Raw genomic sequence first — 56996 nt, 5'->3', positions numbered from 1 at the left:
ATCGCGCATTGGCAAGGCGCCGACATCTCGGCCAACATGCTCAAGGTCGCGCGCGAACGCCTGGCGAAATTCGCCAACGTCGGTCTTACCGAACTCACCCGCAGCGACCTGAAGGCGCTGCCCGATGCGAGCTTCGACAAAGCCTACAGCATCGCCGTGTTCATCCACATGGACAAGGAAGACTTCTATCTCTATCTCGAAGACTTGGCGCGCGTGCTCAAACCGGGCGGTCTGCTGTTCTTCGATACCTGGAACACCTCGCATCCGGTCGGCTGGCGCCGCTTCGCGGTCGAACTCAACCCGTTCCGCGGCGTCGCGCCGACCGAGCGCAAGGACGTGGCGCGCAACCAGTTCAGCAACCCCGAGGAAGTGAAGAGCTTCCTCGACCACGCCGGCTTCGACACGGTAGAACTGTTTACCGACTCGCCGTGGGTGCAGGTGGTGGCGGTACGCCGCGGCGGCGGCGATCTCGAAGCCGAGCGCCGGCGTGTGCGCGCGGACGCGAGCCGCGTCGCCTACTCGCCGCTGTGGACCGAGTTGTTCGATTACTCGATCCGCTCGCAGATCGAAGGCACGATGACGTTGACGCAGGCGCTCGAGGCGATGCAGGACGACTCGCGCGGCGAGGAAATCTCGTTGTTCCGTGCTGCATTCCTCGACGTCTGGCGCTACAACGAACAGGCTTGGGGGCCAATACCGGCACATCTGGCCAAGCCGTGACAGCGATGCCGCCAAAGAGGCCGGTTTCTCAGGCGTTGTGACCCTTGTACAACGTATTGTGCGCCGCCCGCTTTTCCTGCCCCGGTCGCTCGCTTGTGTAATAGTATAAAGCTATACTCTGGCGATTGATGCCGTTCGGTGCCGCCCAGGGTTTCGGGTGGCCGTGAAACGTGTCCGAGCGTGTAGTGAACAGCACGGCGCGGTTGAAGATCGGCTCGACGCGGCGTACGAGTTCGGTGCCTTCGGTGTTCCACAGTTCGAGTTCGCCGCCGTACTCCGGGCGCCAGTCCGGAGTGAGGTAGACGAGCAGGTTCAGGCGTCGGTGCGCATGGATCTGCACGTGCCAGTTGAAATCCGAATGGATGCCGAGCAGGCCGCCCTGGCGGGTCAGGTGCATGCCGCCGCCGAGCAGGTGATGGTCGACGAGCAGATGCGGGATGCCGGTCATCTTCTCCAGCCACAGCACGAAAGCCGCCGAGTTCATGTCGCGCACCGCCGTGCGGATCGCCGGAGGGAACTTCGTTTCGTCGCCGCAGCCGAGCTTCACTTCCAGGCCGGGCGCCGCGTAATGGTCCCAGGCGACGTTGTCTTCGGGACCGGGGAACACGCTGGCCAGCCGGTGCGCCACGTCCTTGGGCAGAAACTCGTCGATGACGATGTGTGGATACGGCTGCGCGTTGCGGAATTCCTCCGCGCGCGTCTCGGCGATGCGCATCAGCCGCTCGGTGTCGAAGACGTACATGGATGGTCGTTGATCGGAATCCCGGCGCATAATACCAGCCCGTCTACCGTCTTCTCTTGACCCATGACAAAACGCGCAGCCATCCTCGGCGGAGTCCGCATCCCGTTCTGCCGCAACAACACCGCCTACGCCGACGTGGGCAATTTCGGCATGGCGGTGAAGACGCTCGGATCGCTCGTCGAGCGCTTCGACCTGCACGGCGTCGAACTCGGCGAAGTCGCGTTCGGCGCGGTGATCCGGCTGGCTTCGGACTGGAACCTCGCGCGCGAGGCGGTGCTGTCCTCGGGCTTGTCGCCGTACACGCCGGCGATCACGATCGCGCGCGCCTGCGGCACCTCGCTCGACAACACGGTGCTGATCGCGAGCAAGATCGCGACCGGCCAGATCGAGGCCGGCATCGCCGGCGGCTCCGACACGACCAGTGACGTGCCGATCGTATACAGCCGCGCGATGCAGCAGCGCCTGCTCGCGGTCAACCGCGCTCGCGACACCGGCGACAAGATCAAGGCCGCGGTCAGCGGTTTTTCGCTCGGCGAACTCAAGCCGAGCTTCCCCGGCGTCGCCGAGCCGCGCACCGGCATGTCGATGGGCGACCATTGCGAGTTGATGGCGCGCGAATGGAAAATCACGCGCGAAGCGCAGGACGAACTCGCACTGGCCAGTCACCTCAAGGCCGCTGCCGCCTACGAGCGCGGCTTCTTCAAGGATCTCGTCGTGCCGTTCCGCGGCCTCGAGCGCGACGGTTTCCTGCGCCCCGATTCGACGATCGAGAAGCTCGCCGTGCTCAAGCCCGCGTTCGACAAGACCTCGGGCCTGGGCACGCTGACCGCGGGCAATTCGACGGGCCTTTCCGATGGCGCCTCCGCGGTGCTGATCGCGAGCGAGGAATGGGCGGCCAAGCGCGGCCTCAAGCCGCAAGCGTTCATCACCTACTCACAGGTCGCCGCGGTCGATTTCGTCCACGGCGAAGGTCTGCTGATGGCGCCGACCGTGGCCGTGCCGCGCATGCTCGACATGGCCGGCTTGACCTTGCAGGACTTCGATTTCTACGAGATCCACGAAGCTTTCGCTGCGCAGGTGCTGTGCACGCTGCGCGCGTGGGAGGACGCCGACTATTGCAAGAACCGTCTCGGCCGCGACAAACCGCTCGGCAAGATCGACCCCGCCAAGCTCAACGTCAACGGTTCGAGCCTCGCCCTCGGCCATCCGTTCGCCGCGACCGGCACGCGCATCGTCGCCACGCTGGCCAAGCTGCTCGAGGAAAAAGGCTCGGGCCGCGGCCTGATTTCGATCTGCACGGCGGGCGGCATGGGCGTCACCGCGATACTCGAAAGGCCGTAGTCGCGCCGCTACAATGCGGCCAGCAGCGCCGCGCGCGGCAATTTGCCGGTCGTGTTGCGCGGCAGCGCATCGACGCGGCGCAACGGCCGCGGCAGGAACGCCGGATCGACCGTCGCGCGCAATGCCTCGAGAATATGCGCCTCGCTCAGCTGCGGCGCGACGACGAGCGCGGCGAGCCGGCGCACGGCGTGTTCATCGGCGCAATCCGGTTCCGCATCGAGCTGGAACACCACGCCGTCGACCACGCCCTCGATCGCGAGCAAGCGCTTGGTCAAATCGGCCAGCGAGGCGCGCTTGCCGGCGATTTCGAGAAGGTCGCCGTTGCGTCCGCGCAGCTTGAAGCGCCGCTCGGGCAGCAGTTCGACGATATCCTGCAGCAGCGTCGATTCGAGGAAATGCGGCGCGCTCGCGAGCGTGCCGTCCGGCTGCGGATGCAGTTCGACGCCCGCGTACAGCGACCACGCCTCGTCGAATGCGGTGCGGCGCTGCGCGATCACGCAGGTCTCGGTCGAGCCGAACAGTTCGATCACGCGCGTCGCGAACCGCGTTTCCACCGCCGCCGCGAGTTCGGCCGACAAGGGCGCGGTCGCGGTGACGACGGCCGCGAGCGGCGGCAGCGCGACGCCCGATTCGTGCAGCGCGCGCAGATGGAACGGCGTGGTCACGAGCATGCGCGGCGCGGGCAGGCTTTCGAGGGCTAGCGCGATGTCCGCCGGCAGCAGCGGCTGCGAGACGTGGATCGCCGCGCGCGAACGCAGCGGCAGCAGCACGGACAATTCCATGCCGAACATATGCTGCGGCGGTACGGTCGCCAGCACGTTGAACGCGTCGCCCGCCGAGGGCGTCAGGGCGGCGAGATTGAGCGCGCTCGATGCGCAGAATCCCCCCCAGGTCTTGCGGTTCGCCTTCGGTGCGCCGGTCGAGCCCGAAGTGAAGCCGATCGCGACGATCTGGTCGGCCGGCAGCGCCGCGTCGGCGGCGAACGCGCCGGCTGCCTTCGCCGCAGGCGCATCGCGGACGTCGACCGTGCGCGTTTCCGCCGGCGCGCCATCCTCGTCGGTCAGGGCGTAGTGGTTCGGATACGCGCGGAGGATTTCCGCGAGCACCTGCGGCGCGCGCGACGGCGGCAGCAGGTTGGTCTGCCCTTTGACGGCGGCTGCGCAGAACGCGACGAGGAAGCGGTAGCGTTGCGTGCACAGGTTCAGCGCATGGCGCCCTTCGGGCAGGCGTTCGGCGAGCGCACGCACGTCGGCGAGAAATTCCGCTGCGCGGATCTTGCGCCCGTCGTGCCACGCGAACACGCGGTCGAAGTCCGCGTCCGCGAGCAGCGGGATTTTTTTCTGCGCTTCCTGCGATCGCGCGTTTTCGAATACGGCCGACATGCGGCTCCCCCTTGACTGTCTTCCCTAAACCCGGATTTCTTCGCCGGTCACGGCATCGCGGATCGGCGTCGGTCGCGCCAGCCCACCTGTTTCCCCCGCGAGAATATAGGCCACATCCAAGCCGAATGCAGCTTGAACGGCCTCCGCGCTGCGCGCCGGCGGCTCGCCGTGGCGGTTCGCGCTGGTCGAGACGAGGGCGCCGCCGAAGGCCCGGCACAGCGCCGCGGCGAGCGGGTGCGCGGTCACGCGCAGGGCGATGCCCGCATGCCCGCGCGCGAGCCATTCCGGGGTCGCCTCGGAGCGCGGAAACACCCACGTATGCGGGCCGGGCCAGCTCGCGCGAGCGCGTGCGAGCGCATCGGCGGACAGGCGCGCGAGGTCGATGTACTTCTCCACCTGCGCGAAATCGGCCGCGATCAACAACACGCCCTGCGCCGGCGGCCGCCGCTTGAGTTCGACTGCGCGCGCCACGGCCGCTTCGTCGTGCGGATCGCAGCCGAGGCCGAACACGGCTTCGGTCGGATAGGCGATCACGCCGCCCGCGCGCAGCGCTTCAACGGCGGCATCCAGATCGGATATGGGTTGCGCAAACGTCAAACCGAAGCATCCCGGAAAGCGCGCAGAACGGAGTTGATGCGGGTTTGATATCCCGGTCCCTGCGCCTTGAACCACTCGAGAACGTCCTGATCGACGCGCAAGGATACGGCGGCTTTTGACGGCAACGGTTGCAGGCCGCGGCGAACCACGCCGCGCACGATGTGCCGGATATCGGCTTCGGGGTGTTCGGCAGACGGCGAGGCGGAACCTCGGGATTCCAGGCGCGCCCAGTCAGTTCCGGATTTGCTCGAAGTAGATTTGTTCTTCACGGTGCGTGGCTTTGCGGAACGAGATGATGCGGATTTCATGTTCGTTTTCCGTGTGGACGATGGATACGGGAATGCCGGCGAGAAGCCCGAGCGTGACGAAACGCTGCTCGCCGTAGGCGAACCGGTCGTCTTCGAACGTGAACGTCAACCCTTCGAAAACGCGAGACGCATCGACGAAATCGAGCCCGTGGGCTTTCAAATTGGCGGTTCGCTTTGCCTTCGACCAGCCGAAATCCATGGCCAAGTGTATATACAGATCGTCATGACGTCAAATGCGATGCTTTTCGGTCGCACGGAATGCGCTGTGCTTATTGCGCCCTACTTGCTATTCCGGCAGATTCGAGCGAATTAGGTCCACCGTTTCGGTAAGTTGCTTGGCGGACGCTTGAACTCGCTCTCGACGCTTTGCATCCCCGCCTGGATCGTGTGGCGTACCTCTTTTGCGTCCGGCGCCATCGAATGTTGCGAGTTGAGGCGGGCCTATGCCCCAATCACTGCCTTTCTGCCTAGGCACAACGTGGAAATGGAAGTGCGGTGTTTCCTGTCCGCTGAAGACCCCGTTGTTCTGGAACGTAAGTATTCCGAGGGGGCGATAAGTCTTGACGAGTGCTTCTGCGACTCTCTTGGCCGAGACCATTATGGCCCCGCACTCGTGGTCAGAAAGGTCGAGCAGTGTTGCCACATGCCGGCGTGTGATAACGCAGCACTGGCCAACTTCGAATTGCCACGGGTTGATCACGGTTAATGTATGTTCGCTTTCCTCTACGATCTTCCATCTTTCTTCGCGACCTGCGACACAAAGGTCGCACGGATCTTTTATCGGAAGTTCGATCATTTACCCTCTCCGAAGCAAGTAGAGCGCAATAAGCGCGGCGCATTGCGCCGTCTGCATTACCCACGCATGCGCCGCGCCCTCAAGCCTTCTTGGCAACCTTCTTCGCGGCGGCTTTCTTGCTCGCGGTTTTCTTGGCCGCAACTTTTTTCGCTGGTGCTTTCTTCGCCGGCTTGGGTTCCGCAGTCTTCTTCGCCGGTGCGGCCTTGGCCGCCTTGCCGAAGCGCCCACGTTTTTCGGGGGCAGCGGCGAGCAGTTCAGCGCACTCGGTTTCCGTCAGGCTGGCCGGCTCGCGGTCTTTCGGAATCTTCGCGTTCTTCTTGCCGTCGGTGATGTAGGGGCCGTACTGGCCGCGCAGGACCTGGATCGCGCCGTCGCGGAAGCTCGCGATCACGCGGTTGCGGATCGCCTCTTCCTTTTCGTGCAGGATTTCTTTCGCGCGCGCAAGTTCGAGCGTGTACGGATCGTCGGGCGGCTTGATCGAGGCGTAGACTTTGCCGTGCTTGACGAACGGGCCGAAGCGGCCGATGCCGACGCTGATCTTCTCGCCGTCGGCGGCGAGGCCGAGATCGCGCGGCAGTTTGAACAGATGCAGCGCATCTTCAAGCGAGATCGTGTGGATGCTCTGGCCGGGGCGCAGGCTGGCGAAACGCTTGTCCTCGTCGTCGCGGCCGCCGAGTTGGGCCATCGGCCCGTAGCGGCCGAGGCGCACGGACACGGGTTTGCCCGTGACCGGATCGTCGCCAAGCACGCGCTCGCCACCGGCTTCGCTGCGGTCGACGTTTTCGGTCTTGTCTTCGACCAGCGCCTTGAACGGTGTCCAGAATTTCTGCAGCAGCGGTTTCCATTCCTCCTCGCCGCGGCTGACGGCGTCGAGTTCGTCCTCGAGCTTGGCGGTGAAATCGTAATCGACGTACTGGGTGAAATGGCCCGAGAGGAACTTGGCCACGGCGCGGCCGACGTCGGTCGGCCGGAAACGGCGGCTGTCGAGGGTGACGTATTCGCGGTTGAGCAGCACCTGGATGATGCTCGCATAGGTCGACGGACGGCCGATGCCGTATTCCTCGAGCGTCTTGACCAGCGAGGCTTCCGAATAGCGCGGCGGCGGCTCGGTGAAATGCTGGTCGGCGGCGATGCCGGCGAGCGGCACGGCCTCGCCGATCTGCATCCTGGGCAGCTTGCGGTTCTCGTCGTCGTCCTCGGCGTTCTTGGCGTCGCGGCCTTCCTCGTAGACGGCGAGGAAGCCCGGATCGACCACGGTCGTGCCGCTGGCGCGGAACATCGAGTCGTTGCCTGCGTCGAGATCGACGCTGACGGTATTGAGCGTGGCGTACTGCATCTGGCTCGCGACCGCGCGCTTCCAGATCAGCTCGTAGAGTTTGCGTTGATCGTCGTTGAGGTACTGCGCCATCTCGCGCGGCGTGTGCAGCGCCGAGGTCGGGCGAATCGCCTCGTGCGCTTCCTGTGCGTTCTTCTGCTTGCTGCGGTAGAAATTCGGCGCCTCGGGCAGCGCCTTCGCGCCGTAGTCGCGCGCGATGACCTTGCGGATCTCGGTGATGGCGTCCGCGGCGAGATTGAGCGAGTCGGTACGCATGTAGGTGATCAGGCCGACCGTGCCTTCGCCGCCGATCGCGACGCCTTCGTACAAGCCCTGCGCGATGCGCATCGTGCGCGTGGTCGAGAAGCCGAGCTTGCGCGCGGCTTCCTGCTGCAGCGTGGACGTGGTGAACGGCGGCGACGGGCGGCGCTTGCGTTCCTTGGACTGGACTTCCGCGACGACGAGGCGGCCCTGCGCGGACTTCAGCAGCGCATCGCGCGCCGCGTGCGCGTCGTGCTCGTTGGTCAGGTCGAACTGTTCGAACTTCTTGCCGCGCAGCTTGAGCAGGCGCGCGCCGAAGCGCTGGTCGGGATGTGCGCAGTCGGCTTCGATCGTCCAGTATTCCTGCGCCTTGAACGCTTCGATTTCCTCCTCGCGCTCGACGATCATGCGCAGCGCCGGCGACTGCACGCGGCCCGCGGACAGACCGCGCTGCACTTTGCGCCAGAGCACCGGCGAGAGGTTGAAGCCGACGAGGTAGTCGAGCGCGCGGCGCGCCTGCTGTGCGTCGACCAGTTCGTGCGAAAGCTTGCGCGGATTGGCGACGGCTTCCCTGATCGCGTGCGGGGTGATTTCCGAGAACACCACGCGGTGCACGCCCTTGCCGTCGAGCAGCTTGCGCTGCTTGAGGATCTCGGCGATGTGCCAGGAGATCGCTTCGCCTTCGCGGTCCAAGTCGGTCGCGAGATAGATCGAGTCGGCGGCCTTGGCGGCTTTCGCGATCGCATCGACGTGCTTCTCGTTCTTCTCGATCAACTCGTAGTGCATCGCGAAGCCGTGGTCGGGGTCGACCGCGCCTTCCTTCGGCTTCAGGTCGCGCACGTGACCGTACGAGGCGAGGACCTGGAAGTCCTTGCCGAGGTATTTGTTGATCGTCTTCGCCTTGGCCGGCGATTCGACGATGAGCAGGTTCTTGGCCATCTTGGCGGCGAAAAATACGCCCGCGTGGTGCGGGCTGCTTTTTCCAGTGTCCCCACAGATTCCGGTCGCGTGTCAAGTCAACCCCGTCGCGAGTAGCGACCGTTCGCGGCGCTGACGAGGCCATCGAGTTCGAGCACGAGCAGCATCGAGGACAGCGCCGCCGTGGGCAGGCCGGTGCGCGCGGCGAGTTCGTCGAGCGCCGCCGGAACGTGATCCAGCGCCTTCATGAGCGTGGCATAGTCGGGATCGCCGGCGTGCGCGTCGCGCGCGGTCGCATCAAGGTTTCCGGCGTCGGCGTCCATCGTGGCCAGCCGTTCGCGCAGGCCCTCGGCGAGCACGGCGCCGACACCGCGCAGTTCCTCGAGCACTTCCTGCGCGGTTTCGACGAGTTTCGCGCCTTCGCGGATCAATTTATGGCAGCCGCGCACGAGCGGGCTGTGGATCGAACCGGGCAGCGCGAACACCTCGCGGCCCTGCTCGGCAGCGTAGCGCGCGGTCGTGAGCGAACCGGATTTCAGGCTCGCCTCGACCACGAGCGTACCGAGGCTCAGCCCCGAAATGATACGGTTGCGCCGCGGGAAGTGCGTCGGATGACCCGGCACGCCGGGCGGGAATTCGCTGACCAGCGCGCCGTCTGCGGCGATGCGCGCGGCCAATTCGGCGTGCCGGCGCGGATAGACCAGGTCGATGCCGGTGCCGAGCACGGCGACAGTCTTGCCGCCCGCATCGAGCGCGGCCGCGTGCGCCGCGCCGTCGATGCCTTCGGCCAGCCCGCTCGTCACCGTGTTGCCGGTCAGCGCGAACGCTTTCGCGAACGCGCGCGCGTTGGCGAGGCCGGCCGCGCTGGCGCTGCGCGCGCCGACGATGGCGATCTGCGGCGTCCACAGCAGCGCGGGGTCGCCGACGACGAACAGCGCGGCGGGAGCGCTGCCGATCTCGCGCAGCAGGATCGGAAAGTCTTCGCCATCGCAGGTCAGAAGATGATGGCCGGGTCGTGCGAGCCATGCCTCGTCGGCGTCGAGGCGCGCGGTGTCGGGCGCGGCGAGCCATGCGCGCGTCTCGCCGGTCGCGTCACGCCGAGCCTTTTCCAGCGCGGCGGCGATATCGTCGTGTTTTGCCAACAGCGCGCGGATCGCCGCGGCGCCGAGGCCGGGCGCGCGCAACAGCATCAGCCAGGCGCGCAATTGCGACGAAGACAATTCGTTGGACATGACTTGCCTCGTTCCTTGGCGGTACGACCTCCGTTGCCGTCGTTCCCGCGCGAGCGGGAACGATGGGCGGCAAGCTACAGATGATCGGGATCGTACAGCGGGTCGCGCAGGTGCACCGGCTTCACGCCGTCCACGAGGAGGCCGTAGCTGACGTGCGCGAAGGTGCGGAAAATCATCACGTGGCCGACGTATTCCTCGGGCAACTGCACCTTGGCGTCCTTCGGGTGGAAGAACTTCTTCGCGCTTTCCGGCGAATAGTCGAAGCGGTCGTCGACCGTCTCGCCCGGATGGAAGATCGAATAGACCTGGCCGTTCTCGATGCCATCGTCGGCGCCGTGCGAGAGCGCGAGCACCTGGTCGGTGCCGGCCACCATGCCGCCGGAGGGATCCACCGTGTCGGTGAACGCGATCACGCGCATGCCGGCCGGCACCTGCTTGGGCGGGTGCGGCACGTACTGGGCGTCGTAGGGTTTGTCGTCGAGCGGCAGGACCAGATCGCCCGGCGCCACTTCGATGTCGGACGACAGCAGCAGCACGGAGGCCGGGTTGCCGGCGCGGGTGACGCGCACCGTGCCGATCTGCAAGCCCTCGTAGCCGAGGAAGCGGACGTTGCCGGACAGCGTGAACATGTCCGGGCCGTGATGCCAGGTCAGATCGCCGCGATTCTCGTGCTCGCGGCTCGCCTCGTCGGTCGAGTCGCGGTAGAAGCGCTGCGGCGCGCCGTCCTTCGGCACGATTTCGGAATAGCGGCCGAGCGTGCGCACGATGGCGAGCTGCTGGCCGGGCTGGGCGTCGAGCCCGCGCACGTAGACGAGCTGGCCCGGCGTCGCGCGCAGGTGCGCTTCTTCGGCGCCGACCACGTGCGGCGCGGCCTTGAACTCGTCCTCGCCGATGATGCGCGTGCGCTTGAGGAATTTGTCGATGCGTTCCAGCGCGATCGGCTTGATCGCATCCTCGAGCTGCTCGACGCGCGCATGCGGGCCGCCACTGTTGTTCAGGCGCGGGCCGCCGTCGAGGTAGGCGAGGTTGATCACGTCGCCCGGAAAAATCAGGTGCGGGTTCTTGATCTGGCCGTTGGCCTGCCATATCTCGGGCCATTGCCAGGGTTTCTTGAGGAACTTGCCGGCGATGCCCCAGAGCGTGTCGCCGCGGCGCACGACGTAGGTGTCCGGATGGCCGGGCTTCAACTCGACCGTGGCCGCATACGCAACCAGCGTCAGCACGAGTCCGGCGAAAATCGCAGGCAGCTTCTTCAGCATGATGGATACCCAGAAATCCCCGAGGTGCGCAGAGTGTAGAGGAAAATTCCCCCCGGGAAACGCGACGCGGCGCGCAAGATCGCTGCGGATTGTGCGTTGACGTATACTTTCTCCCCGAATCCAGCGGTTTCGCGCCATGAGTCTGCTTCCCATCCTCGAATACCCCGACCCGCGCCTGCGCACCAAGGCGCAGCCCGTGACCGTGTTCGACGCCGCGCTGCAGACCCTGATCGACGACATGCTCGCGACCATGTACGCCGCCCCCGGGATCGGCCTCGCCGCGAGCCAGGTCAACGTGCACCGGCAACTGCTCGTGCTCGACGTCTCGGAAGACAAGAATCGGCCGATGGTGTTGATCAACCCGAAGATCGTCGCCGCCGAGGGCAGCGAGACCTGCCAGGAAGGCTGCCTGTCCGTGCCCGGCATCTTCGCCGACGTCGAGCGCGCCGACCGCATCGTGGTCGAGTCGCTGGATCGCCACGGCCAGCCGCAGAACATCGAAGCCGGCGGTCTGCTCGCCGTGTGCATCCAGCACGAGATGGACCATCTCGCCGGCAAGCTGTTCGTCGACTACCTCTCGCCGCTGAAGCGCGAGATGGTGCGCAAGAAGCTCGAGAAACAGCGTCGCGCCGCCGCGGCCGGCTGAAAACTCCCATGCGCCGCCTCCTGCGTGTGGTGTTCGCCGGAACACCCGATTTCGCCGTGCCGCATCTGGCCGCATGCCGACGCGACGGCATCGAAATCGCTGCGGTGTACACCCAGCCGGACCGCCCCGCCGGGCGCGGGCGCAAGCTCGCCGCCAGCCCGGTCAAGCAGGCCGCGCTCGATTTCGGGCTGCCGGTCGAGCAACCGGAGAATTTCAGGGACGCCGCGACGCGCGCGCGCCTTGCCGCGCATGCGCCCGACCTGATCGTCGTCGTCGCCTACGGCCTGATCCTGTCGCGCAAGGTGCTCGCGATTCCCGCCCTGGGCTGCTGGAACGTGCACGCCTCGCTGCTGCCGCGCTGGCGCGGCGCGGCGCCGATCCAGCGCGCGATTCTCGCCGGCGACGCCGAAACCGGCATCTGCCTGATGCGCATGGAAGCCGGCCTCGACACCGGCCCGGTGCTGTTGCGCCGCGCGATCGCGATCGCGCCGGACGATACGGGTGGTTCGCTGCACGACAAGCTTGCCGCGCTCGGCGCCGAAGTGCTGGCCGAAGGGCTGGACCGCAGCGTACGCGGCGAGGCGCTGCCGGCGACGTCGCAGTCCGCGGACGGTGTCAGCTACGCGCACAAGCTCGACAAGGCCGAGGCGCGGCTCGACTGGAACGATTCCGCCGCTGCGCTCGAACGCAAAGTGCGCGCGTTCGATCCGTGGCCCGTGGCCGAAGGCGTGGTCGCAGGCGAGCTGCTGCGCGTCTGGCGCGCAGAGAGTCGGGACTCGGGACCCGGGACTCGAGACTCGGGAGAAATCGTCGCTGCCACGCGCGACGGCATCGACGTCGCCTGCGGCGACGGCGCGTTGCGGCTCATCGAAGTGCAGCGCGCGGGCGGGCGACGCATCGCCGCGGCCGACTATCTCAACGCGCGGCCGGAATTGAAGCGCGGCGCGCAATGAACGCCGCCGCGCCGCCGGCCGTCGACGTGCGCGCGCTGGCCGCGCAGGCGCTCGCGCGCGTGGTGCGCGGCGAATCGCTGCGCGCGGTGTTTGCGGCGTCCGCGCCGCGGCTGGCCGATGTGCGCGACCGCGCGCTGCTGTCGAACCTTTTGCACGAAGGCGCGCGCTGGTGGCTTCGCTACGACGCGGCGCTCGATCTGCTCCTCGAACGCCCGCTGCGCGAGCGCGAAGCCGAGGTGCGTGCGCTCGCCGTGCTCGGTCTGGTCCAGCTCGAAGTGCTGCGCCTGCCGCAGTACGCCGCCGTCGCGGCCACGGTCGAGGCGGCGCGTGCGTTGCGCAGGCCGAAGTTCGCCGCCCTCGTCAACGCGTTGCTGCGGCGCTGGCTGCGCGAGCGCGAGGCGTTGGCCGCGCGGCTCGATGCCGACGCGGTCGCGCGCAGCGCGCATCCGCGCTGGCTGCTCGACGCCCTCGCCGCCGACTGGCCCGAACGGGCCGACGCGATCGTCGCGGCGAACAACGCGCAGGCGCCGTTGTGGCTGCGCGTCAACCGCCGTCGCGCGCAACGCGACGAATTGCTCGAACGTTTCATCGAAGCCGGCGTCGAGGCGCGGGTCGCGGACGAACTCGACGGTAGTTTCCCGAATCAGGCGATCGTGCTTGCGCACAGCGCCGACGTGACGCACCTGCCGGGCTACGCCGAAGGCGCGTTCTCGGTGCAGGACGGCGCAGCCCAGTTCGCGGCCGGGCTGCTCGACCTCGCCGACGGCCAGCGCGCGCTCGACGCCTGCGCCGCGCCGGGCGGCAAGTCGGCGCATATCCTCGAAACCGCGGACGTGCATCTGAGCGCGCTCGACAGCGACGCGCGCCGCCTGACCCGCATCGTTGACAACCTCTCGCGTCTCGGTCTCGAAGCCGACGTCCGCGCGGGCGATGCGGCCGAGCCGGCGGTATGGTGGGACGGCCGCCCCTACGACCGCATCCTGATCGACGCGCCGTGCTCGGCGACCGGCATCGTGCGCCGCCAGCCCGACGTCAAGCTGCACCGCCGCGTCGGCGACGTCGTGCGGCTCGCGGCCGCGCAATCGCGTATCCTCGACGCGCTCTGGCCTTTGCTTGGAAACGGCGGGCGCTTAGTCTATGCCACTTGTTCCGTGCTCGCGCAGGAGAACGCGCGGCAGGTCGCGAGTTTCCTCGCGCGCAATGCCGGCGCGCGCCTGCTCGATGCGGCGCCGGAGGGCTGGCATCGGCCGCAGGGAGGCGGCGCGCAGAACCTGCCGGGCGAGCACGGCATGGACGGATTCTTCTATGCGGTGTTGGAACGTGTTTAATGGTCTGCGCAACCCCGTCCTGGGGTCGGCAGCCTGCGCCGGGTCCGAAGCAAGTTCGGACTCGGCTACGCCGAGTCGAGCGCTTTCGCGCTCGATTCGCGGCGGGCCTTCCATGGCCCGCAACTCCGCCGGTCGGCGGAGTTTCATTAGCATGCTTCTTCTCTGCGCGGTCGCCGCCACGGCCGCCTGTGCGCGGCGCGACGACGGCGCGCGTTTCGCCGTGCGCGAAGCGGCGGTTTCCGGGGGCGTGCTCAGCGCACAGCTCGACTGGCGCCCGAACGAGGCGCTGCTCGACGGTCTCGATCACGGCATTCCGCTGGTATTCGAAATCACGCTCCGGGCGCAGGCGCCCGGCCGGTTCGGCTGGCGGACCGATCTCGCGAGCCAGCGCTGGCGGCGCGAACTGCGCTACTTCCCGCTGACCCGGCAATACCAGCTGCGCGATCCCGACCGCGCGCACGACGCGGCGGAGACGCGCAGCTACCCGCTGCGCGCCTACCTCATCGCCGCGCTCTCCGACCTGCGCCTGCCGCTCGACGCAGCGATGGCCGCGGCCGCGGCGCAACGCTACGTGTTGCGCATCGATCTCGAACGCAATGCGTTGCCGGGCGCGCTGCGTCTGCCCGCGCTGATCGACGCCGACTGGCGCCTTTCCACCGGAAACCACGCATGGCAGGCCCGGGCCGGCGCGGGTTGAGCTTCGTCGCGCGGCGCGTGCTGCCGGCGCTGGCGATCGTCGCGCTGCTCACGGCGGCGCTGCTGCTCGCGCGCGACGCGGCCGGCGACGGCAATCGCCTCGGGCGGTTCTATCCGTGGATCCTCGGCGCGTCGGCGCTGGCGCTGGCCGTGCTCGTCGCGATCATCGTGCAGCGTCTCGTGCGCCTGTCGCGCGAACTGGCCGGTGCGGTGCCCGGCGCGCGCCTCACGCGGCGCTGGCTGTTGATGCTGATCGCGCTCGCCGTGCCGCCCGTGCTCGTGGTCTACGGCTTCTCGCTGTACTTCCTCAATGCGACGATCGACACTTGGTTCAACGCGCGTCTCGAACAAGGCCTGTCCGCGGCGCTCGGAGTCGGCAAGACCTATCTCGACGAACGCCTGCACGCGGCCGAGGCGACCACGGCGAACATCGCGCGCGATCTTGCCGGCGTGCCCGACGCCGAGCTGCGTTCGCATCTCAACGCCGCGCTCGATGCGCAGCCGATCACCCAGCTGGTCGTCTTCGGCGACAACCAGCAGGTACTCGCGAACGAGGGCGCCGATCCGCGTTTTCTCGACGCGGCCTATCCGGACGCCAGCGTGCTCAACCAGATCGCCAGCGCCGGCCGCTATGCGATCGCCGAACCGCTCGGCGAGCCCGGCGAATTGAAATTGCGCGTGATCGTACCGTTCGCCGGCGCCGCGCCCGGCGCGAACCGACTGTTGCAGGCGCTGTATCCGGTGCCCGAGCAGATGCAGCCGCTGATGACGACGGTCGAGCAGGCCGGCTACGACTTCGAGCGCCTGAAGTTCCTGCGCGCCTCGCTCAAGCTGACCTTCACCCTCGTGCTCACCTTCGTGTTGCTGCTGTCTGCGCTGTTCGCGGTGCTGACCGCGTTCGGCGTCGCGCGCCGCCTGACCGCGCCGATCAGCCGTCTCGCCCGCGCCACGCGCGCGGTCGGCGCCGGACGCTACGACACGCCGTTGCCGGTCGCGAGCGACGACGAACTCGGCTTCCTCATCCATTCGTTCAACCAGATGCAGGGCGAACTCGAGCGCGCCAGTTCCCGCCTCGTGCACAGCGCGCAGGAAACCGAAAGCCAGCGCAGTTATCTCAAGGCCGTGCTCGAGCGCCTGTCGGCCGGCGTGCTCGGCCTCGACCGCGACGGCGTGCTGCGCACGGCCAATCACGCGGCCGAGGTCATCCTCGACCTGCCGCTGTCGAGCCACGTCGGCCAGCACCTGTCGGTGCTGCGACGCGAGCGGCCGGCGCTCGCACCGCTGGTCGATCCGATCCTGAAGCACATGCACGAGAACGCGCGCGAATGGCGCGAGGAGGTCGTGCTCGACGACCCCGAGCAAAGATCGGGCAACGAGCGGCGCGTGTTGATGCTGCGCGGCGCGGAACTCGCGCCCGCGCCCGGCGAGGACGCCGGCATCGTCGCCGTGTTCGACGATCTGACCCTGCTCAACCGCGCCCAGCGCGACGCGGCCTGGGCCGAGGTCGCGCGCCGCCTCGCGCACGAGGTGAAGAATCCGCTGACGCCGATCCAGCTCGCGGCCGAGCGTTTGAGACGCCGCTTCATCGGTCGCCTGCCGCCCGACGAGACCGAAGTGCTCGACCGCGCCACGCTGACGATCGTCAACCAGGTCGAGGCGCTCAAGGCCATGGTCAACGCCTTCGGCGACTACGCGCGCCCGCCGCAGATCGACGCGCGGCCGCTGTCGATCAACGCGCTCGCCGCCGAGGTCGTCGATCTGTACGAGAACGACCAGCGCATCCAGCTCACGCGCGCGTTCGCGCCGGGCGATCCGGGCCTGCGCGCCGATGCGGTGCGCCTGCGCCAGCTGTTGCACAACCTGATCAAGAACTCGCTCGAAGCGGTCACCGGCGAGCACAAGCCGCATATCGAAGTCATCACGCGCGAGGTGGACGAGGGCGGCCGCCGCTGGGTCGAACTCGCCGTCGCCGACAACGGTCCCGGCCTGCCGGAAAACTTCGACGCGCGCTGGTTCGAGCCGTACACGACGAGCAAGGCCAAGGGCACCGGCCTCGGCCTCGCGGTGGCGAAGAAGATCGTCGAGGAACACGGCGGCTCGATCCGCGCCGAGAACCGTCCCGAGGGCGGCGCCGTGTTCACGCTGCGCCTGCCGCGCGACGGGGTGGCCGGGTAGTGTCGCCGGCCCGTGCGCGAACGCCGCAGCGCTATGATTAGGCCGGCTGCGCCGCGTGCGATGCCCAGAGCCGAACGATGGATCATCTGATCGAACGCCAATCCCTGATGGAACAGTTGCAAGGCCGCTTGCGCGAGGCGATCGTGGGTGCCGGCCACGTCGTCGTGGTGCATGGCGAGGCCGGCATCGGCAAGACCAGCCTGCTGCGCGCGTTCGCCGCCGGGCGCGGCGAGGCGGCATTGTGGTGGGGCGGCTGCGACGCGCTGCAGACCCCGCATCCGCTCGCGCCGCTGTACGACATCGCGCGCTCCGCCGATGCCGGATTCGGCGCCCTGCTCGCGACAGCGGGCGAACGCCCCGCACTGTTCGAAGCCGTGCTGGCCGACCTCGCGCGCCGTCCGGTGCTGCTCGTGGTCGAGGACGTGCACTGGGCCGACGCGGCCACGCTCGACCTGCTCAAGTTCCTCGCTCGGCGCATCGATCGCGTGCCTTGCCTGCTTGCGGTGTCCTACCGCGACGACGAAGTGGACGCCACGCATGCGCTGCGCCGGCTGCTCGGCGAACTGCCTGCCGGATCGACACGGCTCGAAGTGCCGCGCCTGTCGCCGGCGGGAGTCGAGGCGCTGGCGCGATCCGCCCTGCGCCCGGCGGCGGGCGTGCATGCGACGACGCAGGGCAACGCGTTCTTCGTCACCGAACTGCTGCGCCACGGCGCCGCCGGCGTGCCGCGCGGGGTCCGGGACCTCGTGTTGGCGCGTCTCGCGCGGCTCTCGCCCGGCGCGCAGGAGATCGTGCGCCTCGCCAGCGTGGCGCCGGCGCGGATCGAGCGCGGATTGATCGACCGCTTGCTCGCGCCCACGATCGCCGCGCTGGAGGAATGCCTGGACTGCGGCTTGTTGCTGGCGCAGGGTAGCACGCTGGCGTTCCGCCATGAACTCGCCCGCGTCGCGGTGGAATCCGCATTGTCGACGCCCGCGGCGCAGGCCTTGCACGCGCGCGTGCTCGCCGCGCTGGAGCGCGTGGATGCGGTTCCGGTTCCGCTCGCGCGCCTCGCCCACCACGCCGCACGCGCGGGCGATGCGACGGCCGTGCTGCGCCTCGCGCCGCTGGCCGCCGACGAAGCGCGCAGACGCGGCGCGCACAAGGAAGCCGCCGCGCACCTGCGCAGCGCGCTCGAACACGGCGCCACGTTGCCCGACGCGCGCAAGGCGGAACTGCTCGACACGCTTTCCTACGAGTACTACCTCACCGAACACATCGCCGAGGCGATTTCGGCGCGCGAAGATTCGCTGGCGTTGTGGCGCAAGATCGGTGACGAACGCAAGGCCGGTGACGCGTTGCGCTGGCTGTCCCGGCTCAACTGGTACAACGGCCACAGCATCCCCGCGGCACGCTACGCCGTCGAGGCGATCGCCGTGCTCGAAGCCCTGCCGCCGGGGCGCGAATTGGCGATGGCGTACAGCAACCGCGCGCAATTGCACATGCTCGCCGGCGAAGGCGAAGCGGCACGCGCCATGGGCGGCAGGGCAATCGCGCTCGCGCGCGAAACCGGCGACATCGAAACCGAAATCCACGCGCTCAACAACATCGGCGCGGCGAAATGCGGCGAAGGCGACCTTGCCGGCATCGCCGACCTCGAGCGCAGCCTCACCCTCGCGCTGGAGCACGGTTGCGACGAACACGCCGCGCGCGCCTTCACCAATCTCGGCTACGACATCGGCGCCAACGGCGACTACGCGGCGGCCGATGCGTACCTCGAACGCGGCATCTCGTTCTGCGAACCGCGCGACCTGGACTCCTGGGCGCGCTATATGGCTGCCTATCGCAGCGAGGTCGCGCTCTGGCAGGGCGACTTCGCGCTGGCAGCCGAGCGTGCCGGACGCGTGTTGAAAACGCCTGGCCTGGCGCCGGTGAGCCGCATGCTGGCGCTGGTCGTGCAGGGCCGCCTGCGCACGCGGCGCGGCGAATCCGATGCGCAATCGCCGTTGGACGAGGCGCTTGCGCTCGCGCTGCCGACCGCCGAATTCCTGCGCATCGGCCCGGTCGCCGCGGCGCGTGCGGAAAACGCTTGGCTGCGCGGCGACGCGGCGACGGCGGCGGCCGAAATCGAAACCGCCTGGCGATTGTTCCAGGGAACGACCTACCTGTCCTGGGTCGTCGGCGAACTGGCCTGGTGGCGGCAGCGCTGCGGTGGCCACGCCGCCGTTGACGAACAAGTCCTGCGCTGCTGCGCCGAACCGTTCGCGTTGCAAATTGCCGGACAATGGCGCGAAGCGGCCGAGGCGTGGTCCGTACGCGGCTGCCCCTACGAACAGGCCCGCGCTTTGGCCGAAGGCAACGCCAACGCGCAACTCGAAGCGCTGGCCATGTTCGAACGACTCGGCGCGAAAGTCGACGCCGGACGCCTGCGCAAGTCGCTGCACGCGGCCGGCGTGCGCGGCGTGCCGCGCGGGCGGCGCGCCTCGACCCAGGCCGATCCGCACGGGCTTACCACACGCGAGGCCGAAGTGCTGCACCTGCTCTGCGAAGGCCTGACCAACGCCGAAATCTCTGCGCGCCTGCATCGCTCGGTGCGCACGGTGGACCACCACCTCGAAGCGGTCTTCGCCAAGCTTGGCGTCGGTTCGCGCGCCGAAGCCGTGAATGCGGCGCGGTGCGCGCAAGAATAGGCAAGCGCGCGGCGCAATCCGGGCAAGTCCGCCGTTGGCGCGGCGGCGGCGCGGTAGTAGTCTGGCCGCGACGGTGGAACCGGCCGTCGCCAACCGGAGAAGACCGTGTCGCGTTATTTGGTCGAACGTGATTTTCCCGACGGCTTGCGCATTCCGATCAACGAAGACGGCGCGCAAGCCTGCCTCGGCGTCATCGACCGCAATGCGGTCGATGGCGTGACCTGGGTGCATTCCTACGTCAGCCCCGACAGCAAGAAGACCTTCTGCATCTACGACGCGCCCGATGCCGACGCGATCCGTCGCAGCGCGGCCCGCAACAACCTGCCGATCGCGCGCATTACCGAAGTGCGCGTGCTCGATCCGTACTTCTACCACTGAGCCGCGGCCACGCGCCGTCGGCCTTGCGCGCAATCCAACCGCCAACACAGGAGATTGAAGATGAAAACACTGGCTCTCGCATTGATCGTGCTGCTCTGCCCCATCGTCGCTTCGGCCGCCGACGCATCCACCGCCACGCACCGCTACATGATCGAACGCACTTTCCCGAAAGGCGCTCTCGACGGTCTCGACGCCAAGGCCAAGCAGAGCGTCAACGCCACCAACGCCAAGTTCGGCGTGACCTGGGTAACCTCGTACGCCAACGCGGACAAGACCAAGACGTTCTGCGTCTACGAAGGCCCGAACGAGGACGCGATCCGCAAGGCCGCCGCGGCGAACAAGATTCCGGTCGATTCGATCGTCGAAGTGCCGGTCACGCTCGATCCGAAGTAACCTTGCGCGTGTCGCATGCCCGCAGGCCGCGACCGGGCATGTCGACACCGTTCGCCAACCGAACGAGTGAGGCGAACCGCCTGGGATGGGCGACAATACGGGCCTGATCGCCCGAACCTGTCGCCCCTCCTTTTTGCGTATGCACGAACCCTTTCCCGCTTCCGATAAGTCCGCTCGCCGCGAATTCTGGCTGTTCCTGCTGTTCGCGCTGATCGTGATCGGCGCCGGCATCGGCCTGCGCGATCCGTGGCCGGCGGACGAGCCGCGCTTCGCGTTGTCGGCGCGCCAGATGGTCGAAAGCGGCGATTGGCTGATCCCACGTCGCGGCCACGAGATCTATGCCGACAAGCCGCCGGCGTTCATGGCGATGCAGGCCGCCGCGTTCGAACTCGTGCGCAACTGGCGCGTCGCGTTCCTGCTGCCGTCGCTGCTTGCCGCGCTCGGCACGCTGTGGCTGGTCTACGACCTCGGCCGGCGGCTCTGGGGTCATCGCACCGGCCTGTACGCGGGCGTTGCCCTGCTCTGCGCGATCCAGTTCGTCTATCAGGCCAAGCGCGCGCAGATCGACCCTACGGTGACTTTTTTCATCACGCTGGCCAATTACGGACTGCTGCGGCATTTCCTGCTCGGGCCCGACTGGCGGCTGTATTGGCTCGGTTGTTTCGCCGCGGGGCTCGGCGTCATCACCAAGGGCGTCGGGGTGCTCGCGCTGCTGATGTTCGTGCCGTACATTTTTGCGCGAAGGTCACATTGGAACTTCGTGGTAGCCGCGCGCGGCACGGCGCGCTGGGCCGGTGGATTCGCGGCGTTCCTCGCCGCGATCGCGCTCTGGCTCGTGCCGCTCGCGATCGCGGTGTCGCTGCATCCGTCGTCGGATTACCAGACGTACCTGCACGATATCCTGTTCCGCCAGACCGCCGCGCGCTACACCGATTCGTGGGATCACCGGCAGCCGCCGTGGTACTACTTCGGCGTGATCCTGACCGGCTGGATGCCGTTGTGGCTGGTCTGGTTCGGCACCGTGCCGGCGTGGGCGCGCGCGTTCAGGGCGTGCGATGCGCGCCTTCTGTTGCCGCTGGCGTGGTCGCTGCTCGTGATCGCGTTCTTCAGCATCCCGTCGGGCAAGCGCGATATGTACATCATGCCGGCGTTGCCGATGGTGGCGCTGGCTTGCGCGCCGTATCTGGCGCAGATCGTCGCGACGCGCTGGTTCCGCGCGCTCGCGCTGGCCGTGCTCGTCGCGCTCGGCGGGGCGCTGGCCGGCGCCGGGATGCATGCGTGGTCGGGGCACTGGAAGTTCGCCAACGATCTCGCCGGACAGCGCGGCTTCGACGGCGGTGGCACGGCGTTGTGGAGCTTGTTGATCGCGCTCGGCGCGTGGCTGCTGGCCTGCGCCGCGTGGTTCCGTCTCGCGCGTGCGGAGCGTGGGCTGGTCGCCGGCCTCGCCGGCCTGTGGCTGCTTTGGGGGCTGTGGGCGAGTCCACTGCTCAACGATTCGAGTTCCGCGCACGGCTTGATGCGCCGCGTCGGCGCGATGATCGGCACCGACGCCGAGCTTGCGCTGGTCGCGTGGAAGGAGCAGAACCTCTTGTTCGTCGACCGCGAGGTCGTCGAGTTCGGCTTCGTCAAGCCCGCGCACGCGCAACTCGGCGAGGCGATACGCTGGCAGGAAGAGAAACCCGATTCGCGCTGGGTATTCGTTCTCGCCGACGCGATGGCGCCGTGCATCGACCAGACCAGGGCCCGCTACGTCGGCCACGCCAACCGGCGCGAGTGGTGGTTGTTCCGCAGCGATGCGGTGTCCGACGCGTGCCGCGGCGGCAACGTGCCAGCGCCGCAGAAGAGCGTCGATGCCGAAGTGGATTGAGTTTGCGCCAAGGGATGCACGGTACACTACCGTCACTCCGGCAGTCCCTGCCGGAGTGACGATGTTCCCATGACCCTGTCGCAAGAGATCCGCCACAGCAACGATTCGCCCGCGAAAAGCCTGCGCCGCCGCGTCGTGCGCTGGTTCTCGCATCGATTGACGCCGCAGTCCGCGCCGGGCGATCTGCCCGCGCAAGTGCCTTCGCGCGGAATTCATCGCATCCTCGTCTGCCGCGCGGCGAAGACGCTGGGCGAAACGGCCATGCTCAGCCCGCTGCTCGTGGAACTCGAAGCGCGCTTTCCGGGTGCCGAAATCGACATCGTCAGCGGCTGCGGCGCGGCGCTCGCTCTGTTCGCGCGATTCGCACAGGTGCGGCGCGTGAGCGTGCTGCCGCGCAGCTTCGTCAAGGCGCCGCTGCGCTATCGGCGCATGTTGCGCGAACTGCGCGCGGCGAAGTACGACCTCGCGATCGATCCGTATCTGCTCTCGAACTCCGACCGCCTGCTCGTGCGCACCTCACAGGCGCGCTTCCGCATCGGTTTCGACGGCGCGAAGAAAAGCGGCCATCTCACCCATGCGCTTGCCGAGCCCGGCGAAGAGCAGCACGCGGCCAAATTACCCGTCTACCTGCTGCGCAAGACGATGGGCGTGGCCGGCGAGGCGAGCGCGTGGACGTATCCCGAACTCGACCTGCGCCTGAGCGATGCCGAGCGCGAACAAGGCCGCGACACGCTGCACGCGATACTCGCCGCAGGCAAGCATGTGCGTGGCGCGATCGGCATCTACGCCTTCGCCACCGGCGTGAAGAACTATCCGCGCGAATGGTGGCAGCGCTTCCTCGCCGCGCTCGCCGCGCGTTATCCGGACCACGCCATCGTCGAGATCGTGCCGGGCTTCGGCCGCTCGATGCTCGGCGATGCGTATCCCGCGTTTTTCGCCAGCGACGTGCGCCGGCTCGGCGGCGTGCTCGCCAACCTTTCGCTCTACGTGAGCGCGGACTGCGGCATCATGCACTTGGCCGCCGCGAGCGGTGCGCCGACCGTCGGCATTTTCTCGGTCACCGACATCCCGGGCTGGAGCGTGTACGGCGCGCGCAACCGCACGATCGATGCGCGCGGCCTCGACGCGGAACAGGTTGCGCAGAAACTGGTCGTCGACTTGCCGAACCCCATCGCGGAGGAAACGATTTGAGCGGATACGGCCATCGCATCAACCTCATCGCCCAGGTCAACGGCGTGGGTCTGACGCGCGACATGGATCTGCTCGACGCCACGCTGGCCGCCGCCGGTCACCGGGTGTCGCAGACCCGGCTGCGCGGCGGCAAGGTTCCCAAGCGCCTGCTGCCGGTCGCGATACGCGCGGACACGGCGATCCGCCGCGGCCTCGGGATTTCGCCGCTGCGCTACGACGCCAACATCCTGCTCGAACACGTGCGCGACCAGTATCTGCCGCGCGCGCGGCGCAATATCCTGCTGCCGAACCAGGAGTGGGTGTTCCCGGCCGAAATCGCCTTGCTCGGCCGCATCGACCACGTGCTCACCAAGACGCGCTACGCGCAAGGAATCTTCGGCGCGCTGGGCCGGCCGTCGACCTACGTGGGGTTCACCAGTCCCGATCGGCTCGACCCGGCGGTGCCGCGCCGGCGCGAGTTCTTCCACCTCGCTGGGCGCAGCCGTCACAAGGGTACCGCGCGCCTGCTCGCGCTGTGGCAGCGGCATCCGCACTGGCCGCTACTCACCGTCGTCCAGCATCCGCGCATCGGCCGCGAAAGCGTCGTCGCCGCGAACATCAACCACCGCCGCGCCTACATGGACGATGCCGAACTGCTGCGCCTGCAAAACACTTTCCGTTTCCACCTGTGTCCTTCCGAGTCCGAGGGCTTCGGCCACTACATCGTCGAGGCGATGGGCATCGGCGCCGTGGTCGTGACCAACGATGCCCCAACGATGAACGAAATCGTCCAGCCCGATCGAGGCGTGCTGATCGCCTGCCGCGCGACGGAGAAGAAGAACCTCGATTGGATCAACGAATTCGACGAAGCGGCGATGGTCGCCGCGGTCGAGCGGCTGATCGTCGCCGACGATGCGGAACTCGACCGCATCGGCGCTGCTGCACGCGCCTGGTACGAGGATAACGACCGCGGTTTCGCCGGACGCCTGCGCGCGGGCATCGCCGCGGCGATGGCGTAGACGGATATCGAATCAGACGGCGAGCGACCGCCAGGCCGCGATCGCCTGATCGGGCACGATCGCCGACACCGGCTGCGGCGGCGCGCCGAGATTGACGATCGGTTTGCCGAACGGGCTGCGCCGGCCCCATTTGTCCGGGCCGTACTTGCCGCCGTAGAGCACGACGAGCGGGCAGCCCATCGCGGCGGCGAGATGCGCGGGACCGGTGTCGACCGAGACCATGCCGTGTGCGCGTTCGAGCACGCCTAGCAGGCGGCGCACCGGCAGGTCGCGCGTCGCGATCTTCACTTGCGCCACGCCGGCCGCGTTCGCGATCGCCTCGCATACCGCGCTTTCGACCGGCGCGCCGCAAAGCACGAGGTTCGCGGCTGGCAGCGTTTCGTGCATTGCGCGCAGCAGCGCGGCCCAGTTTTCGACCGGCCAGAATTTCGGATCGCTGTCGCGCCGTTCCCACCAGCGATGCACGTGCCAGTTGCCGGGCTGCAGCAGCACGAGCGGTGCTTCGGCGAAGCCGCGCGCGCGCAGCCAGGCGTCGGCGTCGGCGCGGTCGTCCGCGTCGAGGTACAGGCGCGGGGCGGTTCGCATGTCCTCGTCGCGCCAGGGATAGTCGGCTTCGCGGTAGGCCGCCGGCGTGGTGCGGCCGAAGCGTAGCGCCTGGTCGACCCAGTGTTCGTCCGTGCGCAGACCCATGTCGCGAATGAACACGCAGCGCTCGCGCGGCACGCGCGCGAAACGCAGCAGCCAGCGGATGCGCTTGAGCGAGCCGCGCGTGTCTTCGGCGACGTAGACCGGGCCGTCGTGCGCGCGCAGCTTCGCGATCATGCGCCAACGCTCGGGGCTGAACGCGAGCGGGCGGTTGCGAGCGAGCAGTTGCCAGGTTTCGGCGACGTCGGGATGGCCGCGGTACAACTCGCTGCTCCAGCCGCCGCGGCTCAGCACGATGCACGGCTTGCCCCAGCGCCGGTGCAGCAGGTGCAGCAGGGGTTCCTGCAGAACCATGTCGCCGAGGCGACCGAAGCGCACGACCAGCGGGACCAGGGGCCGCGCCGGCCCGTTTTGCGAAGGCATGGAGAAGGGAACCCTGCATCCGGCTCGAGGCGGCCGACTCGCGCGAATTATAGGCCGGCCCGGTTAAGCGGGCCTTGCGTAGAAGGTGGATCGGCACATCGTCTCGCTCGCTCCTTCCGCGTTTGCCGACGGTCTCTTGCGTTATCCTAGCGCGTCGCATTTTCGCAACAGGCATGGCGCATGGCTTCTGGCCGCATCCTCGTCGTCGACGACGAGCCCGACATCCGTACGACGGTGAAGGAAATCCTTGAGGACGAGGGCTATCAGGTCGCGCTCGCGGCCAATGCCGCGGCCGCGCGCGAGGCGCGAACGCAGGGCCGGCCCGACGTGATCCTGCTCGACATCTGGATGCCCGAAACCGATGGCATCAGTCTGCTGCGCGAGTGGGCGCAGGCGGGCGCGCTGACCACGCCGGTGATCATGATGAGCGGCCACGGCACGGTCGAGACCGCGGTCGAGGCGACGCGCCTGGGCGCCTACGATTTCGTCGAGAAGCCCATTTCCCTGGCCAAGCTGCTGTTGACAATCGAGCGCGCGCGCGAAGCGAGCCGGCTCAAGCGCGAGAACGAGGGCCTGCGCGAGCAGCTCGCGTTGCCGCTCGAACCGATCGGCGCGTCGAAGGCGATGGCCGCGCTGCGCGCGCAGCTCGACAAGCTCGCCCAGCACGACACCTCGATCCTGATCCAGGGCGAGGCAGGCACGGGCAAGGAGTCGCTCGCGCGCTGGCTGCACGCGCGCTCGTCGCGCCAGGGCGGGCCGTTCGTCGCGGTCGCGCCGGGCAGCATCCCGCGCGAGCATCTCGCCGTGGCGCTGTTCGGCAGCGAGGACGCGAGCGGCGTCCAGCCCGGTCTGATCGAGCAGGCCAACGGCGGCACGCTGTTCCTCGACGAAGTCGCCGAGCTTGACGCGGAACTGCAGCAGCGTCTGGCCAGCGTGCTCGAACGCCGCGCGCTCGTGCGCGCGGGCGGCGCGGGCAACGTGCCGCTCGACCTGCGCGTGATCGCGGCGAGTTCGCAGCATCCCGAAGCGCAGGTCAAGGCCGGCACGTTCCGCGAGGAACTCTACTACCTCGTCAACGTCGTGCCGTTGGCCGTGCCGCCGCTGCGCAAGCGCGGCGAGGACGTGCCCGAACTGCTGCGCAGCTACGCCGACTTCTTCGCCCATCGCGACAAGCTGCCCTACCGCGTGTTCCCGGTCGCGGTGCAGAACCGCCTGCGCAACCACGACTGGCCGGGCAACGTGCGCGAATTGCGCAATCTCGTGCAGCGCCTGTTGATCATGGGCAACGGCGACGAGGTGACGATCGAGGAGGTCGAGGCCGCGCTCGGCAAGGGCGTCGCACCCGCGCCTGCGCGCGCGCCCGCAGCCGACTCGCCGGCCGCGGCGATCGACTTCAACCTGCCGCTGCGCGAGGCGCGCGAGCAGTTCGAGCGCGCCTACCTGCTGCGCCAGTTGCAGGACGCCGGCGGCAGCGTCGGCAAGCTCGCCAAGATGGTCGGCATGGAGCGCACGCACCTGTATCGCAAGCTGCGCGATCTCGGCGTCGACGTGAAGTCATCCGCGCGAGACGAATAGAAACAAGAGCCTCTTTGGACGCGGATAAGAGCGGATCAAAACCGATAAGAGCGGATCAAGCATTTTTGGTTTAAGACACCTGCAATCGTTTGCTTGCTAGTCTACTTCTTTGCTCTATCAGCGTTTATCCGCTCTTATCCGCGCAAATCCGCGTTAAGCGCTTTTTCTTCCTCTTCCCCGACTCACAAGGAATTCCCATGAGCGTAAAAGGCAAAGTCGCCCTGATCACGGGCGCGGCGAGCGGCATCGGCAAGCGCATCGCCGAGGTGTATGCCGACAACGGCTGCCATATCGCGATCGCCGACATCAACCCGACTGCCGCGGATGCCGCAGCCGCAGAGATTCGTGCGCGCGGCGTCAAGGCGACGACGGTGATCATGGACGTGACCGACGAGGCCGCGGTCGACGCCGGCGTCGACAAATGCGTCAAGGATCTCGGCGGCATCGACATCCTCGTCTCCAACGCCGGCATCCAGATCGTCAATCCGATCGAGAATTTTTCCTATGCCGACTGGAAGAAGCTGATGGCGATTCACGTGGATGGAGCGTTTCTGACCACCCGGGCGGCGCTCAGGCACATGTATGCCGGCAAGGGCGGCGCGATCATCTACATGGGCTCGGTGCATTCGAAGGAAGCGTCCAAGCTCAAGGCGCCGTACGTCACCGCCAAGCACGGCCTGATCGGCCTGGCCAAGGTCGTGGCCAAGGAAGGCGCGGCGCACAACGTGCGCGCGAACGTGATCTGCCCGGGCTTCGTGCGCACGCCGCTGGTCGACAAGCAGATTCCCGAGCAGGCCAAGGAGCTCGGCATTTCCGAAGCGGACGTGATCAGGAACGTGATGCTCAAGGATACGGTCGACGGCGAGTTCACCACGGTCGACGACGTCGCCAACGTCGCGCTGTTCCTCGGCGGTTTCGAGACCAATGCGTTGACCGGGCAATCGCTCGTCGTCAGCCATGGGTGGTTCATGCAATGAAAGGCCATGATTCGGGATTCGTGATTCGTGACTCGGCAAAGCGCCGAGCCGCCAAGTCCGCGAGCGTGCGCGAAAGGGTGCAGGCGACGGGCAAAAACGCGAAGGGCGCGGCCAACGGCAAGGTGCCGTCGCCGCTCGAATCCGCGCGCAAGTACGAGACTGTCGCGCTGATGCTGCAAGGCGGTGGCGCGCTCGGTTCGTACCAGTGCGGCGTCTACGAGGGTCTGCACAAGGCCGGCATCCTGCCGAACTGGTTCGCCGGCATCTCGATCGGCGCGATCAACGCCGCGATCCTTGCCGGCAACGCGCCCGAGCGGCGCCTCGAGCGGCTGCATGCGTTCTGGGACCGCATCTCGATCCCGGCGATCCCGTTCGGCCACCAGTGGTTCGAGTGGCAGGAGGCGCTGCGCCAGAAACTGCCGCTGGAAAAATCCACGCTCGCGCTCGCCAACGTGCAGGGCGCGCTCGCGGCGCTGCTGTTCGGCCAGTCGGGCTTCTTCGTGCCGCGTTTCCCGCCGCCGTACGTCGGCGTCGGCCACATCGAATCGTCGACGAGCTTCTACGACACCGCGCCGCTGAAATCCACGCTCGAGGAATTCGTCGACTTCGACCGCATCAACGCCGGCGACGTGCGCTTCTCGGTCGGCGCGGTCAACGTGCGTAGCGGCAACTTCGTCTACTTCGACAACTTCGACAAGCCCGGTGAGCCGAAAACGAAAATCCGCGCCGAACACGTCATGGCCTCGGGCGCGCTGCCGCCCGCGTTCGCCGCGGTCGAGGTCGACGGCGAGCACTACTGGGACGGCGGCCTCGTCTCGAATACGCCACTCGACCACGTGCTCAGTCAGACGCCGCGCCGCGACAGCCTCGTCTTCCAGGTCGATCTCTGGCGCGCACAGGGGGTGCTGCCGCGCAACGTCATGGAAGTGGCCGAACGGCAGAAGGACATCCAGTTCTCGAGCCGCACGCGCTTCGGCACCAAGGTCGTGCAACGCCGTCAGAACCTGCGCACCACGCTTTACGCGCTGCTCAAGGAAATCCCCACCGAACACATCACGCCGCAGATGCGCGCCGAGCTCGAGCCGTGGTTGTCCGACCGCGTCTACGACATCATCCACCTGATCTACAAGACCAAGCCGTTCGAGGAACAATACAAGGACTACGCGTTCGCGCCGAGCACGATGGCCGAGCACTGGCGCGCGGGTCTCGCCGACATGCGCAACACGCTGGCGCATCCGGAATTCTTCGTGCCGCCGTCGCGGCGTGTCGGCGTGGTCACCCACGACGTGCACCGCCATGGCCGTGGCGGTCCGCGCATGGAATAAGTTCGTCGTGCAGGCCGATCCGATCGAGCGATTGCGCGCGATGCGCGGCGGCCCGCGCGACGGCGCGCTGCTGCGCATGTCGCTCGCGAATGCGCTGTTGACGAACAACGATATGCCGGCAGCGATTATTGAATTGCGCGAGGCACTGCGCTTCGATCCCGGCTATTCCGCCGTGTGGAAGTTGCTCGGCAAGACATTGGCCACGTCCGGTGACACGGCCGGTGCGATCGACGCCTATCGCGCCGGCATCGCTGCCGCCGCCCGCCGCGGCGACAAGCAGGCCGAAAAGGAAATGACCGTGTTCCTGCGCCGGCTGGAAAAGTAGCGGGGCGGCGCGCGATCAATACTCGACAATCGTCGTATCGACTTCGCGCGCCCAGGCATTGATGCCGCCGGCGACGTTGTAGACCTTCGTGTAACCGTGCGCGCGGAACTGCTCGGCCGCCTGTTGGCTGCGGCCGCCGCTGCGGCAGAGGAAGGCGATCGGCGCGTCCTTGGGCAGGTCGGCGAGCGCGCCGATGCCTTTGTCGAGCGTGCGGAACGGTGTTTTCAGCGCGGCCATCGCGCGCTCCTCGGACGGACGCACGTCGACGACGGTGATGTCGTTCGCCGCGAGGCGTTCGGCGAGCTCCTTCACCGAAAGCTGCTTGACGCCCGAAGGCGCATTCGGGTTGTCGATCGCAAGTCCCGCGCCCTGCATCGTCTCGACCCAGTCGATGCGGATCCCGCGCGCGCGCTGCGCGCTGGCGAGATCGAACAGCACGTCGATGCCGTTCGACTCCGAACGGATCGCGTCGTCCGCCGGCTCGGCGAGATGGAACTGCGGCTGGTAGCGCGCATCGATGTTGAGATGCAGCGCCAGGCCCGGCTCGGCGTCGGCGAGCGCGCCGCGGATCGCCTGCGCGGCCTTGTCGGTGATCGTGATCTGCGGCGGCGAGCGGTCGGGCTGCGGCAGGCCGAACAATGCTTGCAGCTCGCCCGAGTTGTACATCGACTGCACGATGTCGGCGCCGCCGACCAGTTCGCCCTTCACGTAGAGCTGCGGGATCGTCGGCCAGTTGCCGAATTCCTTGATGCCCTCGCGCATTTCCGCGTCTTCGAGCACGTTGACGCTGGCGTACTCCGGCAGCAGTTCGTTGAGCACGCCCGAGGCGGCCGCCGAAAATCCGCATTGCGGCGCCTGCGGCGAGCCTTTCATGAAGAGTACGACGGGGTTGTCGCGCAGCAGGGTTTCGATACGGATGCGCGTGGCGGGTAACAGCGACATGGCGGAATCCACGAAGATCGGGAAGAAGATTATCCCCGATCTTGGGCCGCGCAATATCGATCTCAACCTTTCCGTTTCGTCACTCCCGCCTTCACGGGAATGACAGCAAAGGGGTCACGCCGCGACCGGCAGCGGTTCGCTCTCGATCCGCGCCGCCGGCGAATTCGCGACGGACAGCTCGCGTTCGCTCCAGTGCAGCACTTCCATCGCGCCGTCGTGGTGCTCGACGAGCACAGTGCAGTGCTCGACCCAGTCGCCGTCGTTGAGGTAGAGCGTGCCGGCCTCGTCGCGGATGCGGCCGCGATGGATGTGGCCGCAGATATGGCCGTCGAAACCCTTTTCGCGCGCGTATTCGGCGACGCGCGTCTCGAAGTCCTCGATGAAGCGCCGTGCGGTGCCGATGCGCAATTTGATGCCGAGCGAGATCGTGCGGTAGTCGAAGCCGAGACGGCGGCGCAGCGCGTTGCCGACGCGATTGAGCGCGCCGACGAAACGCTGCAGCACCTCGCCCACGCGCATCAGCCAGGCCGGCGCCGCGTGCCCGCCGTCGAACTCGTCGCCGTGGCTGACCTTGTAGCGGCGGCCGTCCGCGCCGACGTGCACGGCGTCGAGCGCGATCTCGATGCCGCCGAAGCGCTGCCCGGCGAAGCGGCGCAGCGCCGCGTCGTGGTTGCCCGGAATGAAGGTCACGCGCGTACCTCGCGCGGCGATGGCGAACAGTTCGGTGAGCACCGCCGTATGGCTCGCATGCCAATACGGCTTGAGCAGCATGTTTTCCAGATCGACGATGTCGCCGACGAGATAAAGCCGCTCGCTCGCGGTCTCGCGCAGGAAATCGAGCAAATAGCCGGCCTGGCAGTCGCGCAGGCCCAAATGCACGTCGGAGATGAAAATGCTGCGGTAGCGGCGCGGCGGCATGGCTGACTCCCGGAATCGGTCCGGGAATGCAGCATAAGCAAAAAGTATAAAAAGTTTGTTTCGTGCGGAAGTCAGTGCGGTGACAGGGATTCGAGGGTTGGGGGCCGAGAATCAGCGCATCTCGAACACGCGTCGCGCAATCGGCAGAATGGCTTCGCTCCAGCGGCGATATGCAGCGCCGTTCGGGTGCAAGCCGTCGTCGACGACCCAGTCGGGATGTTCCCGTGAGAATGCGGTCACGTCGACGTAGTGCATGCGGACGGAAAGAGAAATTTCCGCGTTGGCGGCGTTGTACAGATCGATTTCGCGCGCGATCTGCGCCGCTTCGCGCCCGCTTTCGCGGCCGAAGCGGGTGACCCCCCAGTCGGGAATCGAGACGACGATGACGTGCTGCGGCCTGCTGCCGGCCAGTTCGATCGCGCGGTCGAGCAAGACCCGGAATCCGGCGCGATAGTCGGCGACGTTGCGGCCGCGGTACTGGTCGTTGACGCCGATCAGCAGCGAGACGAGGTCGTAAGGCGGATGAAACGCATGCTGCGCCATCGCCGCGGCGAGTTCGTCCGTGGTCCAGCCGGTGCGCGCGAGGATTTCGGGCGCATCGATGCCGAGCGCGCGTGCGAGCTGCACGGGCCAGCGTTCGGCCTCGGCGACGCCTTCGCCGATCGTGTACGAATCGCCGACGGCGAGGTAGGTCATGTGCCTTGCGTAGGAGTTCGATTCATCAAACGTTGCTTGTTGCGAGCATCAACGTAAAGCCGGGCGCGATGAATCGCGCCCCTATGCGACCTGGCGCTGCGGCTGCGTCGCGTCCATGCGTTCGAGCACGCGCTCGATCCGCGCGAACACCTCGCGCATCTGCGGCGCCAACGGCAACAGGGTGATGCGGAAATGGTTGCGCGGCACGCAATTGAAACCGCGGCCCGGCACGATCAGCACGTTCTCGCTTTCGAGCAGGTCGAGCGCGAAGGCTTCGTCGTCGAAGCCGGGCAGGCGGTCGGCGCGCACGCTCGGGAACGCGTACATCGCGCCCTTCGGCGCGACGAGGTCGAGATAGCGGCTCGCCGCGCAGGATTCGATCACGGCCTGCCGCGTCTCGTACAGGCGTCCGCCGGGGGCGACGAGTTGCGCGATCGTCTGCGGCCCTTCGAGCGACGGCGCGATCGCGTACTGGCCGGCGACGTTCGCGCACAGGCGCAGGCTTGCGAGCAGGTCGAGCGCCGCTTCGAGCGGTTCGATCGCGGCTTTCGCGCCGGTCATCGATAGCCAGCCGACGCGATAGCCGCAGGCGCGCTGCACCTTGGAGAGACCATCGAACGTCAAACACGGCACGTCGCCGGCGATCTTCGCCAGCGGGGTGAACTCGGCCTGGTCGTAGACGATCTCGTCGTAGATTTCGTCCGACATCAGCACGAGGCCGTGCCGGTCGGCGATGCGCACGATCGCCTCGAGCAATTCGCGCGGATAGATCGCGCCGGTCGGATTGTTCGGATTGACCAGCACGATCGCGCGCGTGCGCGGCGTGACCAGCGCCTCGATCTCGGCCGCGTCGGGCGTGTGCTCGCGCTCGGCCGGGCAGGTGTAGTAGACCGGCCTGCCGCCGTTGAGCGTGACCGCGGCGCTCCACAACGGGTAGTCCGGGCTCGGCAGCAGCACCTCGTCGCCGTCGCTGAGCAGCGAGCGCAGGGCGAGGTCGATCAGTTCGCTGACGCCGTTGCCGATGAAGATGCGGTCGACGTGCGCCTGGGCGATGCCGTGTTGATGCTGCTGGGCGACGATCGCCTCGCGCGCCTCGACCAGGCCTTTCTGGTGGCAATAGGCTTCGCTCGACACGAGATTGCGCTCGATCGCCTGACGCACGTGGTCGGGCACGGTGAAGCCGAACACGGACGGGTTGCCGATATTGAGCTTGGCGATCTTGCGGCCGGCGGCCTCGAGCTCGAGCGCGCGGCGGGCAAGCGCGCCGCGGATTTCGTAGCGCACGTTTTCCAGCCGCGCGCCGGTGCGCACGGGGCGGTTGACTCGACTCGACTTGCCTTGGATCGACATGGAACGACGGCCTCTGCGGGCATTTCACGATATTTGAACGGGCCATCCTAGCCGAACAAGGCGTGAATTCAAGCATTTTGCGGGCAACGTTCTGCGCGGCGGTTAGAATCCGTCCATGCAGTTCGATGAGGAAACCCTATCCCGGCTCGCCGCGATCGGCTGGCGCGTGGACGCGCCGTTGCCGGACGGCACGGATCCGGCATGGCGCGCGGCGCGCGTCGTCGTCCAGCACCGCAACGGCTACGTGCTCAACGACGGCAGCGACGAGTTTCCCGCGCAGCCCGCGCCGCGTTTTCTGCGTCGCCGTGCCGCACCGGAGGATCGCCCAGCGGTCGGCGATTTCGTCCTCGTCGACGCGGCGACTCCGGCGGTGATCCACGCGGTGCTGCCGCGGCGCACGACGCTTGCGCGCGCCGCCGCGGGCGAGCGCTACGCGCGCCAGATCATCGCGACCAATATCGATACCGCGTTCGTGCTGATGGGCCTCGACGGCGACTTCAATCCGCGCCGCATCGAACGCTACCTGCTGCTGCTCGCCGGCAGCGGCGTTCGTCCCGTGATCGTGCTGACCAAGGCCGATTTCCTCGCCGATGCGGCCATGCACGCCGAAATCGCCGCGCTGCGCGCGCAGATTCCGCAGGAGGTCGAACTGCACGCGATGAACGTCAAGCGCGCGCCGATGGTCGCGCCGCTGCTGCGCCATTTGCAGCGTGGCGATACCGCGGTACTGCTCGGTTCGAGCGGCGCGGGCAAATCGACGCTGACCAACACCTTGCTCGGCCACGCGCGCCAGGCCACGGGCGCGGTGCGCGAGCACGACAGCCGGGGCCGCCACACGACCACGTACCGCGCGCTGATCACGTTGCCGAGCGGCGGCTGCCTGATCGATACGCCGGGCATGCGCGAGCTGAAACTCACCGGCGAGGAGGACCTCGCCGAAGCGAGCTTCGACGACGTCGAAGCGCTTGCGCTCGAATGCCGGTTCGGCGACTGCGCGCACGGCGCCGAACCCGGCTGCGCGGTGCGCGCCGCGCTCGAGTCGGGCGCGCTCGATCCGGCGCGCTGGGACAGCTACAGGAAACTGCGCGGGGAACTCGGCGTGGCCAACGAATCGCTGGCCGCGCAACTCGAACGCAAGGCCGGCGCCAAGGTGCAGACGCGCGCGCTCGGCAAGCGTCTGGTCGACAAGTACGGTCGGCGTTGATGGATCGGTCGCCCGCTCCCTCGGCTTCGATGCCCTCGCCCGCGACGCGGGCGGCGATCGAGCGGGCCAGACAGGCGTTGCAGCTCGGCGACTTCGGGCGCGCCGAGCGCGACCTGCTCGGCGCGCTCGCGTCCGCTCCCGGCAGCACCGAGGCATTGCGTCTTATGGCGACGTTGCGCAATGCGCAGGGCCGCCATGCGGAGGCCGTCGACCTGCTGCGCCATTCGCTGCAGTTGCGCGAGGACGATGCGCTGGCGCACAACAGTCTCGGCAATGCGCTCGGGCGGCTCGGCGACAAAGCGGGCGCGGTGGCCGCGTTCGCGCGTGCCTGCGAACTGGCGCCGCACGTCGCCGCGTTCCGGTACAACCACGGCAAGGCGCTGGTCGAGGATGCGCGCGACCTGCAGGCGCTGCCGGTGCTCGAACAGGCGCTGCGGCTGGCGCCGGACGATGCGCGCATCGGCTTTCTGCATGCGCGTACGTTGCGCGTGAGCGGACGCCCGGACGAAGCGGCCGAACGCTATCGCACGATGCTGCGCGCCGATCCCGGCAGCGCCGAGGCATGGCTCGGATTGAACGGCCTGAAGCATCTGCGTTTCGATGCGGCCGACGTCGCCGCGATGGAACGCGTGCGCAACGGCAAGCTGTCGATCGACGACGCCAATTCGATCCGCTTCGCGCTCGCGCGCGGCTACGAGGATGTGGATCGCTACGAGGACGCTTACCGCACCTATCTCGACGCCAACGCGCACGTGCGCCGCCGGATCGTGTGGGACGCGGCCGCGTTCAGTGCGCGCGTCGACGAATTCCTCGCCGTCGATGTGGCGGACGTGCCCGACGGCATGCGCGGCAGCGAAGTCGTTTTCATCGTCGGCATGCCGCGTTCCGGGTCGAGCCTGACCGAGCAGATACTCGCCTCGCATCCGCAGGTCGATGGCGCCGGCGAACTGCCCGATCTGCCCGAGGTGCTGCGCGAGGAATCGCAGCGCCGCGGAAAACCGTTTCCGCACTGGGTTGCGGAAGCGGGCGCGGACGACTGGCGGCGCCTGGGCGAGCGTTATCTCGAACGCACCGCGCGTTGGCGCCGGGAACGGCCGCGCTTCACCGACAAGCTGCCCGACAACTGGCGGCACGTCGGCGCCATCGCGGCGATGTTGCCCGGTGCGCGCGTCGTCGTGTGCCGGCGCGATCCGCTGGAAACCGCGCTGGCCTGTTTTCGCGAGTTGTTCGCCGGCGGCGGCCAGGCGTTCAGCTACGACATCGCCGACATCGGCGCGTATTCGCGCGATTTCGATCGCGCCGCGCGGCATTGGCTGCTGCGCCATCCCGAGCGCGTATGCCCGCAGGGCTACGAGGCGCTGCTCGCCGATCCGGAAGGCCAGGTGCGCGCCCTGCTCGATTTCTGCGCGTTGCCGTTCGATCCGGCCTGCCTGCGCTTCCACGAGACCGTGCGCGTGGTGCGCACCGCAAGCGCGACGCAGGTGCGCGAACCGTTGCGTCGCCCGACCCTGCGCGCACCGAAATACGGCGCGTTGCTCGATCCCTTGCGTGCCGCGCTGGGTCTGCCGGCGCTCGCGCAGGATGCGCCGGCAGCGAAGTGACGTGCGGACGCGCGTTGCGCGCTTGAAAAATCGCGCCGATGCGATAGTGTGTGGATGCACGGGGTGGATGGCATGTCCGACGACGCAGCATCGCTCAACGCATTCGCCGAGATCGACCGTCGCCTCGTCGCGGCGGTCAAGGGCATCAAGCTGCTCGGCGCGGTGAGCTGGCCGGCCTCGGTGCAGGCGCAGTTTCTCGACGGCTGGCGCCGCGGTCAGCCGAAGCTTCCGGCTGTCGGCTATGCGAAGCAGGACTACTCGGCCGCGCGCGAGGAACTGGAGAACATCTTCCTCGCCGCCGATGCGCAGCATCCGGTCGGCGACTACCTGCGCCGGGCCGCACAATCGTGGATCTACGCGACCGGGCTGCTCGACGCGGCCGGCACGCCGGCGATCACCGAGCATTCCGCGCGCCTGTTCGGCCGCCCCGGCGACCGCCTGCCGGGCGGCGCGGTCAGCAATCTCGACGCCGCGCGGCACTTCATCGAACTCGCCGACGAGCTCGGCGGCGAACTCGACGAAAAAGACGATGCCGCGTGCATTCCGGCCGAACAGCTCTGCGATGAACTCCAGCGCGAAATCGGCGCTTTCTTCGTCCACGACAGGATCAGCGTCGAACTCGACCCCGACTTGATCGCCAAGGCCGCCGCGGGCCCGACGCGCATCCGCCTGCGCGCCGGCACGAATTTCTCCGCTTACGACCATCATCAATTGCTCGAACACGAAGCCTTCGTGCATTCGCTGACCGCGCTGAACGGACGCCGGCAGCCGCATCTGAAATCGCTGGCACTGAACTCGCCGCGCATCACCGCGACGCAGGAGGGCCTCGCCACGTTCGCCGAGTTGATGTCGGGCGTGATCGACATCGGCCGCATGAAGCGCATTTCGCTGCGCATCGTGGCGATCGACAAGGCGCTGGCCGGCGCCGATTTCATCGAGGTGTTCAAGTTCTTCCTCGGCGCCGGGCAGAACGAAGCCGACAGCTTCACCTCGGCGATGCGCGTGTTCCGCGGCGCGCCGACCACGGGCGGCGCCGCGTTCACCAAGGACACGGTCTACCTGCACGGCCTGCTGTCGGTGCATACGTTCTTCCGCTGGGCGTTCAAGCATCGCAGGCTCAAGCTCTGCCGCAGCCTGTTCGCCGGCAAGATGACCCTGCACGACGTGCTTGCGCTCGAGCCCTATTTCGATTCGGGCTTCGTCGCCGCGCCCGTTTATATTCCGCCGTGGGTGCAGAACGCGCACGGGCTCGCCGGCACGCTCTCGTTCTCGCTGTTCGCCAACCGCATCCGCCTCGATCGCGTCGAAGCGGAGGATCTGGTGTTGGGGGTTTGATTTTTTCTGCCCGTCATTCCTGCTTTCGCCGGAATGACGGTACCAACGGAGACTTTTGATCATGCGAAACATGCTGCCGCTTGCGGTCCTGCTTTCCGTCGCTTCTGGCTCGGTCGTCGCCGCCGAATCCTCCGCCCAGCTCGCGCAAAGCGTGCTGCCCGACGTGACGAAATGGCGGCGTGACTTCCACCAGCATCCGGAACTGTCGAACCGCGAAACGCGCACCTCGAAGATCGTCGCGGACGAATTGAAAAAGCTCGGCTACACCGTGCGCACCGGCATCGCCCACACCGGCGTCACCGGCGTACTCAAGGGCGGCAAGCCCGGGCCGAAACTCGCGATCCGCGCCGACATGGACGCGTTGCCCGTGACTGAGCAGGTCGATCTGCCGTTCGCCTCGAAGGCGACCGGCGAATATCTCGGCAAGACCGTCGGCGTCATGCATGCCTGCGGCCACGATGCGCACACGGCCATGCTGCTCGGCATCGCCGAGGTCTTCGCGAAGATGAAGAACGACCTGCCGGGTGAGGTCATGCTGATCTTCCAGCCCGCTGAGGAAGGCGTGCCGCCGGGCGAGACGGGCGGTGCGCCCGGCATGGTGGCCGATGGCATCTTCAAGGATTTGAAACCCGACGCGATCTTCGGGATGCACGTGGTCAGCACGCTCCACGCCGGCATCGCCGGTGTCCGTCCGGGCGGCACGCTGGCGAGTTCCGACACGTTCCACATCACGATCCACGGCCGCCAGAGCCATGGCGCGGTGCCGTGGAACGGTATCGACCCGATCGTCACGGCGTCCGAGATCGTCCTCGACGCGCAGACCATCGTCAGCCGCCAGCTCAACATCAACAAGCAGCCTGCGGTGCTCACGTTCGGCACGTTCAACGGCGGCCAGCGTTTCAACATCGTGCCCGATTCGGCCGAACTCGGGGGGACGATCCGCACGTTCGACGAAGGCATGCGCGTACAGATCAAGACCAGCCTGACCAACATCGCGCAACACGTCGCCGCCGCGAACGGGGCGACGGTGGACGTGCACTTGCCCGAAACCGACGCCGACCGCAATCCGGTCACCTACAACGATCCCGCGCTCGCCGTGCGCGTGCGCGCCAGCCTCGAAAAAGCGCTGGGCAAGGATCATGTCGTCGAGTCCGAGCGCTGGACCGCATCGGAGGACTTCCCGTACTTCCCGCTCGGCGCGAAGGCGCCGGCGGTATACTTTTTCGTCGGCGCGACGCCCGCGGGGCAGGATACCGCTACTGCGCCGACCAACCATTCGCCGAAGTTCTTCCTCGACGAGGGCGCGCTGCCGGTCGGCGTTGCGGCGATGCTGCAGGCCAGCCTGGATTTTCTTTCGGGATCGTAGGCGCGCGACTCAGCCCGGTGCGAAGCGCACGGTGAACGCGGCGCCGCCGAGATTTTCCGATTTCGACACGGTGAGAATGCCGCGGTAGGCGCGCAGCAGGTCCTGCACGATGGCGAGGCCGATGCCGTGGCCCTGCACGCGCTCGTCGCCGCGCACGCCGCGCTGGAGCAGGTGCTCGACCTTGTCCTCGGGGATGCCGGGACCGTCGTCCTCGACGATCAGGAGCAGGCCGTTGCGCCGCGTGCCGGCCGCGCCCGGCATCGCGCGCGCGGTCAGCAGCACGCGGTGCGCGGCCCATTTGAACGCGTTTTCGAGCAGGTTGCCGAGCAGTTCGAGCAGGTCGCCCTCCTCGCCGTAGAACTGCGCTTTCGGGTCGATGTCGAATTCGCAGAGTATATTTTTTGTGGAATATACTTTTTCCAGCCCGCTGACGATCTCTTCGGCATGCGGCTCGATCAGGATCGGCGCGGCGAAGGTCGAATGCCCGCTCGTCGCCGCGCGCGAGAGCTGGTAGGCGACGATCTGGTCCATGCGCCCGACCTGTTCGAGCACGGTCCAGCGGAATTCCTTGCCTTCGACGCCGGTTTCGAGCTGGCTGCGGATCACCGCGAGCGGCGTCTTCAGGCTGTGGGCGAGGTCGGCGAGCGTGTTGCGGTAGCGCTTGAGGCTGTTGCGCTCGCTGTCGATGAAGTCGTTGATGCTGCGCGACAGACGCTTGAGTTCGAGCGGATAGTCGGTCGACAGCCGCTCCTGCTCGCCGTGTTCGACGCGGACGAGTTCGATCGCGATGCGCCGCGTCGGCTGCAGGATCCAGCGCACGAGGCCGAGCAGCAGCAGCAGCAGGCCGACGACGAGGCCGCCGAACGTGAACACGAGGCTGCGGCGGAACACGTTGCGCTGCGCATCGAGGTGCCTCGCGTCCTCGGCGACGTGGATTGTCGTCAGCACCGGTTCCTTGCCGGGCACGGGCCAGGACAGTCCGACGCTGTACAAGTATATTTTTCCGCCGGCGCCGTCGACCGGCGCCTTCGTGAACGCGGTGGCGCCGGGCTTGAGCATCGCGTCGAACTGCGGCAGGTCGGTGACGGCGTAGGCCGACTGCGAGCGCCAGTTGTCGCGGCGCACGCCATCGACCTCGACCGGGCCGACCATGCCGGCGTAGAAGCCGCTGTCGGGGCTCAGGAACGGCTCCGGATCGATTTCGGGCGGAATCCAGCGCCGCGCGCGGCTGACGTCGGACTTCGCCATGTAGGCTTCGGCGTAGCCCTGCAGCCGGTCGTGCAGGCTGATCAGCAGGGTGTCGTAGATCGCGCGGTCGAGCGCGACGCCGGCGAGGCCGAGGAACGCGGTCAGGATGACGCTGGCCGCGAGCAGCGAGCGCGCTTGCAGGGAAAGAGGTCGGCGCGCCATGCGTGGGGGATGTACGGGAACTACTTGGCCGCGGTTTCGCCTTCGGCCTCGTGCGTGCCTTCGCTGCGCGGAATCGCGAAGCGGTAGCCGCGGCCGCGCACCGTCTCGATCGGCTTGAGCGAGTTGTCCGGATCGAGCTTGCGGCGCAGGCGGCCGATGAACACTTCGAGCACGTTGGAGTCGCGGTCGAAATCCTGCTGGTAGATGTGCTCGGTCAGGTCGGCCTTGGACACCAGTTCGCCCGCGTGCAGCATCAGGTATTCGAGCACCTTGTATTCGTAGCTGGTCAGGTCGGCTGGCGCGCCGTTGACGTGCACGGTCTGCGCGGTCGTGTCGAGCACGATCGGGCCGCATTCGAGCGTGGGCTTGGTCCAGCCCGAGGCGCGGCGCACGAGCGCGTTGATGCGCGCGAGCAGTTCCTCGACATGGAACGGCTTCACGAGGTAGTCGTCGGCGCCGTGCTTGAGACCCTGCACCTTGTCCTGCCAGCTCGAGCGGGCGGTGAGGATGAGGATCGGATATTTCTGCCCGGCGTCGCGCAGGTCCTTGACCAGGTCCATGCCCGACTTCTTCGGCAGACCCAGGTCGATGATGGCGACGTCGAACGGCACCTCGCGGCCGAGGAAAGTGCCTTCCTCGCCGTCGGCGGCGGTGTCCACGGCGAAACCGTCGCGCTTGAGGCGCGCGGCGAGGGTTTCACGCAACGGGGCTTCGTCTTCGACCAGCAGTACGCGCATGATGGTAGTCCTGTGGGGTCAGTTTTCGGCAGGAACCTCGATGATCTTCACCTGACCGTCGCGCGTCAGCACCTTGATCCGGTAAATCGTCTTGTGGCCCTGCATTTTGGTTTCGGCCGAGAGTACCTTGCCGCCGCTTTCGTGCTGCACCTTGGCGATCGCCTCCTGCATCGTCAGCGCGGCATGGGCATCATGCGACGCGAACGCGAAGGCGGCAAGCAGCAGGATCGTGGCGCAGCGGAGTTTCATTTCGAACGCACAGCGGAGGAGTCGGAAAAAAACCGTCGCCGCGGAATGCGCGGCAGGGAAGGTCACTATGGGAAAGCCGATTGAATTGGGCCTGAACTATAGGAGCCTGCACGGCCGATCAAGCGGCGCAAGCGCAATCGCGCAGGCCCGACATCGCCCGTTCGACGACGCGGAAGTCGGCGCCGGGCCGGTGCATGCCCTCGCTCAGCGTGCGGCGGAACGCGCGCGCACCCGGCAGGCCGAGATAGAGGCCGAGGACATGCCGCGCCATATGGCTCAGCGCTTCGCCCCGGGCGAGCCGCGCCTCGACGTACGCACGCAGGCGCCGCAGCACTTCCTCGCGCGCGGGCGGCGGTGTGCCGAACAGCGCCGCCTCGCAGCGTGCGAGCACGAACGGATCGTGCCAGGCCGCGCGCCCGAGCATCACGCCGTCGACGATTGCGCAATGCGCCTGCGCGGCCGCCGCATCGACGATGCCGCCGTTGATCACGATCGCGAGGCGCGGAAATTCCCGCTTCAGCCGGTACACGCGCTCGTAATTGAGCGGCGGAATCTCGCGGTTCTCCTTCGGCGAGAGGCCGTGCAGCCACGCCTTGCGCGCGTGCACGATCAGCGTCTGCAGGCCGGCGCCGACCTGCGCCTCGACGAAGCGGTGCAGGTCCTCCTCGTCGTCCTGTTCGTCCACGCCGATGCGGCATTTCACCGTCACCGCCACGTCGCGATCACGGCCGCACACGGCGGCGCGCGTCGCCGCGACGCAGTCGGCCACGAGCGCCGGTTCGCGCATCAGGCAGGCGCCGAAGCGCCCGGACTGCACGCGGTCGGACGGGCAGCCGACGTTGAGGTTGATCTCGTCGTAGCCCCATTCCGCGCCGATGCGCGCGCACTCGGCCAGTTCGCGCGGCTCGTGGCCGCCGAGCTGCAGCGCGACCGGATGTTCGGCCGCGTCGAAGTCGAGATGGCGCGCGCGGTCGCCGTGCAGGATCGCGCCCGTCGTCACCATCTCGGTGTACAGGCGCGCGTGCGGCGACAGCAGGCGATGGAAGTACCGGCAATGGCGGTCGGTCCAATCCATCATCGGGGCGACACACAGCGTCCAGGGATTGACGATCGGCAGGGACACGCGAGAAACGAAACGGATTCGGGGCGCGAATGGTAGCGGATTCGCCACTCGCGCGACGAATCCGTCAGACGCTTCGATTTTCGAGGCCGCAGTACGCGGCAAGTTGGCGCAAGGCGTCGTCGTCGGCGATTGCGGTTTGCGCGCGCCGGAATTTCTCGACTTCGTCGCGCGCCGGCACGCCGGTCTGTGCGCCGAGGCGAGTCGTGGCGAGCGCGCCGGCGGCGCTGGCGAACGCGAGCGCATCCGGCAGATCGGAGCCTTGGCACGATGCCGCGGTGAACGCGCCGCAGAACGTGTCGCCGGCACCGGTCGTGTCGACCGGGCGGACACGATACGCGGCGCGCAGGTGGAACTCGCCGCGCGCGCGCGCGCAGGCGCCGCGCGCGCCGAGCGTGACGATCACGCAGGGCACGGCGAGATGCGTCAGCGCCTCGGCGATGCGGCCGCGGAGGCCGGTGGTGATCGTCGCCAGTTCGCCTTCGTTGACGATCAGCACGTCGAGCGCATCGAGCAGCGCGGTCGGCAGTTCGCGCGCCGGCGCGGCGTTGAGCACGACGGTCACGCCCGCCGCGCGCGCGGCGACGGCATAGGCCGTGACCGTGTCGATCGGCGTTTCGAGTTGCAGCAGCAGATGGCTCACGCCAGCCAGCGGCGGCAGATGCTCGGCGCGCAGCAGCGCATTCGCGCCGGGCGCGACGGTGATCGCATTCTCGGCATCGTCGGCGAGGCAGATGAAAGCCGTGCCGGTGGCGGTCTCGCGCGTGCGCACCACGTGCAGTTCGACGCCGGCGCCACGCAGCGAGGCTTCGAGCGGCGCGGCGTATGGGTCCTCGCCGAGCGCGAGCAGCATGCGCGTCGTTGCGCCGCCGGCGCGCGCGCAGGCGACGGCCTGGTTTGCGCCTTTGCCGCCGGGGAACGTCGCGAACTCGCGTCCGAGCACGGTTTCGCCCGGCGCGGGCACGTGCGCGGCGCGCACGACGAAGTCGAGATTGGCGGAACCGGCGACGAGAATGGCGTTGCTCACGGACAGGGGCGGACTGGATTCGGGCGGGTTCGATTCTATGCCGATCCCCGCCGGTCGCTGCGAATCGACCCTGGATTTTGCTCATGGTCGCCGGCATTCTTTCTGGAACACGCTTTTTCAGGGGCGAGCTCAGGGATTCCTGTGGATAACTTTGTGCATAGCATTCCTCTTGCACAGGTGGAGAAAATCGGTTAGGCGGTGGCTCGGTCGGGCCAACTATCGGGATGAACCTGTAACTAGCTGTTTTTCATATGTTTATTCCCACCCATTCCATGCGATCGCGGTGTAAAAAGCCGCAAATGCAGCGAATGTCGCATTGTGTATAAATCCACCGGCCAAGTGCCTGTGGCGACGCAAGAATTTTGCAACAAAACGCGCGTAATCTCGCCCGCATCAGGCGTCGCATCATGGTCAGGGACCTCAAGCGGCGTGCGGGATGCGCACGGCGCGGCAAGGCGCACGGAAGGCCGACAGGGATGTATCGACGCCTGAACTTGTCTTCGCTTACCCCGCTTGCGGGGGGAGGAAACAAGCGGCGTCGTCACGGGTGTTTCGTAGACAACCCCTCAGATCTGGCCGAGTTGCGCCAGCGAAGCGACCTTGCCCGAACCGACGATGAGGTGATCGAGCACGCGCACGTCGATCAGGCGCAGTGCGCTGCGCAGTTCGCCGGTGACTTCGCGGTCCGCCTGGCTCGGTTCGGCCACGCCCGAAGGGTGGTTGTGGGCGAAGATCGCCGCCGCCGCGTTGTGCGCGAGACAGCGCCGCACGACTTCGCGTACGTGCACGTTCGCGCCGTTGACCGAACCGCGGAACAGTTCCTCGAACGCGATCATGCGATTGCGGGTGTCGAGAAACAGGCAGGCGAAGACCTCGTACGGATAGCCGGCCAGCTTTGCGCGCACGAAATCGGCGCAGGCGAGCGGATTGCTCAGCGCGTCGGGGCGGTCGAGGTCGACGGCGAGGTGGCGCTTGCCGAGTTCGAGCGCGGCGAGCAGGCGGCAGGCCTTGGCCGCGCCGAGACCCGGCAGTGCCGCGAGGGCGGTGGAATCCAGTTCGAGCAGACCTTTCAGGCCGCCGTTGCAACCGAGCAATTCGCGGCCGAGATCGACCGCGGTCTGACCGTGCCGGCCGCTGCCGAGGAAAATCGCGAGCAGTTCCGCGTCGGACAACGCCGCCGCGCCGCGCGCGACGAGTTTTTCGCGCGGGCGTTCTTGGCAGGGCCAGTCGAGAATCGTCATGGCAATAGTTTCGATCGATATGACGGCCGTGCGCCGTGGGGCGCGACGTAAATTCCGGTAAGCTATCCGCGCATTTCCTCGTCCCCGGATTTCCTACATGGCGTCGCAGCACGAAGCTCGAAACGGTCTCGCCGGCCTGCGTATCCTGCTCGGCGTATCGGGCGGAATCGCGGCGTACAAGGCGTGCGAACTCGTGCGCCGTCTGCGCGACGCGGGGGCCGAGGTGCGCGTCGTGTTGACCGCGAACGCGGCGCGCTTCGTCACCCCGCTGACGTTCCAGGCGCTGTCCGGCCAACCGGTGCGCAGCGGCCTGTGGGACGAGGCCGCCGAAGCCGCGATGGGACATCTGGAACTGGCGCACTGGGCGCAGCACATCGTGATCGCGCCGGCGAGCGCCGATGTGATCGCACGGCTCGCGCACGGCTTCGCCACCGACCTGCTGACCACGCTGTGCCTCGCCAGCGAGGCTCCGCTCGCGATCGCGCCGGCGATGAACCTGCGCATGTGGGCGCATGCGGCGACGCAGGCCAACGTGGCCGTGTTGCGCAGCCGCGGCGCGGTCTTCCTGGGCCCGGCCGAAGGCCGTATGGCCGAGCCGGAATCCGGCCCCGGCCGCCTGCTCGAACCGCACGACATCGTCGCCGGGCTGACCGCGCTGTACGGGCCGAAACGGCTTGCCGGCAAACGTGTGCTCGTCAGCGCGGGGCCGACCTACGAGGACATCGACCCGGTGCGCTTCATCGGCAACCGCAGTTCCGGGCGCATGGGTTTCGCCGTCGCCCAGGCCGCGGCGGAGCAGGGCGCGAACGTGCAGCTCGTCGCCGGCCCGGTGCATCTGACGACGCCGCCGGGCGTCGCGCGCGTCGACGTGCGCAGCGCGCGCGAGATGCGCGAAGCGGTGATGGCGCGCGCCGAGGGCAGCGACATCTACATCGGCGCGGCCGCCGTCGGCGATTTCCGTCCGCACGAGATCGCACCGCACAAGCTCAAAAAGAACGGCGGCGCGTTGACGCTGAGCCTCGACGAGAATCCCGATATCCTGGCCGGCGTCGCCGCGCTGGCGCGGCGACCGTTCGTCGTCGGCTTCGCCGCGGAAACGCAGAACATCGAGACCTATGCGCGCGCCAAGCTCGAACGCAAGAAGCTCGACCTCATCGCCGCGAACCGGGTCGGCGAGGGCCACGGTTTCGACGCCTGCGAAAACGAGATCCTACTGATCTCGCGCGACGGCATCGAGCGCTTCGCCCGCGCCGACAAGCTCGCGCTCGCGCGCCAGCTCGTCGCGCGGATCGCCGAGAAAGCGCAGGCGAAGAACGAAGGGCGAGGGACGGGGAGCGAGAGCCGGCGCAAACTCGTTCCCGTGCGTGCGCGGACGCGCACGCGATGATCGATGTCGAACTGAAAATCCTCGATCCGCGTCTCGGCAACGAGATTCCGCTGCCGGCGCGGGCGACGCCGGGCTCTGCCGGCATGGACCTGCGTGCCGCGCTCGATGCGCCGTTGACGCTCGCGCCCGGAGCGAGTGCATTGATTCCCACCGGCATCGCGATCCATATCGGCGATGCAAGCCTTTGCGCAATCATCCTGCCGAGGTCGGGACTGGGTCACAAACACGGTCTCGTGCTCGGCAACCTGGTCGGCCTGATCGATGCGGATTACCAGGGTCCGTTGATGATTTCCTGCTGGAATCGCGCGACGGCTGCGTATACCATCGCGCCGGGGGAACGCATCGCGCAACTCGTCTTTTTGCCGGTGGCGCTGGCGCGGTTTCGTGTGGTCGAGGATTTTGATGCCAGCGAGCGCGGCGTCGGCGGATTCGGCCACTCCGGCAGCGCGTAGCCGCGCGTCGCCCCTTGGCACGATTACTGGGGGAATCGAGCATGGGAAGCTGGCTTGCGAAAAAGAAAAACGATGCTTTGCCCGACGCCGAATTCCACGGCGCCGCACAGGCCGATGCGCCGTCCGCGCCGGCTCCGCGAGTGCGCGCCGAACCGGTGGGACTGGCTCGCTACGCCATGCTGGTCGGCGCGTTGCTGCTGTGGATCCTCGGCGCCTTTTTCGTCTGGCAGGCGTGGCTGGTCTACACCGAGCAGGACGACATCGCGCGCATCGAAGCCGTTCGCGCCGCCGCGGTCGACGCGCTGAGTCGGTTTCTCGCCGACACGAACACGCGCCTGCAACGAGTGCTGACCAGCGACGCGGTGACGGCGCCATTGAGCGGTGAATGGGAGAGCGGCCGCGAAGCCGCGATAGAGGCGGCGAAACAGGCGCTGCCCGACCTCGTCGTCGTCGATTTCCATCGGCCCGACATCGCCGACGTGCTCGCCGCCGATTTCGCCAAGACCGGATACGCGCGCTCGGCCATGCTCGTGCAGGCCAGCAGCACGCATGCCGCGGTGCCGGCGCAGTCGACCACGGGCGAGGGCGGAAAGCGTCTGCTGGCGTTCGCATCGCCGGTGACGCGCGAAAACCGGATTCTCGCCTACGCTTATGCCGCGTTTCCGCTCGATTCGCTGCTTGCGGTATTGCGCAAAGCCGGGTCCGGCGCGGCCCGGATCGAACTGCGCCAAGGCGCGAGCATGAACGAATTCGTCGTCGCGAGCGTCGGCAGCAACGGCGGCGATTCGTCCGATATCGTCGGCAAACCGATTGCGAACAGTCTGTTCCGCGTCGGGATCATGCCGCCTGCGTCGTTGATTTTCGTGCCGCGCAGCCTCGTTCTCCTGGGTGTGCTCGCCTTGCTGGCTTTGGCTGTCGGCGGAATAATGTTCTATGCCCGTCTCGTCGGTTGGCGCGCGGCGTTCGACCGCTTGTTGCGACGCAGTCCGCCGGCTGGCCCGGACGTGATGGACGAAATCCTCAAGGAGCCGGTTCCGATGTCAGCACCCGCCAAGCCCGCGCCGTCCGCGGCAGTCGAAGATCAGGACGACGTCCACGTCAGCCGCAGCATGTTCCGCGCCTACGATATCCGCGGCGTGCTCGGCAAGACCTTGAATGCCGACGTCGCGCGCCTGATCGGTCGCGCGATCGGCAGCGAGATGGCGAGCCGCGGCCTTGCGACGATCGCGGTCGGCCGCGACGGCCGCCTGTCCGGCCCCGCCCTGTCCGCGGCGCTGATCGAAGGCCTGCGCGCGGCCGGCGCCAACGTGACCGACATCGGTGCGGCGCCGACGCCGGTGCTCTATTTCGCCACCTATCACCTCGGGCTCGGCTCCGGCGTCATGGTTACCGGCAGCCACAACCCGCCCGACTACAACGGCTTCAAGATCGTGCTCGGCGGCGAGACGTTGTCGGAAGACGCGATCCAGAAACTCTATACGCGCATCGTCGAGAAGGATTTCACCAAGGGCGCGGGTACGCTCGAAAAGCGCAACCTGATTCCCGACTACATCGAACGCATCGTCGGCGACGTGCGCCTCGCACGCCCTCTCAAGATCGTCGTCGACTGCGGCAACGGCATACCGGGCGCGGTGGCGCCGGAGTTGTTCGAGCGCCTCGGCGCCGACGTCGTGCCGTTGTTCTGTGAGGTCGACGGCAATTTCCCGAATCATCATCCGGACCCGTCCGATCCGCACAACCTCGAAGACCTCATCCTGACGGTCAAGCAGGTCAAGGCGCATCTTGGCATCGCTTTCGACGGCGACGGCGACCGCCTGGGCGTGGTCACGCCATCCGGCGAGGTGATCTTCCCCGACCGCACGCTGATGCTGTTCGCGCAGGACGTGCTCTCGCGCGACGGCGGCGCGACGATCATCTACGACGTGAAGTGCACCGGCAAGCTCGCGTCCGTGATCGAGCAGGCCGGCGGCAAGCCGCTGATGTGGCGCACCGGTCATTCGCTGATCAAGGGCAAGATGCGCGAGAACGGCGCCGCGCTGGCCGGCGAGATGAGCGGGCACTTCTTCTTCAAGGAGCGCTGGTACGGCTTTGACGACGGCCTCTACGCCGGCGCGCGTTTGCTCGAAATCCTTTCTTCCGACGCACAGCAGCGCCTGCCGCAGGAAATCTTCGAAACCCTGCCGAACAGCGTGAGCACGCCCGAGCTGAAGATCGAACTGGCCGAGGGCGAGCACTACAAGTTCATCGAGCGCTTCAGGCAGGAAGCGAAATTCGAGGGCGCCACGATCAACACGATCGACGGTGTCCGCGCCGACTGGCCCGACGGCTGGGGCCTCGTGCGCGCCTCGAACACCACACCGGTACTCGTGCTGCGCTTCGAGGCCGAGAACATGGACGCGCTCAAGCGCGTGCAGAACCTGTTCCGCGCGCAGTTGCACGCGGTCAATCCGAAGCTGAAGCTGCCGTTCTGAGCGTAGACGCGCGGAACGGCGCGTCCCTTACTACGGCGTCTTCTGCTGCGCCGCGCGCAGTTCGCGATAATGGGCGAGTTCGGCCCGCGCCCGCTGCTCCGACTGTTCCCGCTCGGCAAGCTTGGTTGCAGTGAACTTCTTTTGCGCTTCCACGTTTTCGCGCAGCGTTTCGATCTGCTGCTTCACGGGTGCCGGTACGGGTTTGCCGTCGCGCTCGAAGGTCGAGGCGTAGGCGAGTTGCTCGGCGAGGCTCTTTTCCTGATCGGCCTGGCTGACCTTGACGTTGGCGAGTTCCTGGTCGATCGCCACGATGCGGCCTTTCTGTGCGTCGATCAATGCCTGCTCGGAGGAGTAGGCCTGCAACAACTGTTGATCGGCCCGCGCGGCTTCGGAGGCGCGCTGCTTGTCCAGCGTGCTGGCGGCTGCGGCATTCGCTTCGACCTGCTTTTCCTCGGCGGTCTTGGCCCGGTCGACGTGCCGGACCACCGAACCGCGCGCATTGATCACGTCGTAACCGGCTTGCAGCGCTTCGGCCGTGGGTGAGTCGGCGTACTGTACGCTGCCGTGCGGATCGATCCAGCGATAGCGATTGTGGGCGGCCTTGTCTTGCGCGGCGGCGTTCGACGCGGCGGCGGTGAGGGCGAACGTCAGGGCGATAACGATGGTGGGGCGCATGGTGGTTTCCGTGATTGGCGCGAAGCATACATCGGGCGCGGGGCAGCGCGCCGCCCCTCACTCGCCGGCGGCGTAGGCGCGGCGGTATGCTTCCATGCGTTCGCGGTGCGCGGCGAGTTCGGGCCGCGCGGCGACGAGCGCGAACAGGTCGGCGAGGCGTGCGATCGCGACGACCGGCACGCCGAATTCGCGCTCGACTTCCTGCACGGCCGACAGCGCGCCCTGGCCGCGCTCCTGGCGGTCGAGCGCAATCAGAATACCGGCCGCGGTCGCCCCGTGTGCGGCGATCAGCGCCAGCGATTCGCGGATCGCAGTGCCGGCGGTGATCACGTCGTCGACGATCAGCACGCGACCCTCGAGCGGTGCGCCGATCACGACGCCGCCTTCGCCGTGCGTCTTCGCCTCCTTGCGGTTGAATGCCACCGGCACGTCGCGCCCGGCGGCGTCGGCCAGCGCGATCGCCGTCGCGGTCGCGAGCGAAATGCCCTTGTAGGCCGGCCCGAACAGCGTGTCGAATTCGATGCCGGAATCCAGCGCCGCCTGCGCATAAGCGCGCCCGAGCACCGCGAGCGCCGCGCCCGAGTCGATCGTGCCGGCGTTGAAGAAGTACGGACTCACGCGCCCCGATTTGAGGGTGAACTCGCCGAAGCGCAGCGCGTTCCTCGCGAGGGCGAGGTCGAGGAAGGATTGCTGGTGGGGAAGCATGTGATTGGTGATTGGTGATTGGTGATTGGTGATTCGATGATAGCAACGCCGCAGGCCGCATCGAAATTTGCAGTCGGATATCACGTCGCCGAAATCTTCAGGGAGCCCGATCGGCAAATCCGGTACCCTACGAATCACCCATCACGAACCACCAATCACGTGAAAATCCTCACCTTCAACGCCAACGGCATCCGCTCCGCCGCGAACAAGGGCTTCTTCGACTGGCTGAAAAAGCAGGATGCCGACGTGGTCTGCCTGCAGGAAACCAAGGCGCAGGAAGACCAATTGACCGATCCGATGTTCCGCCCGGACGGCCATCACTGCTTCTATCGCGACGCGACGACGAAAAAGGGCTACTCGGGCGTGGCGATCTATGCGAAGCGCGAGCCCGACGAGGTGCGCACCGCGCTCGGCTGGGCGCCGTTCGACGACGAGGGGCGCTACATCGAAGCGCGCTTCGGCAAGCTCAGCGTGATCTCGTTCTACATCCCGTCGGGGACCTCGGGCGAGGAGCGGCAGGCTTTCAAGTTCAAGGTGATGGATTGGCTCAAACCGATCTTCGACGAATGGCTGGAGTCCGGCCGCGAGTACGTGCTGTGCGGCGACTGGAACATCGTGCGCGCGAAAAACGACATCAAGAACTGGACCTCGAACCAGAAAAACTCTGGCTGCCTGCCGCCCGAGCGCGCCTGGCTCAACGGCCTGATCGCCGACGCGCACGGCGATGGCGAAACTGCACCGCCGAGAACCGGCTGGCGCGATGCGTTCCGCGTCGCCAAGCCCGACACGGTCGAGTACACGTGGTGGTCGGCGCGCGGCGGCGCGCGCGCGAACAACGTCGGCTGGCGCATCGATTACCAGATCGTCACGCCGGGGCTGGGCAAGAAGGTGGAACGCTGCGAGATCACGCCGGCGCCGCGCTTCTCCGACCACGCGCCGATGTTGGTCGAATACCGGTGACGCGAATACCGGTGACGGAGCCGGTTCCCGCCGGTGCGCAGCGCCCGCGTACGCTCGCGGCGGTCGCCTTGCTCGGATTCGGTTCGGGTCTGCCCGTCGCGCTGTCGTTTTCGACGCTCGAGGCCTGGTGCGCGGTCAGCGGCCTGAGCCTGAAGACCATCGGTGCGATCAAGCTCGTCGCGCTCGCCTACGTGTTCAAGTTTCTGTGGGCGCCGCTGATCGACCGGTTTTCGCTGTCGCCGCTGGGCCGGCGGCGCGGCTGGATGCTGTGGATGCAGGTCGGCATCGTCGTCGTGCTCGTGCTGATCGCGGGCCTGTCGCCGCAAACTTCGCTGCCGGCGATCGCGCTGCTGGCGGTCTTGCTGGCGACGCTATCGGCAACGCAGGACATCGCCGTCGACGCGTATCGCGCCGATCAACTGTTGCCGCGCGATCGTGGCTTGGGCGCGGCGTTCGGCGTCGGCGGCTACCGCGTCGCGATGGTCGTGTCGGGCGGCCTTGCGCTGATCCTCGCGGGCCATTACGGGTTTCGCTTTGCCTATCTGGCGATGGCGGCGTTGATGGGCGTCGGCATCGTCGGCACGCTGGTCGCGCCGGAACGCCGGGCGGCGAAGGAATCCGCGCATTCCCTCGTGCGGGCCTATGTCGAACCGTTGCGCGAATTTCTCGTGCGCACGAAGGCGGTGCAGTGGCTTGCGCTGATTCTTCTCTACAAACTCGGCAATGCGTTCGCATTGAGCCTGTCCAGCACGTTTCTGCTGCGCGGCGCCGGTTATGCGTTGAGCGAGGTCGGCTGGGTCAACAAGGTGTTCGGACTCGCCGCCACCGTGGTCGGCGCTTTCGCCGGCGGCCTGCTGCTCGAACGCTGGTCGCTGCGGCGCGCGCTGTGGGTGTTCGGTGTGCTGCAAGGCTTGGGCGCGTTGGGATTCTTCGCCATCGCCCTCGGCTGGCAGGGTTACCCGGCCTTGGTAACGGCCGTGGCGGCGGAGAATTTCACCTCCGGTCTGGGCACCGGCGCCTTCGTCGCTCTGCTGATGACCCTGTGCGACAAACGGTTCAGCGCGACGCAGTATGCGTTGTTCAGCGCGCTCGATTCGGCCGCGCGCATTTTCGTCGGCCCGGTGGCGGGCTGGATCGCGGCGGACTATGGCTGGGTCGTCTATTTCGCCGTCAGCCTCGCCTGCGCGTTGCCGGGCCTGTTGTTGCTGGCTGCGCTGCACGGACAATTCGCGCGGCTCGACGCGAAATCGTCGACGGCTTAGCCGCCCCCGTAATATACCCCGCCGAGGACGCGCGGTCCGCGTGCGCCGGTGACGCTGTATACGTTCGGTGCGGCGCGATTTTCCAGGCGCTCACGCGCGAGCCAGGCGAAGGTCATCGCTTCGACGAAGTCGGGATCGATGCCGAGCCTGGCGATGCTGGCGACGGGAATCGGTGCGAGCGCCTGTGCAATCGCCGCCATCAATACCGGATTGTGCACGCCGCCGCCGCAGACCCAGACCTCGCGCGCGTCGCGCGCATGCGCGTGGATCGCGTCGGCGATCGTCAACGCGGACAGCGCGACGAGGGTCGCCTGCACGTTCTTCGGCGCGATTGCGAGGCCGCGCAGATGCTCGGCCAGCCATGCCAGATGGAACACTTCGCGGCCCGTGCTTTTCGGCGGCGACTCGGCGAAGTACGGCTCGGACAGAAGGCGCTTGAGCAGCGTATCGTCGATACGGCCCGAGGCGGCGAACGCGCCGTCCTTGTCGAAGGGCTGGTCGCGGTGCCTGGCGATCCACGCGTCGAGCAGGCAGCTCGCGGGGCCGGTGTCGAAGCCGCGCAGCGGTTTTTTCTTGTCGCCCGCAAGGATCGTGATGTTGGCGATGCCGCCGAGGTTGAGCACGACGCGCGTCTTGCCGTCGTGCGCAAGCATCGCCGCGTGAAACGCGGGCGCGAGCGGCGCGCCGTGGCCGCCCGCGGCGATGTCGCGACGGCGGAAATCGGCGACGGTGGCGATGCCGGTCGACTCGGCGATCACGTTCGGATCGCCGAGCTGCATCGTGTACGGCGCCGCGCCGAGCGGGCGGTGGCGCACGGTCTGGCCGTGCGAGCCGAGCGCGCGGATCCGGGTTGCGTCGATCTTTTCCCGCTTCAGCAATGTCAGCGCGGCCGCGGCGAACGCGCGCGCGATCTCGACGTCGAGCGCGCCGAACTCGTCGAGCGCGATGCGCCCGTCGCCTTGCGCGAGCGCGAGGATGCGCCGGCGCAGGTCTTCCGGGTAGGGATGCGTCAGGCCGGCAAGCAGCTTCGGCTTGCGCGCGAACGAAGCCAGGGCGACGTCGATGCCGTCGGCGCTGGTGCCGGAGATCAGACCGAGATACAGCGCCGCCACGACCTCACGACGCTACTTCGCCGAAGCGAGCTGCGTGGCCTCGAGCTGGTTGAGCCGGGCGAGCATCGGCTGCGTCTGCGTACGGAAGCGCGCGAGTTCGACGCCGGGCAGCGGCTCCGGCGGCAGCGTCGTCACCGTCAGCGGGTTGCGGTGCTGGCCGTCGACGCGGAATTCGTAATGCAGATGCGGGCCGGTGGCGAGGCCGGTCATGCCGACGTAGCCGATCGTCGCGCCCTGCGCGACGCGCTGGCCGACCTGGTAGCCGCCGAGGCGCGACATATGGCCGTACAGCGTCGAGTTGTGCGCGTTGTGCTGGACGATGACGACGTTGCCGTAGCCCGGCTGCCAGCCGCGGAACGCGATCTTGCCGTCGCCGGCGGCGCGGATCGGCGTGCCCATCGGCGCGGCATAGTCCACACCCTTGTGCGCGCGCATGAGGCCGAGGATCGGGTGCATGCGCGCGACCGAGAAATACGAGGTGATGCGGGTGAAATCGAGCGGCGTACGTAGGAAGGTCTTCTTCAGAGGCCGGCCTTCGGCGCTGTAGTAGCTCGTCTCGCCGGCGCCGTTGGTGAAGCGGAACGCGGAGTAGCGCTTGCCTTTGTTGACGAACGTCGCGGCGAGGATGTCGCCGTCGCGCAGGCGTTCGCCTTCGCGGTAGACGTCGTCGTAGATCACGGTGAAGCTGTCGCCCTGGCGCAGGTCCTGGGCGAAGTCGATGTCGTAGCCGAACGCGTTGGCGAGTTGCAGCACCATCGCATCGCTCATGCCGGCCGCCTCGCCCGCGCCGAACAGCGAGGAATCGATGACGCCATGGGCGACGTGGGTGCGGCGCTCGACGTTGCGCTCGAGCGGCGTCTGCCTGACGCCGTCGGCGGTGAAGTTCGCGATCACGCGCGTGCGGTCGTCGCGGTCGAAGCGGATCGCGCGCAGGCCGCCGGCGCCGTTGCGCAGGAAGGCGAATTCGTCGCCGGGGTGGATGCTGCGCAGGCAGCGCGTGTTGCCGGGATCGTCGAGCAGGCGCGCGAGGTCGGTCGCATTGAGGTTCTGCTGCTGGAAAATGTCGGCGAGCGTCTGCCCCGACTTGACCTTGACGACCTGCCAGGCGTCGTCGTCGGCGAGCGCGTCGCTCGGCACGGCGTCGGTCGCGGCAGACAAGGCCGTCTCTTCGGGCGATAATGCCGGCAGCGGAAGGTCGAGCGTGGTGCGTGGCGCGTTGTCGGCATCGCGCATCGCCAGTGCCCAGGTCGGGATCGTCGCGCCCGCGGCGACGAGCACCGCGACGATGGCGCCGGCGAGAACGACGTGCCTGCGCCGCCACGACAGCGGCGCTTTCGCGAGCGGCCCTGTGACGATGCGTTGTATAGAAGTCCACTTTGCGGCGTTCGTGGACGCGTCGGCTGCGCCGTTCAATGGAGCGATGCGGGTGGCGCAGGAGTGTTTTTTGTTCAGATTCACGGCCGGTTTCCGACAAAACAGCCCGTACCATATACAGTCGGATACTTTGCGTCAATCCTTTGATTTTCAAAGGGTTCCGGCGGGTTTCTCGACTAATGATTTTTTAACTTCGCGCCGACGAAATCTGAACGGATCGCGGGGTTTGTACAAGTATACTTTTTCGAGAAGTGGTGGAAACGACGATGTCAGCGGAAATTCAAGCGGCCCTGGATCTGATCGGCCGCGGTGCCGAGGAAATCATCAAGCGCGAGGACCTCGAAGCGCGTCTCAAGCTCGGCCGGCCGCTGCGGATCAAGGCCGGCTTCGACCCGACCGCGCCGGATCTGCACCTGGGCCACACCGTGCTGCTCAACAAGATGCGCCAGTTCCAGGATCTCGGCCACCGGGTCATCTTCCTGATCGGCGACTTCACCGGCATGATCGGCGACCCGACCGGCAAGAACGCCACGCGCAAGCCGCTGAGCCGCGAGGACATCGAAGCCAACGCGAAGACCTATGCCGACCAGGTGTTCAAGGTGCTCGACCGCGACAAGACCGAGGTGCGCTTCAACTCCGAATGGTTCGGCAAGATGGACGCGGCCGGCATGATCAAGCTGGCGGCCAGGCACACCGTCGCGCGCATGCTCGAGCGCGACGATTTCGCCAAGCGCTACAAGGGCAACCAGCCGATCGCGATCCACGAGTTCCTCTACCCGCTCGTGCAGGGCTACGACTCGGTCGCGCTCGAGGCCGACGTCGAACTCGGCGGCACCGACCAGAAGTTCAATCTGCTCGTCGGCCGCCAGTTGCAGGAAGAATCGGGCCAGCCGCCGCAGATCGTGCTGACGATGCCGTTGCTCGAGGGCCTCGACGGCGTCAACAAGATGTCGAAGTCGCTCGGCAACTACATCGGCATCAACGAAGCGGCGATCGACATCGTCAACAAGACGATGAAGATCGGCGACGAGTTGATGTGGCGCTGGTACGAGTTGTTGAGCCTGGACCGTTCCGCGGCCGAGATCGCGGCGATGAAGCGCGACGTCGCGAACGGGCAATTGCATCCGCGCGATGCCAAGCTTGCGCTGGCGCGCGAACTCGCTGCGCGCTTCCGGGGCGCGGCTGAAGCCGAACGCGCGATCGAACAGTGGAACGCGCTCGTGCGCGAGCAGCGCGTCGACGTCGACCTGCCGTTGCTGGACGTCGCGGTGCCGGCCGAGGGCATCCGCATTTCTCCGCTGTTCGTCGCGGCCAAGCTTGCGGCGAGCAATTCCGAAGTCGTGCGCAAGCTCGGCGAACGCGCGGTGCGCATCGACGGCGCCGTGGTCGAGGACCGCGAACGCACGCTCGCCGCGGGCGGCGAACACTTGCTGCAGATCGGCAAGCGCTCGTTCGCGCGCGTGCGGCTCGTCGTGCGGGGCTAGCCCGCATTTCTCACGCCGCTTCTGCTGCGGCCGCCGATCCATCCGCTCTGGCGCGCGCCGCTCCCTCGGCCGGGCTCGACGTACTGTCGAGTACGCCTTCGCCCGTCCTCGGTGCGCATCACGCGCCAGAACGGCGTCTCGGCGCCCTCGCGGCGGACCGGCGTGAGAAATGCGGGCTAGCCTGCGGGCAGGTAAAGCTGCCCGGTCGCAAGCGCCGTGCGGTACGGCTCGGGATCATCGCGGTTGCTCAGCAGGATCACGCTCGTGCGCCGGCGCGGCCAGCGCACGATGACGTTGCGGAAGCCGATCGTCTCGCCCGAGTGCCAGAGCGTCTCGCCGGTGATGCGCCAGCCGTAGCCGTATTCGACATCGGCTTCGTCGGTCCTCGTCCACGGCGTGAACGCGGCGCGGCGCGATTCGTCGCGCAGCAGGCGCGCGTCGTAGAGCGCGGCGTCCCACTTGGCGAGATCGTCGATCGAGGAA

Annotated in this window: 52 protein-coding genes (2 of these 52 only partly in view); 27 read left to right on the top strand and 25 right to left on the bottom strand. The window is 67.5% G+C overall.

The window, feature by feature from the left end:
- A protein-coding gene (locus tag QM741_RS04670; protein ID WP_415206572.1) for a class I SAM-dependent methyltransferase crosses the window boundary here: on the top strand, nucleotides 1–720 show its 3' portion. Its footprint begins 222 nt before the window's first position; the window shows 720 of its 942 coding nt (coding positions 223–942); its start codon lies beyond the left edge, outside the window; its stop codon occupies nucleotides 718–720.
- Between the two features lie 28 nt (nucleotides 721–748).
- Here QM741_RS04670 and QM741_RS04665 read toward each other — a convergent pair whose 3' ends face one another.
- Nucleotides 749–1462 carry a 2OG-Fe(II) oxygenase gene (locus QM741_RS04665; RefSeq protein ID WP_415206571.1) on the bottom strand — a complete coding sequence of 238 codons (714 nt, stop codon included), beginning with the start codon at nucleotides 1460–1462 and terminating at the stop codon, nucleotides 749–751.
- Nucleotides 1463–1525: 63 nt separating this feature from the next.
- Between QM741_RS04665 and QM741_RS04660 the strand changes: the two genes are divergently transcribed.
- A complete protein-coding gene (locus QM741_RS04660; RefSeq protein WP_415206570.1) occupies nucleotides 1526–2803 on the top strand; it encodes an acetyl-CoA C-acetyltransferase in 1278 nt (425 codons plus the stop codon).
- Nucleotides 2804–2811: 8 nt separating this feature from the next.
- On the opposite strand, the gene QM741_RS04655 is transcribed toward QM741_RS04660, so the two are convergent.
- The 8 genes from QM741_RS04655 to QM741_RS04620 form a co-directional block, all read right to left on the bottom strand.
- Nucleotides 2812–4185: an AMP-binding protein gene (locus tag QM741_RS04655; RefSeq protein ID WP_415206569.1), complete on the bottom strand. Its 1374-nt coding sequence runs from the start codon at nucleotides 4183–4185 to the stop codon at nucleotides 2812–2814.
- 24 nt (nucleotides 4186–4209) lie between these two features.
- Nucleotides 4210–4782, bottom strand: coding sequence for a Sua5/YciO/YrdC/YwlC family protein (locus QM741_RS04650; RefSeq protein ID WP_415206568.1), 573 nt, complete (start codon nucleotides 4780–4782; stop codon nucleotides 4210–4212).
- Nucleotides 4779–5051: a BrnA antitoxin family protein gene (locus QM741_RS04645; RefSeq protein WP_415206567.1), complete on the bottom strand. Its 273-nt coding sequence runs from the start codon at nucleotides 5049–5051 to the stop codon at nucleotides 4779–4781. Before QM741_RS04645 ends, QM741_RS04650 begins: the two co-directional genes overlap by 4 nt.
- A complete protein-coding gene (locus QM741_RS04640) occupies nucleotides 5014–5289 on the bottom strand; it encodes a BrnT family toxin (RefSeq protein WP_415206566.1) in 276 nt (91 codons plus the stop codon). The genes QM741_RS04645 and QM741_RS04640 overlap by 38 nt, the downstream gene beginning before the upstream one ends.
- A gap of 87 nt (nucleotides 5290–5376) precedes the next feature.
- Entirely contained in the window at nucleotides 5377–5886 is a 510-nt protein-coding gene (locus tag QM741_RS04635) for an HIT family protein (RefSeq protein WP_415206565.1), read from the bottom strand.
- 79 nt (nucleotides 5887–5965) lie between these two features.
- On the bottom strand, nucleotides 5966–8401 hold the full coding sequence (locus tag QM741_RS04630; protein ID WP_415206564.1) for a DNA topoisomerase I: 2436 nt from the start codon (nucleotides 8399–8401) through the stop codon (nucleotides 5966–5968).
- A gap of 77 nt (nucleotides 8402–8478) precedes the next feature.
- The gene (dprA, locus tag QM741_RS04625) at nucleotides 8479–9612 is read right to left on the bottom strand and encodes a DNA-processing protein DprA (RefSeq protein ID WP_415206563.1); all 1134 of its coding nucleotides are present in this window, start codon (nucleotides 9610–9612) and stop codon (nucleotides 8479–8481) included.
- A 74-nt stretch (nucleotides 9613–9686) separates the two neighbouring features.
- Nucleotides 9687–10871, bottom strand: a complete 1185-nt coding sequence (locus QM741_RS04620; RefSeq protein WP_415206562.1) for a LysM peptidoglycan-binding domain-containing protein — start codon at nucleotides 10869–10871, stop codon at nucleotides 9687–9689.
- Between the two features lie 136 nt (nucleotides 10872–11007).
- On the opposite strand from QM741_RS04620, the gene def reads away from it, so the two are divergent.
- The 11 genes from def to QM741_RS04565 all read left to right on the top strand — a co-directional run bounded on the left by def (nucleotide 11008) and on the right by QM741_RS04565 (nucleotide 24165).
- A complete protein-coding gene (gene def / locus QM741_RS04615; protein WP_415206561.1) occupies nucleotides 11008–11517 on the top strand; it encodes a peptide deformylase in 510 nt (169 codons plus the stop codon).
- Nucleotides 11518–11525: 8 nt separating this feature from the next.
- On the top strand, nucleotides 11526–12470 hold the full coding sequence (gene fmt, locus QM741_RS04610) for a methionyl-tRNA formyltransferase (protein ID WP_415206560.1): 945 nt from the start codon (nucleotides 11526–11528) through the stop codon (nucleotides 12468–12470).
- The gene (gene rsmB, locus QM741_RS04605; RefSeq protein ID WP_415206559.1) at nucleotides 12467–13798 is read left to right on the top strand and encodes a 16S rRNA (cytosine(967)-C(5))-methyltransferase RsmB; all 1332 of its coding nucleotides are present in this window, start codon (nucleotides 12467–12469) and stop codon (nucleotides 13796–13798) included. The genes fmt and rsmB overlap by 4 nt, the downstream gene beginning before the upstream one ends.
- 151 nt (nucleotides 13799–13949) lie before the next feature.
- Nucleotides 13950–14495 carry a DUF4390 domain-containing protein gene (locus QM741_RS04600; protein ID WP_415206558.1) on the top strand — a complete coding sequence of 182 codons (546 nt, stop codon included), beginning with the start codon at nucleotides 13950–13952 and terminating at the stop codon, nucleotides 14493–14495.
- Nucleotides 14468–16669: an ATP-binding protein gene (locus QM741_RS04595; protein ID WP_415206557.1), complete on the top strand. Its 2202-nt coding sequence runs from the start codon at nucleotides 14468–14470 to the stop codon at nucleotides 16667–16669. The genes QM741_RS04600 and QM741_RS04595 overlap by 28 nt, the downstream gene beginning before the upstream one ends.
- 77 nt (nucleotides 16670–16746) lie before the next feature.
- Nucleotides 16747–19338, top strand: a complete 2592-nt coding sequence (locus tag QM741_RS04590) for an ATP-binding protein (protein ID WP_415206556.1) — start codon at nucleotides 16747–16749, stop codon at nucleotides 19336–19338.
- Nucleotides 19339–19443: 105 nt separating this feature from the next.
- Complete coding sequence (locus QM741_RS04585) at nucleotides 19444–19716, top strand: DUF4242 domain-containing protein (RefSeq protein WP_415206555.1); 273 nt, start codon at nucleotides 19444–19446, stop codon at nucleotides 19714–19716.
- A gap of 60 nt (nucleotides 19717–19776) precedes the next feature.
- Nucleotides 19777–20109, top strand: coding sequence for a DUF4242 domain-containing protein (locus QM741_RS04580; protein WP_415206554.1), 333 nt, complete (start codon nucleotides 19777–19779; stop codon nucleotides 20107–20109).
- A gap of 139 nt (nucleotides 20110–20248) precedes the next feature.
- On the top strand, nucleotides 20249–21976 hold the full coding sequence (locus QM741_RS04575; protein WP_415206553.1) for an ArnT family glycosyltransferase: 1728 nt from the start codon (nucleotides 20249–20251) through the stop codon (nucleotides 21974–21976).
- Between the two features lie 69 nt (nucleotides 21977–22045).
- The gene (locus QM741_RS04570) at nucleotides 22046–23167 is read left to right on the top strand and encodes a glycosyltransferase family 9 protein (RefSeq protein WP_415206552.1); all 1122 of its coding nucleotides are present in this window, start codon (nucleotides 22046–22048) and stop codon (nucleotides 23165–23167) included.
- Entirely contained in the window at nucleotides 23164–24165 is a 1002-nt protein-coding gene (locus QM741_RS04565) for a glycosyltransferase (protein WP_415206551.1), read from the top strand. The genes QM741_RS04570 and QM741_RS04565 overlap by 4 nt, the downstream gene beginning before the upstream one ends.
- Before the next feature lie 12 nt (nucleotides 24166–24177).
- Here QM741_RS04565 and QM741_RS04560 read toward each other — a convergent pair whose 3' ends face one another.
- A complete protein-coding gene (locus QM741_RS04560) occupies nucleotides 24178–25233 on the bottom strand; it encodes a glycosyltransferase family 9 protein (protein WP_415206550.1) in 1056 nt (351 codons plus the stop codon).
- 180 nt (nucleotides 25234–25413) lie between these two features.
- Between QM741_RS04560 and QM741_RS04555 the strand changes: the two genes are divergently transcribed.
- The 4 genes from QM741_RS04555 (at nucleotide 25414) to QM741_RS04540 (ending at nucleotide 29435) form a co-directional block, all read left to right on the top strand.
- Nucleotides 25414–26808, top strand: coding sequence for a sigma-54-dependent transcriptional regulator (locus QM741_RS04555; RefSeq protein ID WP_415206549.1), 1395 nt, complete (start codon nucleotides 25414–25416; stop codon nucleotides 26806–26808).
- A gap of 197 nt (nucleotides 26809–27005) precedes the next feature.
- The gene (locus QM741_RS04550; RefSeq protein WP_415206548.1) at nucleotides 27006–27785 is read left to right on the top strand and encodes a 3-hydroxybutyrate dehydrogenase; all 780 of its coding nucleotides are present in this window, start codon (nucleotides 27006–27008) and stop codon (nucleotides 27783–27785) included.
- The gene (locus tag QM741_RS04545; protein WP_415206547.1) at nucleotides 27782–29110 is read left to right on the top strand and encodes a patatin-like phospholipase family protein; all 1329 of its coding nucleotides are present in this window, start codon (nucleotides 27782–27784) and stop codon (nucleotides 29108–29110) included. Before QM741_RS04550 ends, QM741_RS04545 begins: the two co-directional genes overlap by 4 nt.
- 7 nt (nucleotides 29111–29117) lie before the next feature.
- Complete coding sequence (locus tag QM741_RS04540; protein WP_415209076.1) at nucleotides 29118–29435, top strand: tetratricopeptide repeat protein; 318 nt, start codon at nucleotides 29118–29120, stop codon at nucleotides 29433–29435.
- 15 nt (nucleotides 29436–29450) lie between these two features.
- On the opposite strand, the gene grxD is transcribed toward QM741_RS04540, so the two are convergent.
- The 4 genes from grxD to QM741_RS04520 all read right to left on the bottom strand — a co-directional run bounded on the left by grxD (nucleotide 29451) and on the right by QM741_RS04520 (nucleotide 33341).
- Complete coding sequence (gene grxD, locus QM741_RS04535; RefSeq protein WP_415206546.1) at nucleotides 29451–30377, bottom strand: Grx4 family monothiol glutaredoxin; 927 nt, start codon at nucleotides 30375–30377, stop codon at nucleotides 29451–29453.
- Between the two features lie 114 nt (nucleotides 30378–30491).
- Nucleotides 30492–31295 carry a UDP-2,3-diacylglucosamine diphosphatase gene (locus QM741_RS04530; RefSeq protein WP_415206545.1) on the bottom strand — a complete coding sequence of 268 codons (804 nt, stop codon included), beginning with the start codon at nucleotides 31293–31295 and terminating at the stop codon, nucleotides 30492–30494.
- Nucleotides 31296–31406: 111 nt separating this feature from the next.
- The gene (locus QM741_RS04525) at nucleotides 31407–31991 is read right to left on the bottom strand and encodes an SGNH/GDSL hydrolase family protein (RefSeq protein WP_415206544.1); all 585 of its coding nucleotides are present in this window, start codon (nucleotides 31989–31991) and stop codon (nucleotides 31407–31409) included.
- 81 nt (nucleotides 31992–32072) lie between these two features.
- Entirely contained in the window at nucleotides 32073–33341 is a 1269-nt protein-coding gene (locus tag QM741_RS04520) for an aminotransferase class I/II-fold pyridoxal phosphate-dependent enzyme (protein WP_415206543.1), read from the bottom strand.
- Nucleotides 33342–33456: 115 nt separating this feature from the next.
- Here QM741_RS04520 and rsgA point away from each other — a divergent pair, with 115 nt between their 5' ends.
- The 4 genes from rsgA to QM741_RS04500 all read left to right on the top strand — a co-directional run bounded on the left by rsgA (nucleotide 33457) and on the right by QM741_RS04500 (nucleotide 38847).
- Nucleotides 33457–34545, top strand: a complete 1089-nt coding sequence (gene rsgA, locus QM741_RS04515; RefSeq protein ID WP_415206542.1) for a ribosome small subunit-dependent GTPase A — start codon at nucleotides 33457–33459, stop codon at nucleotides 34543–34545.
- A 29-nt stretch (nucleotides 34546–34574) separates the two neighbouring features.
- Entirely contained in the window at nucleotides 34575–36146 is a 1572-nt protein-coding gene (locus QM741_RS04510) for a sulfotransferase (protein WP_415206541.1), read from the top strand.
- A 72-nt stretch (nucleotides 36147–36218) separates the two neighbouring features.
- Nucleotides 36219–37481 carry a flavohemoglobin expression-modulating QEGLA motif protein gene (locus QM741_RS04505; protein ID WP_415206540.1) on the top strand — a complete coding sequence of 421 codons (1263 nt, stop codon included), beginning with the start codon at nucleotides 36219–36221 and terminating at the stop codon, nucleotides 37479–37481.
- 61 nt (nucleotides 37482–37542) lie between these two features.
- Entirely contained in the window at nucleotides 37543–38847 is a 1305-nt protein-coding gene (locus QM741_RS04500) for an amidohydrolase (RefSeq protein ID WP_415206539.1), read from the top strand.
- Between the two features lie 9 nt (nucleotides 38848–38856).
- On the opposite strand, the gene QM741_RS04495 is transcribed toward QM741_RS04500, so the two are convergent.
- From QM741_RS04495 to radC, 6 genes are all read right to left on the bottom strand, one after another.
- Complete coding sequence (locus QM741_RS04495; protein WP_415206538.1) at nucleotides 38857–40257, bottom strand: ATP-binding protein; 1401 nt, start codon at nucleotides 40255–40257, stop codon at nucleotides 38857–38859.
- 20 nt (nucleotides 40258–40277) lie between these two features.
- Nucleotides 40278–40994: a response regulator transcription factor gene (locus QM741_RS04490; protein ID WP_415206537.1), complete on the bottom strand. Its 717-nt coding sequence runs from the start codon at nucleotides 40992–40994 to the stop codon at nucleotides 40278–40280.
- Between the two features lie 18 nt (nucleotides 40995–41012).
- Nucleotides 41013–41309: a PepSY domain-containing protein gene (locus tag QM741_RS04485; RefSeq protein ID WP_415206536.1), complete on the bottom strand. Its 297-nt coding sequence runs from the start codon at nucleotides 41307–41309 to the stop codon at nucleotides 41013–41015.
- A gap of 52 nt (nucleotides 41310–41361) precedes the next feature.
- Nucleotides 41362–42366, bottom strand: coding sequence for a tRNA dihydrouridine(20/20a) synthase DusA (gene dusA / locus QM741_RS04480; RefSeq protein ID WP_415206535.1), 1005 nt, complete (start codon nucleotides 42364–42366; stop codon nucleotides 41362–41364).
- Nucleotides 42367–42430: 64 nt separating this feature from the next.
- The gene (locus tag QM741_RS04475; RefSeq protein WP_415206534.1) at nucleotides 42431–43390 is read right to left on the bottom strand and encodes a ribokinase; all 960 of its coding nucleotides are present in this window, start codon (nucleotides 43388–43390) and stop codon (nucleotides 42431–42433) included.
- Between the two features lie 566 nt (nucleotides 43391–43956).
- Nucleotides 43957–44631, bottom strand: coding sequence for a RadC family protein (gene radC, locus QM741_RS04470; protein ID WP_415206533.1), 675 nt, complete (start codon nucleotides 44629–44631; stop codon nucleotides 43957–43959).
- 97 nt (nucleotides 44632–44728) lie between these two features.
- On the opposite strand from radC, the gene coaBC reads away from it, so the two are divergent.
- From coaBC to QM741_RS04455, 3 genes are read left to right on the top strand one after another with little or no spacing between them, the layout of a single operon-like run.
- The gene (gene coaBC / locus QM741_RS04465) at nucleotides 44729–46018 is read left to right on the top strand and encodes a bifunctional phosphopantothenoylcysteine decarboxylase/phosphopantothenate--cysteine ligase CoaBC (RefSeq protein ID WP_415206532.1); all 1290 of its coding nucleotides are present in this window, start codon (nucleotides 44729–44731) and stop codon (nucleotides 46016–46018) included.
- Complete coding sequence (gene dut, locus QM741_RS04460; protein ID WP_415206531.1) at nucleotides 46015–46470, top strand: dUTP diphosphatase; 456 nt, start codon at nucleotides 46015–46017, stop codon at nucleotides 46468–46470. Before coaBC ends, dut begins: the two co-directional genes overlap by 4 nt.
- A 41-nt stretch (nucleotides 46471–46511) precedes the next feature.
- The gene (locus tag QM741_RS04455) at nucleotides 46512–48941 is read left to right on the top strand and encodes a phosphomannomutase/phosphoglucomutase (protein ID WP_415206530.1); all 2430 of its coding nucleotides are present in this window, start codon (nucleotides 46512–46514) and stop codon (nucleotides 48939–48941) included.
- 30 nt (nucleotides 48942–48971) lie between these two features.
- Here the strand turns inward: QM741_RS04455 and QM741_RS04450 are convergent, their stop codons facing one another.
- Nucleotides 48972–49616, bottom strand: a complete 645-nt coding sequence (locus QM741_RS04450) for a hypothetical protein (protein ID WP_415206529.1) — start codon at nucleotides 49614–49616, stop codon at nucleotides 48972–48974.
- A gap of 57 nt (nucleotides 49617–49673) precedes the next feature.
- Nucleotides 49674–50321 (bottom strand): orotate phosphoribosyltransferase, encoded by a 648-nt coding sequence (gene pyrE / locus QM741_RS04445; protein ID WP_415206528.1) that lies wholly within the window; start codon nucleotides 50319–50321, stop codon nucleotides 49674–49676.
- Nucleotides 50322–50480: 159 nt separating this feature from the next.
- On the opposite strand from pyrE, the gene QM741_RS04440 reads away from it, so the two are divergent.
- Both QM741_RS04440 and QM741_RS04435 read left to right on the top strand, forming a co-directional pair.
- Nucleotides 50481–51281 carry an exodeoxyribonuclease III gene (locus QM741_RS04440; RefSeq protein ID WP_415206527.1) on the top strand — a complete coding sequence of 267 codons (801 nt, stop codon included), beginning with the start codon at nucleotides 50481–50483 and terminating at the stop codon, nucleotides 51279–51281.
- Entirely contained in the window at nucleotides 51278–52543 is a 1266-nt protein-coding gene (locus QM741_RS04435) for an AmpG family muropeptide MFS transporter (RefSeq protein WP_415206526.1), read from the top strand. Before QM741_RS04440 ends, QM741_RS04435 begins: the two co-directional genes overlap by 4 nt.
- Here QM741_RS04435 and QM741_RS04430 read toward each other — a convergent pair.
- Together QM741_RS04430 and QM741_RS04425 are read right to left on the bottom strand one after the other, a co-directional pair.
- On the bottom strand, nucleotides 52540–53655 hold the full coding sequence (locus QM741_RS04430) for an anhydro-N-acetylmuramic acid kinase (protein ID WP_415206525.1): 1116 nt from the start codon (nucleotides 53653–53655) through the stop codon (nucleotides 52540–52542). The genes QM741_RS04435 and QM741_RS04430 overlap by 4 nt on opposite strands.
- Nucleotides 53656–53667: 12 nt before the next feature.
- On the bottom strand, nucleotides 53668–55113 hold the full coding sequence (locus tag QM741_RS04425; protein WP_415206524.1) for an OapA family protein: 1446 nt from the start codon (nucleotides 55111–55113) through the stop codon (nucleotides 53668–53670).
- A gap of 182 nt (nucleotides 55114–55295) precedes the next feature.
- Between QM741_RS04425 and tyrS the strand changes: the two genes are divergently transcribed.
- Complete coding sequence (gene tyrS, locus QM741_RS04420; RefSeq protein ID WP_415206523.1) at nucleotides 55296–56513, top strand: tyrosine--tRNA ligase; 1218 nt, start codon at nucleotides 55296–55298, stop codon at nucleotides 56511–56513.
- A 176-nt stretch (nucleotides 56514–56689) separates the two neighbouring features.
- Here the strand turns inward: tyrS and QM741_RS04415 are convergent, their stop codons facing one another.
- On the bottom strand, nucleotides 56690–56996 hold the 3' end of the coding sequence (locus QM741_RS04415) for a serine hydrolase domain-containing protein (RefSeq protein ID WP_415206522.1). The gene runs 851 nt beyond the window's last position; only the last 307 of its 1158 coding nucleotides appear in the window; the start codon falls outside the window, past its right edge; the stop codon is at nucleotides 56690–56692.

The organism is Rudaea sp., assembly GCF_047601565.1.
Classification (GTDB): Bacteria; Pseudomonadota; Gammaproteobacteria; order Xanthomonadales; family Rhodanobacteraceae; genus Rudaea.
The sequence above is the reverse complement of the archived record's forward strand: the minus strand, read 5'-3'. Positions and strand labels throughout refer to the sequence as shown.

Bases quoted from the DNA above. Each gene is read 5' to 3' on its own strand.
- QM741_RS04665 (WP_415206571.1), bottom strand. From the start codon at position 1,462: ATGTACGTCTTCGACACCGAGCGGCTGATGCGCATCGCCGAGACGCGC.
- QM741_RS04660 (WP_415206570.1), top strand. From the start codon at position 1,526: ATGACAAAACGCGCAGCCATCCTCGGCGGAGTCCGCATCCCGTTCTGC.
- QM741_RS04655 (WP_415206569.1), bottom strand. From the start codon at position 4,185: ATGTCGGCCGTATTCGAAAACGCGCGATCGCAGGAAGCGCAGAAAAAA.
- QM741_RS04640 (WP_415206566.1), bottom strand. From the start codon at position 5,289: ATGGATTTCGGCTGGTCGAAGGCAAAGCGAACCGCCAATTTGAAAGCC.
- QM741_RS04635 (WP_415206565.1), bottom strand. From the start codon at position 5,886: ATGATCGAACTTCCGATAAAAGATCCGTGCGACCTTTGTGTCGCAGGT.
- QM741_RS04630 (WP_415206564.1), bottom strand. From the start codon at position 8,401: ATGGCCAAGAACCTGCTCATCGTCGAATCGCCGGCCAAGGCGAAGACG.
- dprA (WP_415206563.1), bottom strand. From the start codon at position 9,612: ATGTCCAACGAATTGTCTTCGTCGCAATTGCGCGCCTGGCTGATGCTG.
- QM741_RS04620 (WP_415206562.1), bottom strand. From the start codon at position 10,871: ATGCTGAAGAAGCTGCCTGCGATTTTCGCCGGACTCGTGCTGACGCTG.
- def (WP_415206561.1), top strand. From the start codon at position 11,008: ATGAGTCTGCTTCCCATCCTCGAATACCCCGACCCGCGCCTGCGCACC.
- fmt (WP_415206560.1), top strand. From the start codon at position 11,526: ATGCGCCGCCTCCTGCGTGTGGTGTTCGCCGGAACACCCGATTTCGCC.
- rsmB (WP_415206559.1), top strand. From the start codon at position 12,467: ATGAACGCCGCCGCGCCGCCGGCCGTCGACGTGCGCGCGCTGGCCGCG.
- QM741_RS04600 (WP_415206558.1), top strand. From the start codon at position 13,950: ATGCTTCTTCTCTGCGCGGTCGCCGCCACGGCCGCCTGTGCGCGGCGC.
- QM741_RS04595 (WP_415206557.1), top strand. From the start codon at position 14,468: ATGGCAGGCCCGGGCCGGCGCGGGTTGAGCTTCGTCGCGCGGCGCGTG.
- QM741_RS04590 (WP_415206556.1), top strand. From the start codon at position 16,747: ATGGATCATCTGATCGAACGCCAATCCCTGATGGAACAGTTGCAAGGC.
- QM741_RS04580 (WP_415206554.1), top strand. From the start codon at position 19,777: ATGAAAACACTGGCTCTCGCATTGATCGTGCTGCTCTGCCCCATCGTC.
- QM741_RS04575 (WP_415206553.1), top strand. From the start codon at position 20,249: ATGCACGAACCCTTTCCCGCTTCCGATAAGTCCGCTCGCCGCGAATTC.
- QM741_RS04570 (WP_415206552.1), top strand. From the start codon at position 22,046: ATGACCCTGTCGCAAGAGATCCGCCACAGCAACGATTCGCCCGCGAAA.
- QM741_RS04560 (WP_415206550.1), bottom strand. From the start codon at position 25,233: ATGCCTTCGCAAAACGGGCCGGCGCGGCCCCTGGTCCCGCTGGTCGTG.
- QM741_RS04555 (WP_415206549.1), top strand. From the start codon at position 25,414: ATGGCTTCTGGCCGCATCCTCGTCGTCGACGACGAGCCCGACATCCGT.
- QM741_RS04550 (WP_415206548.1), top strand. From the start codon at position 27,006: ATGAGCGTAAAAGGCAAAGTCGCCCTGATCACGGGCGCGGCGAGCGGC.
- QM741_RS04545 (WP_415206547.1), top strand. From the start codon at position 27,782: ATGAAAGGCCATGATTCGGGATTCGTGATTCGTGACTCGGCAAAGCGC.
- grxD (WP_415206546.1), bottom strand. From the start codon at position 30,377: ATGTCGCTGTTACCCGCCACGCGCATCCGTATCGAAACCCTGCTGCGC.
- QM741_RS04530 (WP_415206545.1), bottom strand. From the start codon at position 31,295: ATGCCGCCGCGCCGCTACCGCAGCATTTTCATCTCCGACGTGCATTTG.
- QM741_RS04525 (WP_415206544.1), bottom strand. From the start codon at position 31,991: ATGACCTACCTCGCCGTCGGCGATTCGTACACGATCGGCGAAGGCGTC.
- QM741_RS04520 (WP_415206543.1), bottom strand. From the start codon at position 33,341: ATGTCGATCCAAGGCAAGTCGAGTCGAGTCAACCGCCCCGTGCGCACC.
- rsgA (WP_415206542.1), top strand. From the start codon at position 33,457: ATGCAGTTCGATGAGGAAACCCTATCCCGGCTCGCCGCGATCGGCTGG.
- QM741_RS04510 (WP_415206541.1), top strand. From the start codon at position 34,575: ATGCCCTCGCCCGCGACGCGGGCGGCGATCGAGCGGGCCAGACAGGCG.
- QM741_RS04505 (WP_415206540.1), top strand. From the start codon at position 36,219: ATGTCCGACGACGCAGCATCGCTCAACGCATTCGCCGAGATCGACCGT.
- QM741_RS04500 (WP_415206539.1), top strand. From the start codon at position 37,543: ATGCGAAACATGCTGCCGCTTGCGGTCCTGCTTTCCGTCGCTTCTGGC.
- QM741_RS04495 (WP_415206538.1), bottom strand. From the start codon at position 40,257: ATGGCGCGCCGACCTCTTTCCCTGCAAGCGCGCTCGCTGCTCGCGGCC.
- QM741_RS04490 (WP_415206537.1), bottom strand. From the start codon at position 40,994: ATGCGCGTACTGCTGGTCGAAGACGAAGCCCCGTTGCGTGAAACCCTC.
- radC (WP_415206533.1), bottom strand. From the start codon at position 44,631: ATGACGATTCTCGACTGGCCCTGCCAAGAACGCCCGCGCGAAAAACTC.
- coaBC (WP_415206532.1), top strand. From the start codon at position 44,729: ATGGCGTCGCAGCACGAAGCTCGAAACGGTCTCGCCGGCCTGCGTATC.
- dut (WP_415206531.1), top strand. From the start codon at position 46,015: ATGATCGATGTCGAACTGAAAATCCTCGATCCGCGTCTCGGCAACGAG.
- QM741_RS04455 (WP_415206530.1), top strand. From the start codon at position 46,512: ATGGGAAGCTGGCTTGCGAAAAAGAAAAACGATGCTTTGCCCGACGCC.
- QM741_RS04450 (WP_415206529.1), bottom strand. From the start codon at position 49,616: ATGCGCCCCACCATCGTTATCGCCCTGACGTTCGCCCTCACCGCCGCC.
- pyrE (WP_415206528.1), bottom strand. From the start codon at position 50,321: ATGCTTCCCCACCAGCAATCCTTCCTCGACCTCGCCCTCGCGAGGAAC.
- tyrS (WP_415206523.1), top strand. From the start codon at position 55,296: ATGTCAGCGGAAATTCAAGCGGCCCTGGATCTGATCGGCCGCGGTGCC.